The sequence below is a fragment of the Pseudomonas sp. SWRI50 genome (assembly GCF_014269095.1).
Taxonomy (GTDB): domain Bacteria; phylum Pseudomonadota; class Gammaproteobacteria; order Pseudomonadales; family Pseudomonadaceae; genus Aquipseudomonas; species Aquipseudomonas kermanshahensis.
The window spans coordinates 1-56,307 of sequence record NZ_JABWRW010000001.1 but is presented as its reverse complement, the minus strand read 5'-3'; the positions used below and the strand labels follow the sequence as shown (position 1 = coordinate 56,307).

Below are 56,307 nucleotides of genomic sequence, written 5' to 3'. Positions count from 1 at the left end.
CGGCCCACTGCATCGAGCAACGCCTGCGGGCCGTTGAAGTCGGGGAAGCCTTGGGAAAGGTTGAGCGCACCGGTCTGTACGGCGAGCTGGGACATGGTGGTGAAGATGGTCGTGCCGACATTCGGCAGTTTGCTGCGGATCATGAAGCCCTCTTTCCTGGGGTTTATCCGGCACGGGGTGGAGTCCGAGCATAGCGGATCGAGCGGTCAGGAAAAAGGTTGAAACAATAGGGGATTGCGTTGGATCAAGAGACCCTGTGGGAGCGGGCTTGCCCCGCGAACACGGGCAAAGCCCGTGCCATCCATCGCGTTGCCTGCTTCGCGGAGCAAGCCCGCTCCCACATGGAGTTGATCAGCGCTTATCGCGGCGCTTCTTCTCGGCCTTCTTGTGGTGCGACATCAAGCGGCGCTTCTTGTTGACCTGGCGATCGGTGAGGGTGTTTTTCTTGCCCTCGTACGGGTTCTCACCGCCCTTGTACTCGATGCGGATCGGCGTACCGACCAGTTTCAGCACGCGGCGGTAGGTGTTTTCCAGGTAACGCGAGTACGACTTGGGAATGCTCTCGGTCTGGTTGCCGTGGATCACGATCAGCGGCGGGTTGGCACCGCCCAGGTGGGCATAACGCAGCTTGATGCGGCGGCCATTGACCAACGGCGGCTGGTGCTCGCTGACCGCGTCTTCGAGGATTTGCGTCAGGCGGCTGGTTGGCCAACGGGTGACCGCCGACGTGAACGCGGCCTGTACCGACTTGTACAGGTTGCCCACGCCCGTGCCGTGCAGCGCGGAAATGAAGTGGATGTCGGCGAAATCGACGAAGAACAGCCGGCGTTCCAGCTCGGTCTTCACGTAGGCGCGCTCACCCGGCTCCATGCCATCCCATTTGTTCAGGGCGATGACGATGGCGCGGCCGGCTTCGAGGGCAAAGCCCAGCAGGTTCAGGTCGTGGTCAACCACACCTTCGCGGGCATCCATGACGAAGATGACCACGTTGGCGTCTTTGATCGCCTGCAGTGTCTTGACCACCGAGAACTTCTCGACTTCCTCGTGGATCTTGCCGCGCTTGCGCACCCCGGCGGTGTCGATGAAGGTGTACTTGTCGCCATCGCGCTCGAACGGGATGTAGATACTGTCTCGGGTGGTGCCCGGCTCGTCGTAGACCACCACGCGCTCTTCGCCGAGCATGCGGTTGACCAAGGTCGACTTGCCGACGTTCGGGCGGCCGATGATGGCGATCTTGATGCCATCTTTTTCGCTTGGGCCAGGAATGCGCGCGGCTTCCTCGCCTTCGGCGACGTCCTGGTCGAGGGCTTCGTCCTCGGCATCACGCGGCAGGTGGCCGAGCACGGCTTCCATCAGGGCGTTGATACCACGGCCCTGGGAGCCCGCCACCGGAATGGCGTTGCCCATGCCCATCGGCGAGAACTCGGCACGCGCAACGTCGGGGTCGATGTTGTCGATCTTGTTGGCAACCAGAATCGCCGACTTGTTGCGCTTGCGCAGGTGCTCGGCAATCATCTGGTCGGCTGCGGTCATGCCCGCACGGGCATCGACCAGGAACAGCACATAGTCGGCTTCTTCGATGGCCATGAGCGACTGCTCGGCCATTTTCTCGTCCATGCCCACTTCGTCACCGGTGATACCGCCGGTGTCGATCAGGATGAAAGAACGACCCTGCCAGGAGGCATCACCATACTGGCGGTCACGGGTCAGGCCCGACAGGTCACCGACGATGGCATCGCGGGTCTTGGTCAGGCGGTTGAACATGGTGGATTTGCCGACGTTCGGCCGTCCCACCAGGGCGATTACGGGAACCATGCGGCTCTCCACTCTTGAATTCTTGAAAATGCAAAGGCCGCTGCAAGGCAGCGGCCGGAGTTTGTGCGGCGTTTCCTACACCGCGGCTCAAGACCGTTGGCGGTCTTGAGCTTAGCTTCAGCGGACGGTCAGTGCCTCGAGCTTGCCGCTGTTGCCGAAGACGTAGATGGTGTCGCCGACCACCAGGGGCCGGGCGCGCAGGCCATCGCTGTCGATTCGTTCACGGCCGACGAAGCGACCATCGACCTGGCTGAGCAGGTGCAGGTAACCCTCGAAGTCCCCGACAGCCACGTAGCTGGAGAACACTTCCGGTGCCGACAGCTGACGGCGAGCCATGGAATCGTTGGTCCACAGGGCGCTGGAAGAGCGCTCGTCGACGCTTTCAACGGTACCCGAGGCTTCGCTGACATAGACGTTACCGTAACCCTGGGCGACACCCACATAGCTGGACGCATCACGCTGCCACAGCACGCGGCCGCTTTCCAGGTCCAGGCCCGCTACGCGGCCCTGGTAGGTGCTGACGTACAGAGTACCACCGGACAGCAGCAAGCCGCCGTCGATATCTACCACGCGGTCCAACTCGGAACGCCCCTGCGGGATGGCCACACGGCTCTCCCACACTGGCACGCCGTTGTTGATATCCACCGCGATCACTTTACCGGTGGACAGGCCGGCAACCGCCAGGCGGTTGGTCGCGATCGGTGCACCGGTGCCGCGCAGGGTCAGTACGGCCGGGGTGTTTTCGTAGATCCAGCGGCGGTCGCCGGTCGCGGCATCGAGGCCGATCAGGCGGTCGTCCTGGGTCTGCACCACCACCACGTCGCCGTTGTTGGCGGGCGGTGCCAGCACTTCACTGGTCACGCGCGAACGCCAGCGCTCTTCACCGGTGCTGGAGTCCAGCGCGATGACCTCGCCTTTGAGGGTGCCGAGCATGACCAGCCCGTAACCCACGCCGACAGCGCCCGACACTTGCAGGTCCAGGTCTTTTTTCCACACCACGTCGCCGGTGATACGGTCGAGGGCGAAGACTTCGCCGTTGACGTCGGAGGCGTAGATACGGTCGTTTTCGATGGCCGGTACCAGGGTGTTGTACGTCTCGCCCTGGCCGTCACCGATCGAGCGGCTCCACTGCTTTTTCAGTACCACTTCCTCGGTGAACTTGGTCAGCTCGGCCGGGGGCAGTTCCTTCTTGCTGTTGCTGCTGCAACCCGCGGCCAGTACGGCCAGGGTCAGCACTGCTGCTTGTTTCCAACCGATCACGTCACGCGTCCCCTTTGGCCAAGTCATCCAGCTTCAGTTGCAGGCCACCGACCGCTGCTTCATCCGACAGCGAGGCCTTGGCTTTCTCATAAGCGCTGTGAGCATCGTCGGCGCGACCCAGCTGCACCAGCAGGTCACCCTTCAATTCTTCGCGGCTGGCCAGGAACGCCTTGTCGGCATCGCCGTCGAGCAGCTTGAGTGCCTCTTCGGCCTTGTCCTGGGCAGCCAGTACACGGGCCAGGCGCTGGCGCGAAATCTCGCCCAGGGTGGCATCGGCTGGCTTGTCCAACACAGCTTTGAGCTCGGCAGCAGCGTCGTCGAGCTTGCCGCTCTCGACCGCGACCTTGGCCACGAACAGGCTGCCGTACTGGGCGTAGGCGGTACCACCGAACTCGCTCTTGAGCTTGCCGGCCAGTTCCGCGACCTTGGTTGCGTCAGGCTGGCCACTCGGCGTCAGGCTGGTTTCAAGCAAAGCCTGGTACAGCTGCGAGGCACCTTGCGACTGGTTGTTCTGGTACTTGTGCCAGGTATTCCAGCCCAGTACCACCACACCGGCCAGCAACGCGCCCGTCAGCAGCGGCTTGCCGTTGCGGTTCCACCAGTCCTTGACCCCTGCCAGGTCATCATCATCGGTACTCGACACCCCAATACTCCTTTTCGCCTATTCGCTTGTTGGACCGCGTTACGCCTGTGCGACCGCGGTTTCCAGGTGCTCAGCCAGAGCATCCCAGGCAATGTTCTGTTGTTCGCCCTGACCACGCAGGGGCTTGAAGCCGATCGCTTGCTGGGCCAGCTCGTCGTCGCCAAGAATCAGGGCGAACAGCGCGCCGCTCTTGTCGGCTTTCTTGAACTGGCTCTTGAAGCTGCCACCCCCGGCGTTGACCACCAGGCGCAGGCCCGGCAGACGATCACGCAGGCGTTCGGACAAGCGCAGGCCAGCCAGCTCGGCCTGTTCGCCGAAGGCGCAGAGGTAGACGTCGACCTGACGGCTGATCGACTCGGGCACCTTGCCCAGGGTCTCCAGCAGCAGAATCAAGCGCTCGATACCCATGGCGAAACCAACGCCGGTGGTCGGCTTGCCGCCCATCTGCTCGACAAGGCCGTCGTAGCGGCCACCGGCGCAGACAGTGCCCTGGGCGCCGAGCTTGTCGGTGACCCACTCGAACACGGTCTTGCTGTAGTAGTCCAGGCCACGCACCAGCTTGGTGTTGATCACGAACGGGATACCGGCAGCCTCCAGACGGGCCTTGAGGCCCTCGAAGTGCACGCGGGATTCTTCGTCCAGGTAATCTTCGAGCTTCGGCGCGCCAACCAGCACCGCCTGGGTGTTCTGGTCCTTGCTGTCGAGGATGCGCAGCGGGTTGCTCTTCAGGCGACGCTGGCTGTCTTCGTCCAGCTGCTCGAGGCGTGCCGAGAGGAACTCGACCAGCGCATCACGGTAGCGGGCACGGGCTTCGCTGGTACCCAGGCTGTTGAGCTCGAGCTTAACGGCGTCCTGGATGCCCAGCAGGCCCCACAGGCGCCAGGTCAGCATGATCAGTTCGGCGTCGATGTCCGGCCCGTCAAGGTTGAACACTTCCACGCCGATCTGGTGGAACTGGCGGTAGCGGCCCTTTTGCGGGCGCTCGTGGCGGAACATCTGGCCGATGTACCAGAGTTTCTGCACCTGGCCGTTGCCGGTGATGCCATGCTCCAGCACGGCACGCACACAGGCGGCAGTGCCTTCGGGGCGCAAGGTGAGCGAATCGCCGTTGCGGTCCTCGAAGGTGTACATCTCTTTTTCGACGATGTCGGTCACTTCACCGATGGAGCGCTTGAACAGCTCGGTGAACTCGACGATCGGTGTGCGGATCTGGCTGTACCCGTAGGTGTCCAGCAGGCCGGCCACGGTGCCTTCGAAGTAGCGCCACAGTGGCGACTGTTCAGGCAGGATGTCGTTCATGCCACGGATGGCTTGCAGCGATTTGCTCACGAAAAGTCCTTACGAATTCTGTGTGTCAGCCACGGGCGATCAGCGCCGCGTCGGCTTCGACCTTTTCGGCCGCTTTCTGGCGGATGAGCTTTTCGAGCTCATCGACCAGGTTGTCATTGGTCAGCTTCTGCGCCGGCTTGCCGTCGATGTAGATCAGGTTCGGCGTGCCGCCGGTCAGCCCTACGTGGGCTTCCTTGGCTTCGCCGGGGCCGTTGACCACGCAACCGATCACCGCGACGTCCAGCGGCACCAACAGGTCTTCCAGGCGCCCTTCCAGCTCGTTCATGGTCTTGACCACATCGAAGTTCTGCCGCGAGCAGCTTGGGCAGGCGATGAAGTTGATGCCACGCGAACGCAGGTGCAGCGACTTGAGGATGTCGTAACCGACTTTCACTTCCTCGACCGGGTCAGCAGCCAGCGAGATACGAATGGTATCGCCGATGCCTTCGGCCAGCAGCATACCGAGGCCGACGGCGGATTTCACTGTCCCCGAGCGCAGGCCACCGGCTTCGGTGATGCCCAGGTGCAGGGGCTGGATGATCTGCTTGGCCAACAGGCGGTAGGCTTCGACGGCCATGAACACGTCGGAGGCCTTGACGCTGACTTTGAAGTCCTGGAAGTCCAGGCGGTCCAGGTGCTCGACATGGCGCAGCGCCGACTCGACCAGCGCGGCTGGGGTCGGTTCGCCGTACTTCTTCTGCAGGTCCTTTTCCAGGGAGCCTGCGTTGACGCCGATACGGATCGGGATACCGCGGTCGCGGGCCGCATCGACCACGGCACGCACACGGTCTTCACGGCCGATGTTGCCCGGGTTGATGCGCAGGCAGTCGACGCCCAGCTCGGCCACACGCAAGGCGATCTTGTAGTCGAAGTGAATGTCGGCAACCAGCGGCACGCTGACCCGTTGCTTGATGCGGCCGAACGCCTCGGCGGCGTCCATGTCTGGCACAGAGACACGCACGATGTCGACACCGGCATCGACCAGGCGCTGGATCTGCCCGACGGTGGCATCGACATCGTTGGTGTCGGTGTTGGTCATGCTTTGTACCGCGATGGGCGCATCACCACCCACCGGCACATTGCCGACCCAGATTTTGCGGGATTCGCGACGTTTGATCGGAGATTCGCCGTGCATGACTTACTGTCCCAACTTCAGGCGAGCAGTCTCGCCACTTGTAAACGGAGCAACATCGACGGCCTGGCCGTTGTAGCTGACCTGCGCGCCACGGGCAAAGCCCAGGCGTACCGCGAACGGCGGCTTGCCGGTCAGCTCGAGGTTGTCGCCCTTGCGCTTGACGCCGCTGAACAGCACCTTGCCATTGCCATCGTTGACTTGGGTCCAGCAATTGGCGCTGAACTGAATCGAGACACTGGCGCTACCGGCCGGCACTGCGACGGGCGCGGCGGGCACAGTGGCAGCGGGCGCGGCAGCCACGGGCGCGGTTGCAGCCGGCGCTGCCGGAGCAGGCGCAGGCGTTGGCGCAGTGGCTGCGGTTGCCGCTTGGGGCTGCAGAGCGGGGGCTGGTGTTACGGTTGTTGCAGGGGGCTGCGCAGCGCTGGCGGGTGCTTGCTCGGCAGCGGCGGCCGACTGTTCACCTGCGGGCTGCTCCAGCGGCAACGGGGCGCTCTCGGGTTGCTGGCCGGCGCTCACGGCCTGGTCTTCAGGCTCGTCCAGCGGGTGAATCTGTGTGGTGCCGTCGGCGCTCTCGACTTCGACGTGCTCCAGGGCGATCTTGGCCAAGTCCTTGCCAGGCAGGCTGCCTTGGTCCTGCCACCAGACGAAGCCGCCACCGACTACCGCCACCAGCAGCAACAGGCTGACGCCGCGCAGGATGTTGTGCGAGAGGCGTACAGGCTCTTCGATGCGGCCCAGCGAATGCACTTCGCTGCCTTTGGCGTGGGTGCCAGTGTAACGGTCGAAGGCCTCGACCAGCGTGGCTTGGTCCAGGTCCATCAGTTTGGCGTAGGCGCGGATATAGCCACGGGCGAACGTGTGCCCGGGCAACTTGTCGAAGGCGCCGGTTTCAACGTGGTTCAACGAACTGACAGTGAGGTTGAGCTTGCGGGCCACCTCGGCTTGTGACCAGTCCCGCTTCTCACGGGCCTGACGCAAAAGCTCACCGGGGTTCTGGCCAGGCGCTACGGCTACTTCGGGATGCGCGGCGTTCATCGTTGCTCCGACAGGTATTGCTGATATTCCGGCGTACCGGGATAAAGTCGTTGTAATTGCTGGCCCAAATTGGCCAATGTGCCCTGCTCGTCGAACACCCGGGCAAGGCGGCTGCCCAGCAGGAGGCTACGGGCGTCGTGGTCGCTCAACTGGCTGAAACGATCGTAGTAGTCCAGGGACGGCACATAATGCCTGTTTTCGTAGGACAACTCAGCCATTTCCAGCAACGCCTTGGGTTGCCGTGGGTTGAGTTGCAACGCTTTGAGCAGATAGGCGTGCGCCTGGTCTCGACGCTCGAGCTTCAGGGCGGTCAAGCCAAGGTTCTCGTACACGCGTGAGCGTTCAGGATACAGGGTATCGGCACTGGCCAGGCGAAACATCTGCTTGGCCTCGGCAAATCGCCCCTGAGCATAAAGGAAACTGCCGTAGTTGTTGCGAATTCGCGTGTCGCCAGGGCGTGCCTGCAGGGCTTTTTGAAAGTGCTGCTCGGCCAGGGCCGGCTCACCTTCAGCCTGAAACACCAGCGCCAGCGCCGCATGCGCGCCGGCATCGCTGGCGTCCAGGGCAAGCGCCTTGCCCAGCGGGGCCTTGGCCTGTTCGGTCAAGCCTTGTTGCAAATAGCCAAGCCCCAACTGCACATACGCCCTGCCCGCCTCTTGCCGCCCTTGGCGGCTGGCCAGCGGGTCACCTGCGCCGCCCGACACGCAGCCGGCCAGCAGCAAAAGCGCAAGGATCGACAGCGCGGCGCGCAGGGTCATGGCGAGTTCTCGGTCAGTGGCGCGCGGCGCTGTCTTGCAGCTCGGCGTCGGCAGAGAGCTGGCGCACAGCGATGTAGCGCTCACTGCGGCGGGTGCGGTCGTTGACCTGGCCGACCAGCTGACCACAGGCGGCGTCGATGTCTTCGCCACGGGTGGTACGGGTTGTGACGTTGAAACCACCGTGGTGGAGCAGGTCCTGGAAGCGGCGGATGGCGTTGTTGCTCGGCCGCTCGTAACCGGAATGCGGGAACGGGTTGAACGGGATCAGGTTGATCTTGCACGGCACGTCGCGCAGCAGTTCGATCATCTGCGCGGCATGTTCAGGCTGGTCGTTGACGTCCTTGAGCAGGGTGTACTCAACCGTCAACACGCGCTTGCCACCCAGGGTGGCCATGTAGCCCATGCACGACTCCAGCAGCACCTTCAGCGGGTACTTCTTGTTGATCGGCACCAGCTGGTTACGCAGCTCGTCGTTCGGCGCGTGCAGCGACAGGGCCAGCGACACGTCGATGTGCTTGGCCAGTTCGTCAATCATCGGCACCACGCCCGAGGTGGACAAGGTGACGCGACGCTTGGAAATGCCATAGCCCAGATCATCCATCATGATCTTCATGGCGGCGATGACATTGTCGAAGTTCAGCAAAGGCTCGCCCATGCCCATCATGACCACGTTGGTAATCGCGCGGTCGACTTTGGCCGGGACGGTCCCGAAAGATTTGTTGGCAAGCCACACCTGGCCAATCACTTCGGCGGCGGTGAGGTTGCTGTTGAAGCCTTGCTTGCCGGTGGAGCAGAAACTGCAGTCCAGGGCGCAGCCGGCTTGCGACGATACGCACAGCGTGCCGCGGTCGTCGGTAGGAATGTAGACGGTCTCGACGCAGCTGCCAGAGGCAACGCGGATCACCCATTTACGGGTGCCGTCGGCGGAAATGTCTTCACTGACCACTTCCGGTGGGCGAATTTCGGCAACAGCCTCGAGCTTTTCGCGCAAGGCCTTGCCGACGTTCGTCATGGCGGCGAAATCATCGACGCCAAAATGGTGAATCCATTTCATCACCTGGCCGGCACGGAAGCGCTTCTCCCCTATAGAGTCGAAGAATTGTTCCATTTCCGGCTGGGTCAGGCCCAACAGGTTGATTTTGCCAGTAGATGTCGTCATGGATTCACCCTCACCCGTAAGCTTTCGCTTAGCGAGTGGTTACCTCGGTAGCAGCGAAGAAGTAAGCGATTTCGCGAGCAGCAGCAGCTTCGGAGTCCGAACCGTGAACGGCGTTGGCGTCGATCGACTCGGCGAAGTCAGCACGGATGGTGCCGGCAGCAGCTTCTTTAGGGTTGGTAGCGCCCATCAGCTCACGGTTCAGAGCGATGGCGTTTTCGCCTTCCAGAACCTGAACAACAACCGGGCCGGAAGTCATGAAGGCAACCAGGTCGCCGAAGAAGCCGCGCTCGCTGTGCTCAGCGTAGAAGCCTTCGGCTTCGGCTTTGGACAGTTGCTTGATTTTCGAGGCAACGATTTTCAGGCCAGCTTCTTCGAAGCGAGTGGTGATCTTGCCGATGACGTTTTTGGCAACGGCGTCAGGCTTGATGATCGAGAAAGTACGTTGAACAGCCATGGAAAACTCCAGAAATATGAGTGTTGCGAAAAATTAAACCCGCGAATTATACGCGGGTTTCAGGGGATTGCCTAACCTGCAGCGACGCGCTTAGTCGGCTTCATCAATCCAGGCCGCCTGGATGGCCTCGAGCACTTTCTCACCGCCGCGTGACGGATCGTCGCTGAACTCTGGCAATGCCAGCACCCAGCGGTGCAGATCGACGAAATTCACATAACGAGGATCGACGTCCGGCTTGCTTTCTGCAAGCTGGATGGCGATCTCAAGTACATCAACCCATTTCAGACTCATGCAAAAATCCTCAGTGGGGCGCTTCAGCAGCGTGGTTAAGCGAATACTTGGGGATCTCGATGGTCAGGTCCTGGTCGGCGACGACCACCTGGCAGCCGAGGCGCGACTGGGCTTCCAGGCCCCAGGCCTTGTCCAGCATGTCCTCTTCCAGCTCGTCCGCTTCTTCCAGCGAATCGAAACCTTTGCGAACAATACAGTGACAGGTGGTGCAAGCCTTGACCCCACCGCAAGCGCTTTCCATTTCGATGTGATGCTCGTGGGCCAGCTCCAGGATGTTGGTCCCAGGCTCGACCTCCACGGTCAGCCCTTCCGGGCAAAACTTCTCGTGCGGCAGGAATGTCACCAGCGGCATCGGTTACTCCTCGATCTCATTCAGGTTGCGCCCGGCCAGTGCGGCTTTGACCGTCGAATCAAGGCGACGGGCGGCAAATGCATCGGTCACCTGCGACAGACGCTTGGTCTGTTGCTCGATGGCGGGGCCATCGGTGCCGGTCAGCAAATCACGTAGTTCTTGCATCTGGAATTCGATGGCTTCGCGCTCTTCGCTGCTGAGCAGGCGCTCGCCATCGGCGTCCAGGGCGCCCTGTACTGCTTCGAGCAGGCGCTCACCGTCAACCTGGTGTTCACGCAGCTGACGGGCCTGCTTGTCGCTGCCTGCGTGCTCGAACGAATCCTTGAGCATGCGGGCGATCTCGCCGTCGGTCAGGCCGTAGGACGGCTTGACCTGAATGCTGGCTTCGACGCCCGAGCCCAGTTCGCGGGCAGCGACGCTGAGCAGGCCATCGGCATCGACCTGGAAGGTCACGCGGATTTTCGCCGCACCGGCGACCATGGCCGGGATGCCGCGCAGCTCGAAGCGCGCCAGCGAGCGGCAGTCGCTGATCAGCTCGCGCTCGCCTTGCAGGACGTGAATCATCATGGCCGACTGGCCATCTTTATAGGTGGTGAACTCTTGCGCACGCGCCACCGGAATGGTGGTGTTGCGCGGGATCACCTTCTCCATCAACCCGCCCATGGTCTCAAGGCCCAGGGACAGTGGGATGACGTCGAGCAGCAGCAACTCGCCACCTTCACGGCGGTTGCCAGCCAGGGTGTCGGCCTGAATGGCAGCACCGATGGCCACCACCTGGTCAGGGTCGATCGAGGTCAATGGGGTACGGCCGAACAGTGTGCCAACAGCGTCACGCACGCGTGGAACGCGGGTCGAACCACCGACCATGACCACTGCACCCACCTCTTCCAGCTCGACACCGCTGTCGCGCACGGCGCGGCGGCAGGCTTTGAGGCTGCGAGCGATCAGCGGCTCGATCATGGCATCGAAGGCGGCCCGGCTGAGCTCACCCTGCCAGGCACCGTGGCTGACGCTGACCACGTCGGCGTCGGTCAGGGCTTCCTTGGCGGCGCAGGCGGCCTGCAGCAACTGGCGCTGAGTACCCGGGTCGAGGTCGGAAGACAGCCCAGCCTGTTCAATGATCCAACCGGCAATCGCGTGGTCGAAATCATCGCCGCCCAGGGCGGTGTCGCCGCCGGTGGCCAGCACTTCGAAGACGCCGGCCGTCAGGCGCAGGATGGAGATATCGAACGTGCCGCCACCCAGGTCATAGATGGCCACCACGCCTTCGGCGTTTTGGTCCAGGCCATAGGCCACGGCCGCTGCGGTCGGCTCGTTGAGCAGGCGCAACACATTGAGGCCGGCCAGGCGCGCGGCATCCTTGGTCGCTTGGCGCTGGGCGTCGTCGAAATAGGCTGGCACGGTGATCACCGCCCCCACCAAGTCGCCACCGAGGGTTTGCTCGGCGCGCTCGCGCAGCACCTTGAGGATGTCGGCCGACACCTCCACCGGGCTTTTCGGCCCTTGGACGGTATCGATGAACGGCATGTGCGACTCACCGCCAATGAAGCGGTACGGCAGCTGCTCGCCCAACTGCTTGACGTCGGCCAGGCCGCGCCCCATCAGGCGCTTTACCGACAGCACGGTGTTCAAAGGGTCGCTGGAAGCGGCATCGCGCGCAGCCTGCCCGACTTCGCTGCGCCCTTCGAGGTAGCGCACCGCAGACGGCAAAATGACATTACCCTGCACATCCGGCAGGGGCTCGCTGCGACCGCTGCGAACGGCAGCGACCAGAGAATTGGTGGTACCCAGGTCGATACCCACCGCCAGGCGGCGCTGGTGCGGCTGAGGGCTTTGACCGGGTTCGGCGATCTGCAGTAGGGCCATGCTTATCTGAATACCTTAGGCGTCATCACGGGCAACGCCGGGTTAATCGTCGAGGCGCTCTTCCAGTTGGCGCACTTCTTGGGCGAGCTTGTCGAGGAACTGCATGCGGCGCATCAGGCGTTCGGCCTTCTCGCGCTCGGCAGGCACATCCCAGCAGGCGGCGAAATCCTCGTTCAGCGTGTCCTGCGCACCCTTCAGGCGCTTCTTGAACACAGCAACACCATCGAGGTCGGCTTCGTCCTGCAGCTCTTCGAGCTCTTCGCGCCACTGCATCTGCTGCAGCAGGAAGTCGGGGTCATGGACCGTGACTTCCTGGGGCACTTCGTGGCCACCGATTGCCAGCAAGTAGCGGGCTCGGCGCGGCGCACTGCGCAGCGTCTGGTAGGCGTCGTTGAGGGCCGCGGACTTCTCCAGGGCTACCCGCTGCTCGCGCTCGGAAGCGTCGGCAAAACGGTCAGGATGGACCTCGCGGGCCAGCTCGCGGTAGCGAGTGGCCAGCTTGTCGAGGTCCAGCCGGAAGCACGGCTGGAGATCAAACAGAGCGTAATGACAAGGAGTACCCACAGCCAGCCTCAGACGTTGAAGCTTTCGCCGCAGCCACACTCACCGCGCACGTTGGGGTTGTTGAACTTGAAGCCTTCGTTCAACCCTTCTTTGACGAAGTCGAGCTCGGTGCCATCGAGGTACACCAGGCTTTTCGGGTCGATGATGACCTTCACGCCGTGGTTCTCGAATACCTGGTCTTCGCCCGCCACTTCGTCGACGAACTCCAGCACATAGGCCAGGCCCGAGCAGCCGGTGGTGCGTACGGCCAGGCGAATGCCTTCACCCTTGCCGCGCCCTTCCAGGGAACGCCGCACGTGGTTGGCGGCGGCTTCTGTCATGCTGATAGCCATCAGAACTCCTTACCTCGCAACAGGCGACTTAGATCAAGCCTTTCTTCTGCTTGTAATCGCGAACGGCTGCCTTGATGGCATCCTCGGCGAGTACCGAGCAGTGGATCTTGACCGGCGGCAACGCCAGTTCTTCAGCCAGCTGGGTGTTCTTGATGGTTTCGGCTTCGTCCAGGGTCTTGCCCTTCATCCACTCGGTGGCGAGGGAGCTGGAAGCGATAGCCGAACCGCAGCCGTAGGTCTTGAACTTAGCGTCTTCGATGACGCCCTGCTCGTTGACCTTGATCTGCAGGCGCATCACGTCACCGCAGGCCGGCGCGCCGACCATGCCGGTACCGACGTCCGGGTCTTCGGCATTCATCTTGCCGACGTTGCGCGGGTTTTCGTAGTGGTCGATGACCTTTTCACTGTATGCCATGGTGCAATTCCTTCCTCATCAGGGAGCCGCTCTTGCCGGCGACTGCTTAGTGGGCGGCCCACTCGATCTTGGAGATGTCAACGCCGTCTTTGTACATGTCCCACAGCGGCGACAGCTCACGCAGTTTGTTAACGGCCTCGCAGACTTTCTGCGCGGCGTAGTCGACTTCTTCTTCGGTGGTGAAGCGGCCGAAGGAGAAGCGGATCGAGCTGTGCGCCAGCTCGTCGTTACGGCCCAGAGCGCGCAGTACATACGACGGCTCGAGCGAAGCGGAGGTACAGGCCGAACCGGACGATACGGCGATGTCTTTCAGGGACATCAGCAGCGACTCGCCTTCGACATAGTTGAAGCTCAGGTTCAGGTTGTGCGGTACGCGGGCAGTCTGGCTGCCGTTGACGTACAGCTCTTCAAGGTCCGAGACCTGCTTGAAGAAGCGGTCGCTCAGGGCCTTGATGCGAGCGTTCTCGCTGGCCATTTCCTGCTTGGCAATGGCGAAGGCTTCGCCCATGCCGACGATCTGGTGAGTCGGCAAGGTGCCCGAACGCATGCCGCGCTCATGGCCACCACCGTGGATGATCGCTTCCAGACGCACACGCGGCTTGCGGCTGACGTACAGCGCGCCGATACCTTTAGGGCCATAGACCTTGTGCGCCGAGAACGACATCAGGTCGACTTTCAGCTTTTGCAAGTCGATTTCGACCTTGCCGGCCGACTGGGCGGCATCGACGTGGAACAGCACGCCGCGGGCGCGGGTCAGCTCACCGATGGCGGCGATGTCGTTGATCGAGCCGACTTCGTTGTTGACGTGCATCAGCGAGACCAGAATGGTGTCGTCGCGCAGCACGGCTTCGACCATGGCCGGGGTGACGATGCCGTCTTCGCCTGGCTCAAGGTAGGTGACTTCGAAACCTTCACGCTCGAGCTGGCGAGCGGTATCCAGGACCGCCTTGTGCTCGATCTTGGAGGTGATGATGTGCTTGCCCTTGGTCTGATAGAAGTGCGCGACACCTTTGAGTGCGAGGTTGTCGGACTCGGTGGCACCGCTGGTCCAGACGATTTCGCGCGGATCGGCGTTGATCAGCTCGGCGACCTGGCGACGACCGTTCTCGACCGCTTCTTCGGCTTTCCAGCCGAATACGTGGGAGCGCGAAGCCGGGTTACCGAAGTTCCCGTCGACCAGCAGGCAGTCAGCCATCTTCTGGGCGACGCGGGGATCGACCGGGGTGGTCGCGGAGTAATCGAGGTAGATCGGCAACTTCATGGATATCTCCTATCAGGCGGTGGCGTCGCTCGTCGCTGTCATAACGGTCAGTCGACGGCGGACGTCTCAATCTTGTCCAACTGGGCGGATCGGCCTGCGACACGACGCAGGTCCTGGCGCTGGGCGACTTCCTGCACCTCACGGCGCTTGACGAGGTCGGCCAGGCTGATGCCGCTGAGGAATTCATGGATCTGCTGGCTGAGATCGCACCACAAGTGGTGGGTCAGGCAGGTGTCACCGGCATGGCAATCCCCAAGGCCTTGGCAACGGGTGGCATCGACCGATTCGTTGACCGCGTCGATGACCTGGGCCACCTGGATGGTTTCCATGCCCCGCGACAGCTGATAGCCACCGCCTGGACCGCGCACACTGGATACCAGGCTGCTGCGGCGCAGCTTGGCGAACAGCTGCTCCAGATAAGAGAGGGAAATGCCCTGGCGCTCGGAAATGTCGGCCAAAGACACCGGCCCATGCTGCGCGTGCAACGCCAGGTCAAGCATGGCTGTCACGGCGTATCGGCCTTTGGTAGTCAGTCGCATGGCTATTGGGTACCACGGGAGTTACAGGATGTGAGCGAGTATGCGATTCCCGAGCATTTAAGTCAACTATAAGACCTACTGCTTTAGTCGGGTTTTGCATCGGGAGGCGGCCGCGATTGTAGCAGACGAGGGGCGTGCGCACACGCCCCGTATGTCACTATGATTTCAGCGCGGCGCGATCAATGCGACTGAGTGTCGCGCTGGGCGACCTGGGCAACTTCGGTGAAGTCATCTTCCGGCAGCGCCGGCAACTCCTTGGCGCAGTAGTCGCTACCCATTTTGGTCAGGGCACCGCACATGCCCTCCAGGCGTTCATCGACCGCTTGCAGGTGGTCGAGCATCTGGCCGATGGCACGCGCGACCGGGTCAGGCATGTCGCCACTGACGCCGTAGGCATCGAAGCCGATCTTCTCGGCCATGGCTTTGCGCCGGGCTTCGACTTCGGTCTCTTCGCTCTTGACGATAATACGCCCTGGGATACCGACGGCAGTCGCCCCCGCCGGCACAGCCTTGGTCACCACCGCATTGGAGCCGATCTTGGCCCCGGCGCCGACAGTGAACGGCCCCAGTACCTTGGCCCCCGCTCCTACCACCACGCCGTTTTCCAGGGTTGGGTGGCGCTTGCCTTTGTTCCAGCTGGTGCCGCCCAGGGTGACGCCCTGGTAAAGGGTGACATCGTCGCCAATCTCAGCAGTCTCGCCGATGACAATGCCCATGCCGTGGTCAATGAAGAAGCGGCGGCCGATGGTGGCGCCGGGGTGGATCTCGATCCCGGTCATCCAGCGGCCGAAGTTCGACACCAGCCGGGCCAGCCATTTGAAATCACGTTTCCACAGCGCATTACCCAGCCGGTGCAGCCAGATGGCGTGCATGCCCGGGTAGCAGGTCAGTACCTCGAAGGCATTGCGCGCGGCGGGGTCACGGTGGAATACGCTTTGAATATCTTCACGCAGACGTTCGAACATCTGTCATCCCTTCCTTTTATGCGGTTCGCCCCGAGCCACTTTCTGGGTCTCGGTGAGGATGCCGCGCAAAATGCTCATTTCCGGACGCTCGACCGAGCTTCGCCCGTACAGCCGGCGCAGGCGCGCCATCAGGTGCTTGGGCTTCTCGGGGTCTAGGAAGCCGATGTCCACCAAGGTCTTTTCCAGGTGGTCATAGAACAGCTCCATTTCGTCCATGGTCGCCAGCTCGCTGGCGTCGACCTTCTCGACTTTAGCCGGTGCATCCTCGGCCGCCAGCCAAGCCATGCGCACCTCATAAGAGAGCACCTGAACAGCGGCGGCCAGATTCAGCGAGCTGAAGTCGGGGTTCGAGGGAATGTGCACGTGGAAGTGACATCGCTGCAGTTCTTCGTTGGTCAGGCCGGCGTGTTCACGCCCGAACACCAAGGCGATCTCCTCGCCGCCCAGCGCATGCTCCACGGCCTTGGCCCCGCATTCGCGAGGGCCGATCAGCGGCCAGGGGATACTGCGCTCGCGGGCACTGGTGCCCATGACCAGGTTACAGCCGACCAACGCCTGCTCAAGGCTGTCGACGACCTGGGCATTGCTCAGCACATCGTCGGCACCGGAGGCACGTGCACTGGCTTCGGCCGCAGGGAACTCTTTCGGCTGCACCAGCACCAGGCGCGACAAGCCCATGTTTTTCATGGCACGTGCAGCGCCGCCGATGTTGCCGGGGTGGCTGGTATTGACCAGAACAACACGAATATTTTGCAGCACGGTGTTGTGCTCTCAGAGGCTGATATCAGGGCCTTCGATCTTACAGAACCGACGGACGTAACGCCATGAAAGCAAATGTGACACTTCTGCCGTCAAAGATTTCTGCTAGAATGATCGGCTTTCTTCTTTAACATCTCCAGGTGACCCGCCCATGCAGCCTATGCTGAATATCGCCCTGCGCGCCGCTCGCAGCGCCAGTGAACTGATTTTCCGCTCCATCGAACGCCTGGATAGCATCAAGGTCGATGAGAAAGAGGCCAAGGACTACGTTTCCGAAGTCGATCGCGCCGCCGAGCAGAAAATCGTCGACGCCCTGCGCAAAGCCTACCCGAACCACTCCATTCAGGGTGAAGAGACCGGCATGCACGCGGGCACCGGCGAAGAAGGCAAGGACTACCTGTGGATCATCGATCCGCTGGACGGCACCACCAACTTCCTGCGCGGCATCCCTCACTTCGCCGTCAGCATCGCCTGCAAATACCGTGGTCGCCTCGAGCACGCCGTGGTACTCGACCCGGTTCGCCAGGAAGAATTCACCGCCAGCCGTGGCCGTGGCGCCCAGCTCAATGGCCGTCGCCTGCGCGTCAGCTCGCGCACCAGCCTGGAAGGCGCCCTGCTGGGTACCGGCTTCCCGTTCCGTGACAACCAAATGGCCGACCTGGACAACTACCTGGGCATGTTCCGCGCCCTGACTGGCCAGACCGCCGGCATCCGCCGCGCAGGTTCCGCCAGCCTGGACTTGGCCTACGTCGCCGCCGGCCGCTTCGATGCCTTCTGGGAGTCGGGCCTGGCCGAGTGGGACATGGCTGCAGGCGTACTGCTGATTCAAGAAGCAGGCGGCCTGGTAAGCGACTTCAACGGTGGCCACGACTTCCTCGACAAAGGCCACATCGTCGCCGGCAACATCAAGTGCTTCAAAGCAGTACTGACGGCTATTCAGCCGCACCTGCCAGAGAGCATGAAGCGCTAAGCGCTGGCTGTATTAGAAAAGCACCCCTCGGGGTGCTTTTTTTATGGGCGCTATAAGTGTGCTGTGCATGGCGAAGGTCATACAACTTGATGGCAAGTCAGCGTGAATACACCCGGCGTCTATTCAATGGCAGTTGCTATTGATTGCCGCTTCCAAGGCCGCCGTGGTTTTATCATTCAATTCAATGCGCAGTGCCACCGCGCGTTCAACGCCAATTTGCAATGCCGGACCGAAACGACTGATATCCAAGCCCAGGCGAATCAACATCTTCTCCACGCCCACCGTGGTCACCGTGACGAACTGCTTCACCTCACAACTGATGGCATAGTTGACGATGGCATGAATCGCTTGCGTGGTGCCTTGGGAGAAGCCGAACCGGTTGCCGTCCGGCAGCTCGATGGCGAAGCGGCTCAGCTCCCAGATCGCGTCGGAGCACGGCGCTGGGTGCCCATGCAGCAGCTCTGGGAAGGTGTGCGCCAGCATGTTAGGGCCGGTCGTCGGCAGTATGCGCCAGCAGCCACACACATAACCCGCCTCGTCCTCGCGGTTGATGATCATGTAATAGGGGTCGAGCGCATCATACCCGTCGATTTCCATGTCGTTGATCAGTGGGATGTCCCACATCTTTTTAACCTTGAAAATACGCGCCCGAAGTTTGTGCATCGCATTCAGCGCTTGTGGGTCGATGTTAGTGCGGCGATCAATGGAGATAAGCATAGGGGCAAATACCGGCAGGGGTTGGAGTTGCCGCCCACGGTATATTCACGCTGAATAAATAAAATCCTACCTAATTTGGGAGGTGGCCGAAGTTACTCGGGCTTGTTAATTTTTCGGCTTTTGCAGGATGGATTCCGGATGAAGCTACTCAATACCTCCGCCGTACGCGAGGTCGCCCATCAAGCCATCAGCCTGCGCCTGGGCCTCAAGCAGAGCCAGACCGAGTTCTGGTCGCGCTTTGGCATCAGCCAGGCCTGTGCCAGCCGCATCGAATGCACCAGCCAAGTGCCTGCGCCGGTGTACATTCTGCTGCGCCTGTACCTCAGCGGCCGTCTCGAGGAGAGCGACCTGGCCCAACGCCCACAGTGATACTCAGGGCGTGATCGACTTCTGCTGGATGGCCTTGAGCACCGCCATCTGGCGTGAGCTGACCTGGAACTTGCGGCGGATGTTCTTGAAGTGGAAGTCGATGGCCGAGGTCGTGCACGACAAGATCATCGAGATTTCCCAGGTAGTCTTGCCCGCCGCGCTCCACTGCAGCACCTCTTTCTCCCGGGTGGTCAGGTGCACAGGTTCCGAGCATTCAATGCGCGCCCGGAGCATCCCTTCCATCGCGTAATCGCGCAGCAGGGTTGCCATGGGCAAGGACTGGATCATCGCAGCAGTCGCCTGCTCGCCGCTCTCATCCGGCTTGAGGCACAGCATGCCCGCCTCGCCCCGCGGGCCATGCAGCGGCAGCGCCAGCCCTTGCTGCAACCCGTGCGCTGCGGCTTCTTCGAAGAATTCCGATTCTGAGGGCCCCCGATAGTTCTCGCGGTTCCACAGCAGTGGCCGGTTGGCGCTCAGGCAGTGCTGAACGACGGGGTCGACTGCCGCGTAAGATTCGGCGTCGTAACGCGTACGCCAGGCATCGGGGTAATCACTGTAGATCAGCACCTGCTGACAAGCGTCCGTGGGGGCAGGTTTGAGGCCGATCAGAAAGTTCGAGTAACCCAGCTTGCGGGTCAGGAGTTTCAGGTGAGCCAGCCAGTCCTCAAAGCGCTCCATTTCGCCGAGTTTCAGCAGCTCATCCATTACCAGTAGGGCCATTCCCTTCCTCGTAGGCACCGTTTGACGGTGGTCTCATGGCGAGACGACACGCGAGGGAATATCGACTCCCTCATTCAGGTGGGTCGATAAGATAATTACGTGGCACTTTGAAATCAACGTGCGAATAGTGCCCGCCGACGAGTTACCCACCCGACACAGGCGGTCGAAGACAGTAATAAAACTGCCAGTCGCACCACAACCTCCCTGTTCTGGGAGGTACCAGGCGGCGCGCGCAGCCTATTAACTAGCGTGGCACCAGCCTGCATCCGGCAGGCTGCACCGCTTTGCACATGGACGGCAAGGGAAGACACCTGAAGCTGTAGTTCGGCTGCCCCCCAAGGAGACCCCTGCATGTTCCAGCAACAGTTCTTTAGCATGGTTGCACGCCATCGCGACCACCCGGCGATCGTCGATAGCCATGGCAAGACCCGCAGCTACGGCGAACTGCTGCATGACATCGATCAATTGCGCGCCAGGCTGCACGCCGCAGGCCTGCGCGAAGGCGACGTGGTTGCCACCCAACTGGGCAACAGTAGCGGTTATGTCGCGCTGTTGTTCGCCATGGCCAGCCTGGGGCTGATTCATTGCCCTGTAAGCGTGGCCAGCAGCATCCACCAACGCGCCATGCGTCTAGGCCAGGTCGGTGCCGCCCTGCTGGTGACCGAAGCCGGCATCGTGCCGGCGGGCCTGGGCATCCCTGGCTTTACCCTGCACTCGCCGACACCCGTCAACCTCAAGACACCCGCCTGGCGTGACTGCGCCGGCTTAATGCGCATGCAGGAAACGTCCGGCAGCACCGGGGCACCCAAACTGGCACTGTGGCGCCAGGACAGGCTGTACCGGGAAATCATGCACTGGGTCGATAGCGCCGGCCTCGATGCCAGCGCCCGCTACCTCAGCATTCACACTCTCGATGGCGGGCATGCGGTGGACCTGCATGTGTTCCCGGCCTTGCTGACCGGCGCCACGCTGTACCTGGGCGATGCCACCCAGGTCGAGAACACCCTGCAAACCCTGCACGAACAACGCATCAGCGTGATGAGCGCGTTGCCGTCACAGTACCTGGCGCTGGCCCAGGCCGCGCAAAGCCGCGGCATTCGCCTGCCGGCACTGAGCAAACCATTCTGTGGTGGGGCCTACCTGGATGACCATGTGGTGCTGGAGTGCGAACGCCACTTAGGTGTGCACCTGAAGCGGATCTATGGTTCGACGGAATTTGGCATGGTCCTGGCCAACTTCGCGCCTGGGCTGCAAGTGGGTTGCGGCATGCGCCCGGTGGGTGATGTCGAGGTCACATTGAAAGCGTTGGACCCTGCGCAACCGGAGGTCGGCGAAATCATCGCGCGCTCCGCACACCGCGGCTCGGGGTACTTCCCACCTCCCCCCATGCCCTGCGAGGACCAAGCCTACGCCACCGGCGATATCGCCCGGCGCCTGCCCGACGGAAGCCTGATGCCCATGGGGCGTTCGACCGATGCCCTGCTGACGAAACAAGGCACCCAGTTCGCACCGGCCCTCGAAGCGCAGATTGCACAGGCCATGAAATTCGAACGGGTGGTGATGCTGATTGACGAGCAGGATCGTCGACGCGCCCAGGTGGTGGTTCAAGCCAACATCGCTGACGCCCAGGAGCGGTTGAATGAGCTGAGCGGGGGGCTGGACCGACTGGGGATCAATGCCAGCGTCACAGTACTCGAGCGAATACCGCTGACCCCCACCGGCAAGCCGGACCGCGTACGGCTTCGCAAGCTGCTAACCGCTCACCCAGTGATGTAGGAGCAGCCTTGTGCTGCGAAGAGGCCGGTGAAAACACAGTAGATCTAGGGTGTTTTCACTGGCCTCTTCCGAGCACAAGGCTGCTCCTACAAGGGATTTCAGATACAACGGATTTCAGCAGATGGCGATCACTGCCCGGCCTGATTCTCGCTGAGGATCAGCTTGCCATTCTTGTCCACGGGAATGGTCGAGCCAGGCTCGTGGTCCATCTTCACCTGCCCTACCTGATCACCAATGGTGTACTTCACGTTATACCCAACGACCTTGTCGCTGATGTCGTGGACTGTGTTGCAGCGGGTTTGCGTCGTGGTGTAGGTATCACGCTCTTGCATGCCTTCCTGCACCTTGTTACCGGCATAACCACCACCGACCGCACCGGCCACGGTGGCGATCTTCTTGCCGGTACCGCCGCCGATCTGGTTACCCAGCAGGCCGCCGGCCAGGGCACCCACCACCGTACCTGCGATCTGGTGCTGGTCCTTGACCGGCGCCTGACGCGTCACGGTGACGTCCTTGCAGACTTCACGCGGCGTCTTCACTTGCTGCTTGATTGGCTGCACGTCGGTGACCTGGGCGTACTCAGGCCCTTTGTTCACCAAGCTGTAGGTCGCCACAGCACCTCCGGCAGTTACACCGACAGCACCCAGCACCGCACCCACCAGCATTGATTTATTCACGTGAACCTCCTGATCATACCCGCGGGACTTGGCCCGCCTTCTCCCTGCCTTGGAGCAAAAAAAAAGGCGCGAGTTCAATACTCGCGCCTCTTGATTCGCCAAACGGCGTAGGAAAAGCCCTTACGGACGCTCGTCCACACCCTCAGCCTTGGCTGGCGGAATCAGGTCTTCGCTGTTCAAGTTCAGCCAGATCAGTACCACGTTGGCGATGTAGATCGACGAGTAGGTACCGGCCATGACGCCAATGAACAGCGCCAGCGAGAAGCCGAACAGGTTGTCACCACCAAAGAACAGCAGCGCAGCGATGGCCAGCAAGGTCGACACCGAGGTGGCGATGGTACGGAGCAGGGTCTGGGTGGTCGAGACGTTGATGTTCTCGATCAGCGACGCCTTGCGCATCACGCGGAAGTTCTCACGCACCCGGTCGAATACGACGATGGTGTCGTTGAGCGAGTAACCGATGATCGCCAGCACCGCCGCCAATACCGTCAGGTCGAAGGTAATCTGGAAGAACGACAGAATACCCAGCGTCACCACCACGTCGTGGATCAGCGAGACAATCGCACCCACGGCGAATTTCCACTGGAAGCGGAAGGCCAGGTAGATAAGGATGCCGCCCAGGGCCAGGAGCATGCCCATGCCACCCTGGTCACGCAGCTCTTCACCCACCTGCGGGCCAACGAACTCGACGCGCTTGAGCGTGGCCGGGTTGTCGCCGCCGGCCTTCTGCAGCGCCTCGGCAACCTTGCTGCCCAGCTGCGGGTCATCGCCCGGCATACGCACCAGCAGGTCGGTGGTAGCGCCGAAGCTCTGCACCACAGCCTCGTGGAAACCGGACTCGACCAGCTCGGCACGTACCGCCTTGAGGTCGGCCGGGCGCTCGTAGGTCAGCTCGATCAGCGTACCGCCGGTGAAATCCAAGCCGAAGTTCAGGCCCTTCTGCCACCAGCTGAACAACGCCAGGACGGTAAGGAGCACAGTGATGGCGAACGCGACATTGCGCACGCCCATGAAGTTGATGGTTTTCATCGCAGCTCCCTCAAACCCACAGCTTCTTGATGTCACGCCCGCCACAGGTCAGGTTGACCATAGCGCGGGTCACCATGACGGCGGTGAACATCGAGGTGAAAATCCCGAGGGACATGGTGACCGCAAAGCCCTTGACCGGGCCGGTACCCATGGCGAACAGGATGCCGCCGACCAGCAGGCTGGTCAGGTTGGCGTCGATGATCGCGGTATAGGCGCGGTTGAAACCTTCGTGAATGGCGCGCTGCACCGACATGCCGGCTTTGAGCTCCTCACGGATACGCGAGAAGATCAGCACGTTGGCGTCTACCGCCATACCCATGGTCAACACGATACCGGCAATACCCGGCAGGGTCAGGGTTGCACCCAGCAGCGACATCAGCGCCAGCAGCAGCACCATGTTGCCCGCCAGGGCGACGGTGGCGATCACGCCGAAGCCGCGGTAGATGGCGATGATGAACAGCGAGACGAACAGCATGCCCCACAGCGAAGCATCGATACCCTTGGTGATGTTGTCCGCACCCAGGCTTGGGCCAATGGTACGTTCTTCAGCGAAGTACATCGGCGCGGCCAGACCACCGGCACGCAGCAGCAGCGCCAGCTCGGACGATTCGCCCTGGCCATTCAGGCCGGTGATACGGAACTGGCTGCCCAGTGGCGACTGGATGGTCGCCAGGCTGATGATCTTTTTCTCTTCCTGGAAGCTCTGTACCGGCACTTCCTTCTCGACGCCGTCGACCGTCTGCTTGACGTAGCGAGTGACGGGCTTCTGCTCGATGAAGATCACCGCCATGCTGCGGCCGACGTTGCTGCGCGTGGCGCGGCTCATCAGCTCGCCGCCGTGGCCATCCAGGCGGATGTTCACTTGCGGACGGCCATGCTCGTCGAAGCTGGCCTGGGCGTCGGTGACCTGGTCACCGGTGATGATCAGGCCACGCTCGACCGGGGCGGAACGGCCGCCCTCACGGAATTCGAAGACCTCGGTGGTCGCCTTGGACGCACCCGGCTCGGCACCGAAGCGGAACTCCAGGTTGGCCGTCTTGCCGAGGATACGCTTGGCTTCGGCAGTGTCCTGCACGCCTGGCAGCTCGACCACGATACGGTTGGCGCCTTGGCGCTGAACCAGCGGCTCGGCCACGCCCAGCTCGTTGACACGGTTGCGGACGGTGGTCAGGTTCTGCTTGATCGAGTATTCACGGATCTCGGCGACTTTCGCCTGAGTCAGCGCCAGACGCAGCACAGCGAGGTCATTACGCTCGGTGGCGGTCAGGTCGAAATCACTGAAATTCTTGCGGATCAGGGCACGTGCCTGCTCGCGGGTTGCATCGTCAGAGAAGCCCAGCATGATGCCGCCATCCTGCTGAGGCAGGCTGCGGTAGCGGATGCGCTCTTTGCGCAGGAGGGTTTTGACCTCGCCTTCATAGACCTTCATGCGGGCGCTCATGGCCTTGTCCATGTCCACTTCCAACAGGAAGTGCACACCACCGGACAGGTCCAGGCCCAGTTTCATCGGGCTTGCACCCAGGTTGCGCAGCCATTGCGGAGTGGTTTGTGCCAGGTTCAGGGCCACGACGTAATCATCGCCCAGTGCCTTGCGCACTACATCCTTGGCTGGAAGCTGGTCTTCCTGATTGGTCAGGCGAATCAGCGCACTGCCCTTCTCACCCAGGCTGCCGCCCTTGACGGTGATACCGGCATCGGTCAGCGCCTTGGTGACGCGATCGAGGTCGGCCTGGCTTACCTGCAGCGCCGAACTGGCACCACTGACTTGCACCGCCGGGTCATCCGGGTAGAGGTTGGGAGCGGAATAAATAAAACCGATCGCCAGTACTAGCAAGATCAGTGCGTATTTCCACAGAGGGTATTTGTTCAGCATCACGCCGCCCGTTCAAGACGCGGGGCGCGTTGCGCGCCCCGACTGGAAAAATAAAACCGGTAACTCAGATAGCCTTGAGCGTACCTTTTGGCAGGGTCGCGGCGATGGCGCCCTTCTGGAACTTCAGCTCGACGGTGTCGGACACTTCCAGCACCACGAAGTCATCGGTAACTTTGACGATTTTGCCGGCGATGCCGCCGTTGGTGACAACTTCGTCACCTTTCTGCAAGTTGCCCAGCAGGTTCTTCTGCTCTTTGGCGCGCTTGGCCTGTGGACGCCAGATCATCAGGTAGAAGATGACCAGGAAGCCGACCAGGAAGATCCATTCAAAACCGGTACCGGCTGGGCCGGCGGCTGGTGCAGCTGCGTCCGCGTAAGCGGCGGGAATCAGAAAGCTCATGAGGCACTCCATTACTGAATTTTAATATTTTAGTGCTGACAGTTAGCCCAAAGGCGGCACAGGCAGCCCGCGTTTGGCGTAGAAGGCGTCGACAAAGGCGGCCAATTTACCCTGTTGAATAGCCTCGCGTAAACCGGCCATCAAGCGCTGGTAATGGCGCAAGTTGTGGATGGTATTCAGCATGCTGCTCAACATTTCGCCGCATTTATCCAAGTGGTGGAGATACGCGCGGGAGAAGTTGGTGCAGGTGTAGCAATCACAGGTCGGGTCCAGCGGCGATTCATCGTGGCGATGGAACGCGTTGCGGATCTTGATCACCCCTGTATCGACGAACAGATGGCCGTTGCGCGCGTTACGCGTCGGCATCACGCAGTCGAACATGTCGACGCCGCGGCGCACACCCTCAACGAGATCTTCCGGTTTGCCTACCCCCATAAGGTAACGAGGTTTGTCAGCGGGCATCTGATCTGGCAGGTAATCCAGCACCTTGATCATTTCGTGCTTGGGCTCACCCACCGACAGGCCGCCGATGGCCAGGCCGTCGAAACCGATGTTCTCCAGGCCTTCCAGCGAGCGCATGCGCAGGTCCTGGTACATGCCGCCCTGGACGATGCCGAACAGCGCCGCGGTGTTGTCGGCGTGGGCGTTTTTCGAACGCTGGGCCCAACGCAGCGACAGCTCCATGGAGGTGCGCGCCACATCGTGCTCGGCCGGGTATGGCGTGCACTCGTCGAAGATCATCACCACGTCCGAGCCCAGGTCACGCTGAACCTGCATGGACTCTTCAGGGCCCATGAACACCTTGGAGCCGTCCACAGGCGAGGCGAAGGTCACGCCTTCCTCTTTGATCTTGCGCATCGCGCCCAGGCTGAATACCTGGAAGCCACCGGAGTCAGTGAGGATCGGGCCTTTCCATTGCATGAAGTCGTGCAGGCCGTTGTGCTTCTTGATCACCTCGGTACCCGGGCGCAGCCACAGGTGGAAGGTGTTGCCAAGGATCATCTCGGCGCCGATGGCCTCGATGTCACGCGGCAGCATGCCTTTGACCGTGCCATAGGTGCCGACCGGCATGAACGCCGGGGTTTCCACGGTGCCACGAGGGAAGGTGATGCGACCACGACGGGCCTTGCCGTCGGTGGCCAGCAGTTCGAAGGACATTCGACAGGTGCGACTCATGCTTGATCCTCGGGCCCGCGTGGCGCCGGATTGCGGGTGATGAACATGGCATCACCGTAACTGAAGAAGCGGTACCCTTCTTGAACCGCCGCCGCATAGGCGGCCATGGTTTCGGGGTAGCCGGCGAAGGCCGAGACCAGCATCAGCAGCGTGGACTCCGGCAGGTGGAAGTTGGTGACCAGGGCGTCGACCACATGGAACGGGCGGCCTGGGTAGATGAAAATATCGGTATCGCCGCTGAAGGCCTTGAGCACGCCATCGCGCGCAGCGCTTTCCAGCGAACGCACGCTGGTGGTGCCCACGGCAACCACGCGCCCGCCACGGGCACGGCAGGCTTGGACAGCATCCACCACATCCTGGCTCACTTCGAGCCACTCTTTATGCATGTGGTGGTCTTCGATCTTGTCGACCCGCACCGGCTGGAAGGTGCCCGCGCCGACGTGCAGGGTCACGAAGGCCCGCTCCACGCCCTTGGCGGCGATCTTTTCCAGCAGCGCTTCGTCGAAGTGCAGGCCGGCCGTGGGTGCGGCTACAGCACCGGCACGCTCGGCGTAGACGGTCTGGTAACGCTCACGGTCGGCGCCTTCGTCGGGGCGGTCGATGTAGGGTGGCAGCGGCATGTGCCCGACGCGTTCAAGCAGTGGCAGCACCTCTTCGGTGAAGCGCAACTCGAACAGCGTGTCGTGGCGCGCGACCATTTCGGCCTCGCCACCGCCATCGATGAGAATCTGCGCACCGACCTTGGGTGCCTTGCTGGAGCGTACGTGCGCCAGCACCCGGTGGCTGTCGAGCACACGTTCGACCAGCACTTCCAGCTTGCCGCCGGAGGCTTTCTGCCCGAACAACCGCGCCGGGATCACCCGGGTGTTGTTGAACACCATCAGGTCGCCGGGGCGCAGATAGTCGAGCAGGTCGGTGAATTGCTGATGTACCAAGGCGCCACTCGGCCCATCGAGGACCAGCAGACGGCTGCCATGGCGCTCGGCCAAAGGGTGGCGGGCGATCAGGGAATCGGGGAGTTCGAAGGAAAAATCGGCGACGCGCATGATGATGTTCGGTTCGGCAGGGCCGGGAAGTTTAGCCCAATGTGTGAAAATTGACCATGAAACCCGATTGACCGACCAGAAGCACCTCTCTATACTGCGCGCCACTGCCCTGATGGCGGAATTGGTAGACGCGGCGGATTCAAAATCCGTTTTCGAAAGGAGTGGGAGTTCGAGTCTCCCTCGGGGCACCAAAATCCGGAAAAAACCGACCTTATGGTCGGTTTTTTTTTCGCCTGGATTTTGGCTGGGGGCGGCATCAGGTACGCGCCATGGCATTGCACTGTGGCTAACAGGTGCATGCCTTCAGATCTGCAGCGCTCTCAAGAACGAGCGCCGCGCGGGCGGCGCTCGATCTCAAATCCACTACTCAAGGTCGCGGCAAGCACGCGCCGTTCTCCACGTCTCGCTCACAGGTGTATCGGGCCAACTGTACAGTGCCTAGAGTAATCAGCAGGGTTTGCTGCCAATAGCTTCTGCAAACCGCAGCAAGTAGCCATCAGGATCAAGCACCAGAAAATTGCGCTGCCCGAACAGAAACTCACCGCTGCGGTACCAACGCTCTTCAACTGGGTTTCTAAGCGGATACCCGCCCGCCTCCAGTGCCGTAACCAGCGCTGAAGCGTCTGGGCATTCGATAGACAGGTTAATACCTCGCCCATAGGGCGGCTCAAGTGGGCCTACCCGCCATGGCGATTCACTGTGCCAGTCCTGCTCCAGCATCAGCTGACTGCCGCCGAAGGACAGGAAGGCAAAATGGTCTTCTGGACGCTCATACTCGACCCTGAAGCCAAGGATGTCGCAGTAGAAGGCAAGGCTTCGCGTAAGGTCGGAAACGATAAGCTCGGGTACAAGGGAATTTAGTTTCAGCATTTATTGACTCCTTTCAATTTTGATCTGAAAACAGACTCGAGCAATGGGTGGCAATGCCCGCTCAACGTGGCCGCCCCGCCTCGATCCAAGCTTGCACCTGCCTCATGCCCAGCTGGTACCGGGCGCAGTTATGCAACGCCAGACTATCCAGTTCAGCCAACGAGATCATGGCACTGCGGATGCAGCTCAATGCAGCTCAATTGAGCTCATCGCAGCTCACCTCAACTGAAAAAAGCACCAAAACAACGGCCTCCAACCCACCCACCAAATTGACGCCGCACGCCTGACTGTCAGCCCTGCAGCCATGTCGGGAATCTATTGGCCATTACCCTCCCCCCTACTTAAGATGTCACTCGTCGGATATATGCACAAAGTATTGCCAGCATGATGGCTCTTAGCCATATTTGCGCCCCCATTTCTCCACGACTGTGTGACACATGAAAACAACCGTGCCCTGTCTGGCAGCACTGATGCTGCTGAGTGGGTGCAATGGAGTGCCAACGTCCTACGTCTCCGATCCCGTCTACAGCCAGGCTTTCGTGGTCACCTCAGGTGCGCCGCTGCCGCTGTTGCTGATGGCCAGCGCCATCCAGTGGAACGAAGACTACGCAGTGACCGCCAAACACACCCCCTTCCTGCGTAACGTGGTCCATGAGGGCCTCGGCGATGTGGTGTTCTTCAAGCACAAGGCCAGCGAGGTGCCGCATTGGCGGCAATACGTACCGGGTGAGTCGGTGACGGCGGTCGGCTTCAACAGCCTGATGATTCCCGTGCAGGGCAAGGGCCATGCGTTGCCGTCGCTGGTGCGCCTTGAAGGTACACCGGGCAGTGTCTTCTACTCGCTGCACGACGGCCCGATGGTCAAGGGCATGTCTGGCGGGCCAGTGTTCGCCGATGATGGGCAGGTGGTGGGTATCAACATTGCGTTCATCCCTAAGAACGAGATCGATGCGCGCACTCGCCCGGACCTCGCTGATAAAGAGCGTGTCAGCGTGTTCATGTCGTACAGCGAGATCGACAAGGAATGGCGGCGCTTCCAGTACCTGCTGGCACGCAAGGCCAAGCCTCATGCGCCTGCGGCGATCAAGGGGATTGTGGCGGTGGCTGCCAAGCCGTGAGCAGTCGGCGGTGATCTGCCACTGAGGCAGTGCTAGCCTGTGAGCGGGGCTTGGCCGCAAACGGCCAGCCAACGCACTGCAAAAGGACCTGCCATGCACCTCAGCCACCGCCCTGTTCAGCCCAGCGACATCCCCGCCATCTGCTGCTTCCCCCAGGGCCCGGACGAACTGTTCTACATGTTCCCCAAAGCCACCTACCCCCTGACACCCGCGCAATTGACCGACGCCATCGCCCAGCGCAACGGCTCTACGGTGGTGGAAGGCAGCGGCATGGTGCTGGGCTTCGCCAACTTCTACAAAGCCGAGCACGGCGGCGTGTGCGCCCTGGGCAACGTGGTGGTGGCGCCAGCTGCCCGCGGCCATGGGGTGGCGAGCTACCTGGTAACCGCCATGATCGAGCTGGCCCGCGAACAGTTTGCGGCGCGAGAGATTTGGGTGTCGTGCTTCAATCACAACACGGCGGGGTTGCTGCTTTATCCACAGCTCGGTTTTGTGCCGTTCGGCATCGAAGAACGCCAGGCGCCGGATGGGAAGCGAGTGGCGTTGGTGCAGATGAGGCAGGTACTGGCCTAGCCTGCGAAATCTAATGCGACGACGTATGGGGCTGAACAAAAAGCTCCACGCCTAGGGCACGTATGACTTTAAGCACTGTATCAAAGCGGGGCTTAGCGCCTGGGCTAAGTGCTTTATAGAGACTTTCTCGACCTAACCCACTCTGTGCAGCGATTTGTGTCATTCCCCGTGCCCGAGCGATATGACCGATGGCCCGGATAATCTCATCTGTATCGCCATCGGATAGCACCTGGCTGAGGTATTCGCTGATTGTTGCATCACTGTCAAGCAAGTCGGCGATATCAAAAGGGATCAATTTTTCGCTCATTTCATTTCCTCCACCAGCTTTCTCGCTTTGAGGACATCGGCGGTCTGGGAAGATTTGTCTCCGCCCACCAGCAGAAAAATCACTTTGGCTCCCTTCCGCGTGAAATAGACTCGATAACCTGCAGAAACGTCGATGCGAAGCTCACTTACACCGCATTCATGCGAGATAGGGAAGCGGTCTACCTTGCCGTTTCACCTTTGCGAAGAGAACTCAGGAGCGTCTGATACCTCAGTCAGTTTTTTCTTTCAAACACGTCCAAAAAAATGTCTTGCAACATCAGCTGCCGAACCATACCCATCCCTCGACGTCCGATCCTGCATCCCCCGCGTTTCGAGGTACCCCGTGTGAAAGAGATCATCGCCCGCAAGTACCGCTTGGTGGTGAAGACCATTGGTTACATCGGCTGGTCGCTGTTCTGGCTGCTGATCTGGGATGTGCTGGTCACCATCGATTTCATGCTGTTCTTCAACAGCAAGTTCACCCTGCCGTTGATTCCGTTGACCTTGCTGGGTTCGGCGCTGGTGGTGCTGGTGAGCTTTCGCAACAGCAGCGCCTACAACCGCTGGTGGGAGGCGCGCACGTTGTGGGGTGCGCTGGTCAACAGTTCGCGCAGTTTTGCCCGGCAGACGCTGACGCTGATCGATGACCCGGATGACGGGCTGAACCCGATCAAGGCCACTTTGCTGCGCCGGCATATCGCCTATGTGAACTGCCTGGCTGCGCACCTCAAGGGCGACCGCTGCCCGGATGAACTGATAGCGTTCATCCCGCAGGCGGAGTTCGAGCGGCGCAACCGCTCCAACAACTTCGCCAACGACATCCTCAGTGGCTCGGCAGCCCTGCTGGCGCGGGAATACCAAGCCGGGCGCCTGGACAGCATTCGCCTGGCGCGGCTGGAGTCGACCTTGGTGGACCTGTCCAATGCCCAGGGCGGCATGGAACGGATCGCCAATACGCCGCTGCCCTACCCTTATGTGTATTTTCCGCGGCTGTTCATCACGCTGTTCTGCCTGATCGTGCCGGTGGGGCTGGTCGAGTCGCTGGAGTGGTTCACACCGCTGGCGTCGACGGTGGTGGGGTTCATGTTGCTGGCCATCGAGCGGATCGGCACCGACCTGCAAAGCCCCTTCCGCTTCAGCGAGCACCAGATCCAGATGGACACCATTTGCGAGACGATCGAGCGCAACCTGGAGTCGATGCAACGGGAAGCGCAGCATGGCGAACTGACCACCTGATGCTTGCGCGGGCTGCCCGGCAGCCCCAGTCAGGCGCGCACATAGCGCTGGCGCAGCACATCACTCAAGGCATCCACCAGCAACACCAGCACCAGCATGGCGATGATCACCGTGCTGGCTTGCGCCTCCTGGAACAGGCTCAAGGTGGTGTAGAGCATCTGCCCCAACCCACCTGCCCCAACAAACCCCAACACGCTGGCCATGCGGATGTTGTTCTCCCAGCGGTACAGGCTGTAAGCCAGCAACTGCGGCCACAGGTTAGGCAAGGTACCAAAGCAGAATGCCGCCACCTGGCTGCCACCCTGCAAGCGAATGGCTGCTGCAGGCTCTGCCGGCGCGTTTTCCAGTGCCTCGGCAAACAAGCGGCCGAGCACGCCGGCGGTGTGTAACGCCAAGGCCAGGGTCCCAGCATTCGGGCCAAGCCCTGCGGCCAGCACGGTGAGCGCCGCCCAGACTAATTCCGGGATGGCCCGCAAGGCATTGAGCAGCACCCGCGCCGCTGCCTGCAGCAGCCAGCCGAAGCGGCCCGCCGCCGGTAACGCCAGCAGCATCCCCAGCACCACCGCCAGCAAAGTCCCCAGGCCGGACATCGCCAAGGTCTCCAAGGCGCCATGCCAGACCGCGCGCAAATGCTCGACGGTCACGTCCGGGTGCAGGAAGCGCCCCGCGTACTCGCCCATCTGCCCTAGCCCGCCATCACCGACCAGCGCCTGCAGGTCCAGTTCGAGATAGGTGAACGAGGCCACCACCGCTGCGATGATCACGCCGAGCACCAGCAGGTTGATCGCCCGGTTCATGCCAGCCTTCCTCGCAGAAAGCGGCTGAGCAGGTCAGCCAGCGATACCAGCAACAGAAACGTCAGCAGCATGCTCGCCACCTCCGCGCCGGCAAACATGCGCATCGACAGGTCGATCTGCTGCCCCAACCCGCCAGCGCCGACAAACCCCATCACCACCGAAGCACGCACCGCGCATTCCCAGCGGTACACCGTGTACGACACCACTTCCGACACCGCATTGGGCAAGATGCCGTAGAAAAAGGCCATCAGCCGACCACTGCCGGCCTGCAATAGGGCATGGGCCGGGCGTTGGTCGACCGACTCGAAGATTTCGGCGTAGACCTTGCCGAGCATGCCGCTGTAGGTAATGGCGATGGCCAGCACCCCCGCCGTTGGCCCAAGCCCCACAGCACGCACGAACAGCAGGGCCCAGACGATTTCTGGCACGCTGCGCAGAAAGATCAACAGCCCGCGTACCGGCAGCCGCAGCACCCGCGACCACCACCCGGCCCGCCCGCCACGGGAGGCCGCGCGCAACGACAAGGCACGGCTGGCCAGCAGGCTGGCAGGTACCGCCAGCACCAGCGCCAGGGTCATGCCGGCCGTGGCCACGGCGAGGGTCTGCAAGGTGGCTTCGTACAGCAACTGCAAAAAGGCGGCATCGTGCGCCGGCGGCCAGAACGCTTGGGTGAAGCTGGCGATCTGCTGACGGTTTTCGGCCTGCCACAGCACGCCGGGGTTCAGCTCGCTCAACTGCAGGCCCGGCCATAACACCGCCACAGCAAGCAGGGTCAGCAGCAACCGTGGCAGGGCAGCCGGGTCGCGGGCATGGGCCTTCAGCATCGCGGGATCTGTACCGTCAGCACTGCTGCAGGCTCCTGCAAGGGAGGCGAAGCCAAGTGTTCGTTGGCATAGAGTGCATCGAGCATCTGCGGGCTGACCGCCTCGGCCGGGCTGTCGAACACCACCTGCCCTTCACGAATGCCGATCACCCGTGGAAAGTGCGCCAGCGCCAGCTCGACCGCATGCAGGCTGGCCACCAGCGTTACACCGTTGGCCTGGGCGTGGCGATTGAGCAATGCCAGGCTGTGGTCGGCCAGCACCGGGTCCATCGCAGAAACGGGCTCATCGGTCAGCAGCAAGTCCGGACGTTGATACAGCACCCGTGCAATGCCTACCCGTTGCAGTTGGCCCCCAGACAGTTGCCCGCACTGGACGAACAGTTTGTCAGCCAGCCCCAGCTCGGCCAATGCCTGGCGCACGCCTGGCACATCGGTCGGGTACAACAGGTTGAACAAGCCACGCATGATACCCCACTGCCCCAATCGCCCCGCCAGCACTGCGGTCACAACCCGCTGGCGCGGCGGCAAGGGCGGGGCCTGATGCACCAAGCCAACCCGTGCCCGCAAGCGCTGACGCGCCCTGCCAGACAACTGCCAGGGCTGTTCACCGAACAGCGCCAGGCGCCCGGTACTGGGCTGGATAGCAGTGGCCATCAGGTGCAGCAGGCTGGACTTGCCAGCGCCAGAGGGGCCGATAATCGCGACCCGCTCGCCCTGCTCCACGCACAGGTTTATCGCGTCGAGCGCGCGGACCTGGCCATGGTGCAGGCTGGCATCGTGCAGATCAATTGCCATCGGAGCGGACGTCACTTGAGCAGGCCGGCCTCACGCGCGGCTTGTTCGGTGCCCTGGTAGTTCTCAGGCTTGGTCTCGATAAAGCGGCTGGCAGCCTGCAGGTCGAGGATCGCTTTGTGCTCGGGGTTGGCCGGGTCCAGGTCGAGGAACGCCTGTTTGATTTTCGCCTTGAGTGCCGGCGCCATGTTGCCGCGCACGGTCCAGTTGTAGTCGTAGTAGGTCGGGGTAGTGGCGAACACCTTCACCTTGCTGGTATCGACCTTGCCGGCGTCCACCAGCTTTTGCCAGACGCTGGCATTGAGCACCCCGCCATCGACCTTGCCGGCCTGCACCCAGGCTGCGGTGGCGTCGTGGGCGCCGGAGTAGGCCACACGGCTGAAGTAGTCCTCAGGCTTGATGTTGTTCTCTTTGAGCATGAAGTAACGCGGCATCAGGCTGCCCGAGGTGGACGAGATGGAGCCGAAGGCGAACGACTTGCCCTTAAGGTCGGCCAGGCTCTTCACATTGGGGTTGGCAGTGATGAACTTGGACGTGAATTGCGCGTCCTGCTCACGCTGCACCAGCGGCGTGGCGTTTGGGTCTTTCAAGTGCACCTGAACAAAGGTGAACCCCCCCAGCCACGCCAGGTCGAGGCGGTCGGAGGCCAGCGACTCGACCACCGCCGGGTAGTCGGCGACCGGCACGAACTTCACCTCCATGCCCAACTGCTTGGCCAGGTACTCCCCCAACGGCTTGAATTTACGCTGCAGCTCGGTGGGCGCTTCGTCGGGGATGGCACTGACCCGAAGGGTTTCAGCAGCCTGGGCGACAACGGCACAACAAGACAGCACGAGGCCGGCGGCGAGCGCCAGAGGGCGTTTGAGCATGGGCAATCTCCGGGTCATTGGCAGCTAAAGGGTCGGCAGCCGTGCCGACCGTGAAAAGTATAAGTGCCCATGGCGCAATGGCCAGCTTTGCTACAATCGCGCAACAATTTGATCTGCTGAGGTACGTATGAGCGAGCCAATCCGCCTGACCCAGTACAGCCATGGTGCCGGTTGTGGCTGCAAGATCTCCCCCAAGGTACTGGACGTGATCCTTGCCGAAAGCGGCGTCCAGGCCCTGGACCCGAACCTCTGGGTCGGCAATGCTTCGCGCGACGACGCTGCCGTGTACGCCCTGGACGAAGAGCGCGGCGTGGTCTCGACCACCGATTTCTTCATGCCGATCGTCGATGACCCGTATGACTTCGGCCGCATCGCCGCCACCAACGCTATCAGCGACATCTACGCCATGGGCGGCGACCCCTTGATGGCCATCGCCATCCTCGGCTGGCCGGTCAACGTGCTGCCGCCGGAAGTCGCCCGCGAAGTGATCCGCGGCGGGCGCGCGGTCTGCGCCGAAGCTGGCATCCCGCTGGCCGGCGGCCACTCCATCGACGCCCCGGAGCCGATCTTCGGCCTCGCCGTCACCGGCGTGGTCAGCAAGCGCCATCTCAAGCGCAACGACACCGCCACCGCCGGTTGCCGCCTGTACCTGACCAAACCGCTGGGCATCGGCATCCTCACCACCGCCGAGAAAAAGGCCAAGCTGCGCGAGCAGGACCAAGGCCTGGCACGCGACTGGATGTGCACCCTCAACACCCCCGGGAGCCGCTTCGGCAAGCTTGAAGGTGTGAGGGCGATGACCGACGTCACCGGCTTCGGCCTGTTGGGCCACCTGGTGGAGCTGGCCGACGGCAGCGGCCTCACCGCGCACCTGGACTACGCCGCCGTACCGCGCCTGCCAAGTGTCGAGCATTACCTGGCTGAGGGCTGCATCCCGGGCGGCACGTTGCGCAATTACGAAAGCTACGGCCACAAGATCGGCGCCCTGAGCGATGAGCAAAAGCACCTGCTGTGCGACCCGCAGACCAGCGGCGGCCTGCTGGTGGCGGTCAGCCCTGAGGGTGACGCGCAGTTTCAGGCCGTGGCAGCCGAACTGGGCCTGCAACTGTCGCCCATCGGCACGCTGGGTGAGCGACAGAGCAACGCGGTCGAGGTGATCTGATGCGTCCCGACTGCACTGATTTCCGCCCGCTATTTTTGAACGACGTGCCGATGATGGACATGCGCGCGCCCATCGAATTCGCCAAAGGTGCCTTCCCGGGCGTCGTCAACCTGCCACTGATGAACGACCAGGAGCGGCAGAAGGTCGGCACCTGCTACAAACAGCAAGGCCAGGCCGCCGCCATCACGCTTGGCCACCAACTGGTCAGTGGCGCGACCAAGCGCGAACGCCTGCACGCCTGGGCCAGCTTCGCCAAGGCGCATCCCGAGGGCTACCTGTACTGTTTCCGCGGTGGCCTGCGCTCGTTGATCGTTCAACAGTGGCTGCGCGATGAAGCGGGTATCGACTACCCGCGGGTCAAGGGCGGCTACAAAGCGATGCGCACCTTTCTGCTGGACACCACTGAGCAGGCAGTGGCGCAGTGCGATTTCGTTTTGATTGGCGGCCTCACCGGCACCGGCAAGACGGAGGTACTGCACCAGTTGAGCAATGGGCTGGACCTTGAAGGCCATGCCAACCACCGTGGCTCCAGCTTCGGCAAGCGTGCCACCGCGCAGCCCGCGCAAATCGGCTTCGAAAACAAGCTGGCCATCGATGTGCTGAAAAAGCGCGCGCGTGGCATCGAGCAGTTCGTGCTCGAAGATGAAGGCCGTATCGTCGGCAGCTGCACCGTGCCGCTGGCTTTGTATCAAGGCATGCAGCAGTACCCGTTGGTATGGCTGGAGGACAGTTTCGAGCAGCGTGTTGAACGTATCCTGCGCGATTACGTGGTCAACCTGAGCGCAGAGTTCGTCGATGTGCACGGCGACGAAGAGGGCCGCCGATTGTTTGCCGAACGCATGCTGTCGAGCATGGCCAATATCCACAAGCGCCTGGGTGGTGAACGCTGCCAACGCTTGTCCGCCATCTTGCAACAAGCCCTGGATGAGCAACAGCGCAGCGGCGCGGTGGAGCTGCACCGGGGCTGGATCGAAGGGTTGCTGAATGAGTATTACGACCCGATGTATGCCTATCAGCGCGATGCCAAGGCTGAGCGTATCGAGTTTGCAGGGGATGCCGTGGAGGTGCGCGAATACCTCAAGGCCCGCGCGCAAAGGCAGCAACACTGAGGCCGCTTAGCCAGTTGCCAAACACCTTGCACCACCGTCGTCTGTAGGAGCGGCCTTGCGTCGCGAAAGGGCCGCACAGCGGCCCTATGACGCCGAAATCTGGGGCCGCTGTGCGGCCCTTTCGCGACGCAAGGCCGCTCCTACACAAACGTGCGCCCATCTCACTGCCCCGGGCTGAGTACTCGCTCAAGCTCGGCCGCCCGGTCCCGGGTCATGTCCATCACGCACACGCCGCCTTCCAGCTGCGCCAGGGTCCCGCCACTGGCCTGTACGTGGAACGTGCAGTTGTCATCACGGTAGGCGATCCACTTGCGCTGTACCTCGCGCAGGCGTTTCTGCTGCCCTGCCTCCAGTTTGCCCATCAACTGTTTGTACACCCGGTTCAAGCGCTGGTCCTGCAACTGGGTCTCGGCCTGGATGCAACTGCTCATGGCCACTGTGCTGGACGCCTTGTCCATGCATTGGCCATAGCTCGGCGAATTTTCTTCGGCCATGGCCAGCGGCAGCACACACGCCAGCGCCAGGCCCGTCAGGTGATACTTATTCATGACTATTTCCCCCTGTGGATATCAAAATGTCTGTGGCTGTTCCGGCGGCATCAGCACCTTGTTGGGCTCGAAACGCAACGACGGCATCTGCGTTGCGGCATACAACGCGACACCCAGCGCCGCTATCAACGCCACATCGAGCCAACGCCAGCCGGGCATGTCGTCGGCGCTGCGGGCCTTCCAGCAATGCCAGGCCTGGCCCGCGCAGAACACCCCCATCGCGGTGAGCCACAGATAAAAGCCCGCACCAAAACCGGTGCGGTCATGAAACGCGTAGCTTTGGCTGTCTGGCAATCGGTCAATTCCGAAACTGCTGGCAGCCAGATACAACGCCGCCACACCGCATGCCAAGGCCAACCGACGGAAACGTCGATGGGCAAGAATCGCCACGGCCAGCAGCGGATTGGCAAACCATTGATACAACCCGAAGGGCATGCCCCATGGCCCGTACAGCAACATCTGCAGGGCGGGCATGTGGCGGTCGCCACTCATCAGCACGCCATCGAAAAACAGCGCGAGCAGGTACAGGAACAGGCTGATGCTCAGGTAGAAAACGGGCAAAGGGGCACACCTGGGGAAAACGGGACAGGCTGCGACCATAACCCAGGCCCTGCCCCGCTTCCAGGCGTTTAGTAAGTGCCGCGCAGGGTCACCACCGGTAGCGTGATGTACAGCAGACGATGAAAGTCGAGGTTAGCCATAACACTAAACAACCGGTGGTTCCAGCAGCAGGCCATAGATGCCCGAGTCGGACAGCTCGCCGGCCACGCACCAGCGTGCCCGCAGGGTGCCTTCGAGCACGAAGCCCTGGCGTTCGAGCGTGCGTGCCGAGCCTTGGTTGCGCGGGTCGATCTCGCCCTCCAGGCGGCGCATGTGCAGGGTGTGAGCGAGGTAGTCGATGAAGCAGGTCAATGCCTCGTCCATGTACCCCCTGCCCTGTACGGCGCTGGCCAGGCAATAGCCGATTTCGCCACGGCGGGATACGTCATCGATGTTGAACAGTTGGACCATGCCGATGAGTTCGCCGTTGTCACGGCGGTACATGCCGAGCTTGAGCTGGTCGCCATTGGCATAGGCTTCACGGTCGGCAGCCAAGGCGCTTTCGGCCTCGGCGAGGTCTTGCCAGGGTGCGTGGTGCCAATAACGCATGACCTCGGGGTCGGCCATGATCGCCAGCCATTGCGCGGCATCGCCATGGCGCATCGGGCGCAATTGCAGGCGGGGGCTGTCGAGGCAGAGGTCACTGGGGAAACTGCGGGGTGGGGTCACGCCGGATCTCCTGTCCATTGCTGGGGAGATGACAGTTTAACGTCAAGCGAGGCGGCTGGGGGATGCGTTGGGTTTTATCGTGTGTTTGGGATTTTTTGGGGGTTAGGGCTGGGCTTGTGTCAGGGCTACTGGGTGCATGGCTCGGGTTTTGCGGTGGGGCGCAAATCGAGCGCCGCGCGGGCGGCGCTCGATTTCAAGGACGCTGCAGCCCTTTCGCCATGCGCCTATCAGCCGTTACTCGCCACCCCGTAAGGCGTTTAAAAATGGCTCAACCGCCCCGGTTCAACCCCATTTCCATGTCGTTGATCAGCGCCTTGGCCATGGCACTGAGTATCCGTGCAGCGCTGCCTGCAACCTTGTTGCCCTCCATCTCGGCCTCTTCGCTGAGGTGGCGTATGCACCCCAGCAACACAGACAATTCGTCGAACGCGTGATCAAGGCGGATGCCCGGTTCGATGCGGAACAATTCGAGAAACGTCTCCACGCCAGCGGTGGTATGGCTTTTCAGGTGATTGCTCATTCCACTGCCTCCTGCGCCTTTATGTGGGCGAACAGCGCATGAAGCAATTCGGTCAGGGCGGACATGTTTTCGAGGAGGGCGCTGCGTTGCAGGCTGTCTTCGGCTTTGAGGTAAAGCTCGATGGTTTGGGAAAGGCTGCCCATGAGTTTGGCTGCCTGGGACCTTGCCTCTGCATGGGAGAGGTCGGCGATTATCGAGATATAAGGGATTGGGAAAGTGGGTGGGTCAGGTACAAGTTTTTTCATGGTGAACTCCAATGACATTTCAAGGAGCAACCACCTTGGTCCTTCTCACAGATTTGGGTGGCAGCCGTGCGCGAGGTGAGAAGCCCGTGTTGGAGTCACCACGGTCAGACCGAAGCCTGCACGCGCACAGCTGCCATAAAAAAGGCCGACTACCAACAACGAGTTCTCACACCCGCTCGCCATATGGGCGAACCATGAAGTTATCGCTGAAGTACTTCCCCACCTATCAGGCGGCATCCGACAGGCATCGTAGGATAATTCGACAAGCCTGCCTTTCTGAAGCATTTGGTTTCAAGTTCAGAATCTTCTTACAGCTGATGGCCCTTTCGCGGGCAAGCCCACTCCCACAGGATCGGTGACTTGCTTCGCCCACAGGTCTTGCAACGGTCCTGTGGGAGCGGGCTTGCCCCGCGAAAGGGCCGGCACAGGCGACCCAAAAAGGTCAGGCCACCTCAGCCCCATCATCATCCGGCCAATGCGGCTCGTTGGCCCCAGGCGGGGTCAACGGCGGCAAGCCATAGGCCGCGCGTGCATCGTCGCAGCTCGGGTTGTGCACCCCACCCTCCCACGACGCATCGAACTCCCGGCAAGGGCTCGAGCGGTTAGCGTAGATGGTGCACGCCACCTCTTTGCCGATCTCGCCGGCAAGGCTGACACAGCGGCAAGGCTTGGCATCGGTGCCGATCATCGCGACCCGTGTAGGGTTGATCTGCACCACCAGGTCGTCAGGCACAATGCCCCCGGCAGACTGGCATTCGCCCCAGAAGAAGGACACACGGAAGTACCCGCAGCAGGCGCCGCAGTCAAGGCAAGGGTTATATTCGGACATGAGGCCACGGAGGGAAGGTTGTTGTTATCGGGGCTGGGCCCGCGGCGCCATTTTCATTCCAACCGGGGCCGGCTGGATAGAGGGGGAATGCAAAAAAAATTGCCACTGATCCGGCAAACTCCACAGTCAGAAAAATGGGCGAACAGCACAGCGGCTGCCCGCCTGCCCGGCCTAGCGCAGGGCCTTGTAAGTGTTGGCATCCCAGTGCTGCAGGCCCAAGCCTTCGCGAGGGTCATAACGGTCACTGCGCACCTGGCTGAAGCGCGTGCGGGTTTCGCCACAGTGCACCAGCCGGTCGTCTTTTTGGCCTTCGGTGATGACGGTATACGACTGGCTGCGCATGGCCTGGTAGTGCTCATCGGCGGCCGCCATAGCCAAGTGATGCTGCATCAGTTGGTTGTCATCCAGCGCCAGGCACTTGTCCAGTTCGGCACCCCAACGGGTCAGGCAGACTTCGGCGAAATGCCGCACGATTAACCCGGGTTCGACCAGCACCTTGCCGTCGCTCGCCCCGTCAGCCGAGGCATTACCCACCAAGGTGGCATGCCGGCCTGGCATTGGGTAGATGCACATGCGCGTGCCGGGGTCGACGGCAGGGATCACGCAGGCGAAGCCCTTGGAGCGTTCGTCACGCGAATAGAATCCGACATATTCGCGGACATTGCCCGCCAGGCTCACCCGCTCGGTTTGCACGTTGCCGACACCGGGCACGGGGTCGATGGCAAAGATGTTGACCGGAATATCCTTCAAGTCCGGATCCTCAGCCATCGCATTGGCCAGCATATGGCAACTGATGCCGCCACGGCTCCAACCCACTAGGTTGACCTGGGTGGGCAAGCGCGATTCGCGGAATATATTGATGATCTGTTCCTGCAGCGCCTGCGGGGTCGGGTGGCGATCGCCGTAGTCATAGGTCCGCCAGAACCAGGAAGCCGTGGCGGACGCATCCGGGATCGGCACGCCTGCGTCTTTCAGCCTTGTGTACGCATCCTCAGTGAGTTTGGTGCGCTGCCAATTGCTCTCACCCTTGATCACGTTCAGCACATGGTTCACGTTTTCTTCCCAACCACGGCCAAACAACTGACCACTCCAGTTAAAGTAGCCACCTGGTTCAACGAACAATTCGTCATCCTGAAGGTTGCCGCTACCTGGCCCGTCAACCGCAATCCAGTGGGCGAACTCGCGCCCCTGATCGTTGCTGGCCAATGTCGAGACCAGCTCGCCGTTCCAGAAATTGGGGTTGGCAGCATCGAAGCGGTGGGAACCAGTGCCGCAGAAATACGCTGTGAATACACTCATTTGGATACCTGAACAGGAAAATGAGTGCTGAAGGTAGTGGCGCGAATACTCGGCAGGCAGTCGGAAGGCCAGCCCAGCTGATATAACGAGGGGCCGCCACGCGGCCCCTCGCTGTTTACTTGCGGGTCAAACCATCCGCCCTGAACATCTGGCGGATGCCGCGAATCGCCTGGCGGATACGGTCCTGGTTCTCGATCAGGGCAAAGCGCACGTGATCGTCACCATAGTCACCAAAACCGATGCCCGGCGACACACACACCTTGGCCTCAGCCAACAGCTTCTTGGCAAACTCCAGCGACCCGAGGTGCGCATACTCCGGCGGAATCTTCGCCCACACGTACATCGAAGCCTTGGGGTTCTCGACCATCCAACCCAACTCGTGCAACCCCTTCACCAACAGGTTGCGGCGCTGGCGGTACTGCTCGGCGATATCGCGCACGCACTGTTGGTCGCCTTCCAGCGCGGCAATGGCTGCCACCTGCAAAGGCGTGAAGGTGCCGTAGTCGTGGTAGCTCTTGATACGCGCCAGGGCGTTGACCAGCTCGGGGTTGCCGACCATGAAGCCGATACGCCAGCCGGCCATGTTGTAGCTCTTGGACAGCGTGAAGAACTCCACCGCGATGTCCTTGGCCCCCGGCACCTGCATGATCGACGGGGCTTTCCAGCCGTCGTAGACGATGTCGGCGTACGCCAGGTCATGCACCACGAGCACGTCATACTGCTTGGCCAGGGCCACCACGCGCTCGAAGAAGTCCAGCTCCACGCACTGCGCGGTCGGGTTGGACGGGAAGCCGAGAATCATCATCTTCGGCTTGGGTATCGATTCGCGTATCGCCCGCTCGAGCTCATTGAAGAAGTCCACACCCGGCACCAGCGGCACCGAACGCACCTGGGCGCCGGCAATCACCGCACCGTAGATGTGGATCGGGTAGCTGGGGTTGGGCACCAGCACCGTGTCCCCCTGGTCGAGGGTGGCGAGCATCAGGTGAGCCAGGCCTTCCTTGGAACCGATGGTGACAATGGCTTCGCTTTCCGGGTCGATGTCGACCTCGTAGCGTTCCTTGTACCAGTTGGAAATGGCCCGGCGCAGGCGTGGGATGCCGCGGGAGGTGGAGTAGCCGTGCGTATCTTCACGCTGGGCGACCTGCACCAGCTTCTCGACGATGTGCGGCGGGGTCGCGCCATCGGGGTTGCCCATGCTCAGGTCGATAATGTCTTCGCCACGACGGCGGGCGGCCATCTTGAGCTCGGCGGTGATGTTGAAGACGTAAGGGGGGAGACGATCGATGCGCGCAAAGCGGCGCGGCGAACCTGGGTTGGCCATGGCTTCCTCTGAGTACGTAAGCGCCCGGAACCGTCCGAGCGACGTTGGCCGATGTGGCGGCCTGGATCAGAAGATAGTGCCGAAACAGGATATCTGTAAAGGGCAATTTCCTGTTTTATTAGAATTTTTCAGATGTATTTTTTGAAAATTAGAATTTTGTGTTTTCAGGGCCGGCCTCTTCGCGGGGAGAGCCCGCTCCCACAGGAATATACACAGGCATTGGGACTTGCCCAGAACACCCATAAAAAAACCCCGGCACATGGCCGGGGTTTTCGTGTAACAGGCAGCGGTATCAGCGTGCGTAGGTCATCAGCACGTCCGCAGCAGTCTGGCTGTCCACCGACATCATCACGCTCAGGGCAGTGACAGTGAGGATAGAGAAGCCAAACACCTTGCGGGCCCACTTGCTGTCGTCCTCGGCCTTGTAGCCACCCCAGGCCATGTACAGCCAGTACAGGCCCATGGCAGCTGCCACGGCCAGGTAGCTGAGGCCGGCGTAACCGCCGAGGGTGAGCATCAGGGTGGCGAGCACGAAGGCCAGCACGTACAGCACGATCTGCTTCTTGGCAGCAAGAATACCGCGTGCCACCGGCAGAACCGGAATGTTGGCAGCGCTGTAGTCCTTGAAGCGGAAGATGGCGATCGCGAAGCTGTGCGGCATCTGCCACAGGCTGAACATCACCAGCAGGGTCACTGCAGCCAGGTCGAAGCTGTTGCTGACGGCGCAGTAGCCGATCACCGGAGGCATGGCACCCGAAAGGCTGCCGACCAAGGTGCCGTGCACCGATTTACGCTTCAGCCAGAGGCTGTAGAAACCGACGTAGACGACGAAGCCGATCAGCGCACAGAACGCCGACAGTGGGTTGGCCTGGACATACAGCAGGCTGAAACCCGCCACCCCAAGCAGGGTGGCGTAAATCAGCGCGAGGGGCAGCGACATGCCGCCCTGGACCATGACGCGGTTCTTGGTACGTTCCATCTTGATGTCGATGTCGCGGTCGATGCAGTTGTTGAACACGCAACCGGACGCCACCACCAGGGAAGTACCTACCACCACCGCCAGGAACAGGGCGAAGTCTACATGGCCCTTCGCGGCAAGGAAGAATCCGCCTGCCACGGAAAGCACGTTACCGAAAATGATCCCCGGTTTGGTGATTTGGATAAAGTGCTTAACGGACATGCAGTCTTACCTCACTTGGCCATCATTTCGATGTGGATGTTGAACATGATCCACAGCGACAGGCCGACCAGCAGTGCAATTACCATGGTGGTAAACAGGAACGTCGACACGTTGGAACGCTGCTCTTTCGAGCGGTCCATGTGCAGGAAGTACACGAGGTGCACTACAACCTGAATGACAGCCATGGCGACCACGATCAGAACGGTCAGGTTCTTCGGCAGGCTTGGGTACATCACCAGGCCGAACGGGATAGCGGTCAGGATGATCGACAGTACAAAGCCGATCATGTAGGACTTCACGCTGCCGTGATTACCTTCGTGATGAGTGTCGTGTGCGTTAGCCATTACAGAACCCCCAGCAGGTAGACGACGGTGAATACGCAGATCCAGACCACGTCCAGGAAGTGCCAGAACAGGCTCAGGCAGCTCATGCGGGTCTTGGCAGTCGGGGTAATGCCCTTGGTGCTGATCTGATACATCAGGATTGCCATCCAGATCAGACCTGCAGTCACGTGCAGACCGTGGGTACCGACCAGCGCGAAGAACGCCGACAGGAAGCCACTGCGCTGCGGGCCGAAGCCCTCAGCGATCAGGTGATGGAACTCGTAGATTTCCATCGCGATGAAGCCGGCACCGAACAGGAAGGTCACGGCCAACCAGCCCAGTACACCTGCTTTCTTGCCATCGAACAGCTTCAGCATGGCGAAGCCGAAGGTGATCGAGGACAGCAGCAGGAAGGCAGTTTCAACAGCTACGAAGTCGAGCTGGAAAATGTCATGACCCGACGGGCCGCCGGCAAAACTGCCGGACAGCACCGCGTAGGTAGCGAAGAGCGACGCAAACAGGATGCAGTCGGTCATCAGGTACAGCCAGAAACCGAGTACGGTCATCTGGCCCGAGTCGTGGTGGTGATCGTCGTGCCCATGGTCGTGACCATGAGCAGCGCCGTGGATTACTTGACTGGACATTGATTACACCCGCTCAAACGATTCGACACGTGCGCCGGCAGGCAGAGCACCTGCTTTGGCCAGCGCTTTCATACGCTCGCCTTCGATGCGCGCCACTTCTTCGGCCGGAACCATGTAGCCCTGGTCGTCACGCGCAGCGTGGCGAACGAAGACAGCGATGGTTGCAACCAGGCTCGCGCCTACCAGCCACCAGATGTGCCAGATGAAGGCAAAGCCGAAGACGGTCAGGAACAGGCCCATGAACAAACCGGTAGCGGTGTTGCTCGGCATGTGGATGGCGTCGAACTTGGTTGCCGGCTTGTAAGCAGCGCCGATTTCCTTGGTTTCGTGCCATGCATCCAGGCCAACCTGCTCAGGCATGTGGGCGAAGTTGTAGAACGGAGGTGGCGACGAAGTCGACCATTCCAGCGTACGACCGCCCCATGGGTCGCCGGTCACGTCCAGGTTCTGGTTGCGGTCGCGGACCGAAACGTAGAGCTGGATCAGCTGGCAAGCGATACCGAACAGGATCAGCACGGCGCCGACCACGGCAACGTACAGGTAGGGTTCCCACAGTGGGTTGTCGGAGTGGTTCAGACGACGGGTCATGCCCATGAAGCCCAGGGCGTACAGCGGCATGAACGCAACGTAGAAGCCCGAGATCCAGAACCAGAAGGCAGCTTTGCCCCACTTCTCGTTCAGGGTGAAACCAAAGGCTTTCGGGAACCAGAAGGCGAAACCGGCGATGTAGCCGAATACCGCGCCACCGATGATCACGTTGTGGAAGTGAGCAATTACGAACAGGCTGTTGTGCAGAACGAAGTCAGCACCTGGAACGGCCAGCAGTACGCCAGTCATGCCACCGATGGAGAAGGTGATCATGAAGCCCAGGGTCCACAGCATCGGTGCGGTGAAACGCACACGGCCCTGGTACATGGTGAACAGCCAGTTGAACAGTTTCACACCGGTCGGAATGGAGATCAGCATCGTCGCCAGGCCGAAGAAGGTGTTGACGCTCGCGCCGGCACCCATGGTGAAGAAGTGGTGCAGCCATACGGCAAAGCCCAGGATGGCGATTGCGCCCGATGCGTAGATCATCGAGTGGTGGCCAAACAGACGCTTGCCAGAGAACGTCGAAGTCACTTCCGAGAACACGCCGAAGGCCGGCAGGATCAGGATGTAAACCTCAGGGTGACCCCACGCCCAGAACAGGTTGACGTACATCATCGGGTTCCCACCAAGCTCGTTGGTGAAAATGTGGAAGTCCAGATAACGGTCAACAGTCAGCAGTGCGAGTGCAGCAGTCAGGATCGGGAACGAAGCGACGATCAGCACGTTGGCCCAGGTGCAGGTCCAGGTGAAGATCGGCATGTCCATCAGTTTCATGCCAGGTGCGCGCATCTTCATCACGGTGACGAGGAAGTTCACACCGGTAAGCGTCGTACCTAGGCCCGATAGCTGTAGCGCCCAGATGTAGTAGTCGACACCCACGCCAGGGCTGTACTGAATACCCGCGAGCGGCGGATAGGCAACCCAACCGGTCTTGGCAAATTCGCCGACGCCCAGGGAGATGTTGACCAGCAGCACGCCTGCCAGCAGCAGGTAGAAGCTCAGGGAGTTCAGGAACGGGAAGGCAACGTCACGTGCACCGATCTGCAGAGGCAGGGCCAGGTTCATCAGGCCGGTGAAGAACGGCATCGCCATGAAGATGATCATGATCACACCGTGAGCGGTGAAGATCTGGTCATAGTGTTCAGGCGGCAGGTAGCCTTCGGATCCGCCAGTGGCTGCAGCCAGCTGGGTACGCATCATGATGGCGTCGGCAAAGCCGCGCAGCAGCATGATCATCGCGACGATGATGTACATCACCCCGATTTTCTTGTGGTCGACAGTCGTCAACCACTCGCTCCACAAGTAGGTCCACTTGCGGAAATAGGTGATAAGACCGACGACAGCGATACCGCCGAGCGCGATCATGGCAAGCGTCACCATGACTATCGGCTCGTGATAGGGTATCGCCTCCAGGCTTAATTTACCGAACATCTCTTACTCCTCTGCACCGGCAGCTGGTTGCATACTCGATTCCACACCCTTGGTAGTGGCCAGATCTTTGCTGCCTGCTTCTTCGTGGACCGGCTTGCCGCGGTTCATGCCTTCGTACTTGTCGACGATGGACTGGAACAGCTCTGCCGGGGCCTCGCTGTACAGCGCGACTGGGTTGTATTCGCTAGGTTTGGCCAGAGCTTCGTACTCGGCTTTGCCCAGTTTCAGCGGCGACTGCTTCACTTCGGCGACCCACTTGTCGAAGTCTTCCTGGGAAGTTGCAGTAGCCTTGAATTTCATGCCGGTGAAGCCAGCGCCGCTGTAGTTGGCGCTGATACCGTCGAATTCGCCGTTTTCGTTGGCGATCAGGTGCAGCTTGGTGGTCATGCCGGCCATGGCGTAGATCTGGCCGCCCAGGCCCGGGATGAAGAACGAGTTCATCACGGCGTCGGAGGTGACGCGGAAGTTGACCGGGGTATTAGCCGGGAAGTTGATCTTGTTGACCGTCGCGATGCCCTGCTCCGGGTAGATGAACAGCCACTTCCAGTCCAGTGCGACCACGTCGATCTGGATCGGCTTGACGTCGGAATCCAGCGGACGATACGGGTCCAGCTTGTGGGTGGACTTGTAGGTGACATAACCCAGGGCGATGATGATGATGATCGGGATGATCCACACCGCGGCCTCGATCTTGGTCGAGTGCGACCAGTCGGGGGTGTAGGTGGCCGCCTTGTTGGAAGCACGGTACTTCCAGGCGAACGCCACGGTCATGATGATGACCGGGATCACCACCAGCAGCATCAGGCCGGTAGCGATGAGGATGAGGTTCTTTTGCTCAATGCCGACCTGACCTTTCGGGTCGAGCAGGGTCCAGTTGCACCCACTGAGTAAAAGCATGCCTAAAAAGGGCAATATGCCAAACAGTCTGGGGTAACGCTTTTTACTCATCTCACGACCTCTAGATCAGCTTGCTTCAATGCAATTTGTGTTTTGGTAGCCAACACTTCGTCCTGCCAAGTGCGGCATTTCGCGCCCGTACTCGCTCCTGCCTGGGGTCCGACTGCAGGACCTTGGCTCAAGCGTGTTAGCGGTGCTTATGGTTTCGTAGGCAACAGGCCTGTACTTCAGACCAAGTCCATTTGGTGCGGGAAAACGCGGAGGGGTGTCCGCTCGGTATCGCCGCTGGGCGAAACTTGACGAAGTCAGCAAAAGGGAGCGCTGGGGCTTCCTTCAATCCTGCGACTCGCAAGCAGTGCCGAACGGAAATTGGGGGCGATTGTAGATAGGTCGCCAACCCTTGACTATGACTTATTGAGCAACAGTCTTTTACAGAATACGTAACAATGCGACCTGAAGAATCAACTTCGCGACAGTTTGTCGCACCCCGCCGGGTAGCCCTCAAAGCCGCATTCTACAAGGCTTTGTGATTGATCTGGATCAAGCGGGGAGCAACTTTCTGCGCATCTCACGCCGTGCAAAAGACCTCATGCAATTCGGGACTTTTGTCTAAGCCTGACGTCGGTTGCGGTAGATGCCCAGCGGAACCAGAATGGCCGTCAGGACAAATGCGACCAGCGCCCACTGCGCCAGCGACAGACCGAGGATCGGTGGGTACGGCGTGCTGCAGAAGCCATCGACCTGGAATGCCAGCGGCCACAGCTTGGCCAGGGGCAGGTCGTCGACGATCGGCTGCAGGGTATCGATGCCGCAACTGACCATGGGGTTGGCGAGTATATACACATGGTTGCCGGCCGCAACGATTCCCCCGATGGCGCTGAGTACCACCAAGCCTTCGAAGACCGTCAGGCTGCGCCGCCCGGGCATCGCGGCGGCGATGAAGGCAAACACGGCGATAAACAGCAAGGCATAGCGCTGCAGGATGCACAGCGGGCAAGGCGCCTCGCCCAATACCACTTGCATATAAAGGGCGCCGCCGATCAGCGACAGGCAGATCAGCCCCAGCAGCACCAGAAAGCGCCGTTCCCGATTCAGGCGCGAAGTTTGTTCGTTCATTGCCGGTTCCTTGGATGGAGAGTGGCCGCGTGGTCCGCCTGCCTGCGCGCGATTCTACACGCTGGGCAGGGCCTTTAGCGTGCCGAGGGGGCAACGTGATAGCACTGCGCAGGGCTATCCGAGATGGCTGAGACCGGCCATTGTGACGTCGGTTCAACGTCACACGGCAAAAAAGCGGCTACCCGGGTGCCGCGCAGGGGCAAGCCCCTCGACACCTGGGAGTGAAGGATACCGTGATTAAAGGAGGATTAAAGATGAAAGCTTGGCGGGCTGTTTCATCTCTCCTTTATATAAGCAGGTAGGCGCAGCCTGGTGATGCAAAGAGGCCGGTGATGGCTCAGAGCATCTTCTGAGATCACCGGCCTCTTCGCAGCACAAGGCTGCTCCTACAACAGCTAGGACTGCTGGGTGTTTACTCCAACGCTGCCGCTGGCCCGAAGAACTCGTAGCGGCTCTGCTGCTCCGGCACACCCAGGCCCTTCAGCTGGCGCTTGACCGCCGCCATGAAGGCTTTAGGCCCCAGGAAGTAGGCATCGACGTCACGTTCACGTGGCAGCCACTCGGCCAGCAGGTCTTCGTTCAGCAGGCCCACGGCATCGGCCGCAGCGCCGCCTTGCGGCTCGGCATAGCAGTAGAAGCGCTTGAGCTGTGGATGACGCTCGGCCAGGCCGTCGACCCACTCACGGAAGGCATGCACGGCGCCGTTACGCGCACAGTGGATGAAATGCACTTCACGCGGGGTCTGCAGTGCCGCCTGCAACATCGCCAGGGTCGGGGTGATCCCCACACCGCCACTGATCAGCACCAGCGGCTTGTCGCTGGCGGCCAGGGTAAAGTCGCCTGCCGGTGGGAACAGCTGCAGGGTCTTGCCCACCACCAGTTCATCGTGCAGGTAGTTGGACACCTTGCCACCGGCTTCGCGTTTGACGCTGATGCGGTATTCAGTGCCGTCGCACAGGGCCGACAGCGAGTAGTTGCGACGCTGCTCGGCGCCGTCGATGAACAACTGCAGGCCGATGTACTGCCCTGGCTCGGCCTTGAGCACTGGCTTGCCGTCCACCGGGGCGAAGTAGAACGAGACGATCTCGCTGCTTTCCTGCTCGCGGCGTACCAGGCGGAACTCGCGGGTACCACGCCATCCGCCGGCGGCTTGCTCCTTCTCTTTATAGAGGCTTTCTTCAGCGCCGATGAGGATGTCGGCCAGTTGACCATACGCCGCGCCCCAGGCCGCGATCACCTCTGGTGTGGCGATGTCCTTGCCAAGCACTTCTTCAATGGCGCGCAGCAGGCAGCTGCCCACAATCGGGTAGTGCTCCGGCAGAATCTGCAAGGCAACGTGCTTGTTGATGATCTGGCCGACCAGGCCGCCGAGTTGTTCGAGCTGGTCGATATGGCGGGCATACATCAAGACGCCGTTGGCCAACGCACGTGGCTGGTCGCCGCTGGCCTGGTGGGCCTGGTTGAACAGCGGACGCACTTGCGGGTACTCGTTGAGCATCATCTTGTAGAAGTGAGTGGTCAGCGCTTCGCCGCCGCTTTCCAGCAGGGGGACAGTGGCTTTGACGATTGCACGTTGTTCGGCAGTGAGCATTGCAACGACTCCTGAGCCTATGGCTTCGAATGATTGCCTTGGGTATTTCACCATTCGTGCCAACTTTTATACCCAGCAAAATCAGGGCGTTGACGCGCGTCATGTCAAAACGACTCGCTCGGGCGTATAGTCATAATGACCAAAAGGAGTCCCTATGACTGCAAAGCCACTGCTCACCGCCCTCCTCCCCCTGGTCAGCGACTTGTCCCGCGACCTCAGCGATCAGGAACGCTACCGCCGCTTGCTTCAGGCCATGCGCGGGCTGTTGCCGTGCGACGCCGCCGCACTGCTGCGCTTGGACGGTGAGTGGCTGGTGCCGCTGGCAGTGGACGGCCTGAGTGCCGATACCTTGGGCCGACGCTTTCGGGTCAGCGAACACCCGCGCTTCCAGATCCTCCTCAGCCGCCCACACCCCACCCGCTTTGCCAGCGACTCGGACCTGCCTGACCCCTACGACGGCCTGGTCAACGCCCCGGATGCCACGCTTGAAGTGCATGACTGCATGGGCTGCCCGTTGATGGTCGATGAGCGCCCTTGGGGCCTGCTGACCCTGGACGCGCTGACCCCCGGGCAGTTCCAGAGCCTTGAGCTGGATGCGCTGCAGGCTTTCGCCAGCCTGGCTGCCGCCACGGTAACCGTGGCCGAGCGTATCGAGCACCTGGCCCTGCGCGCAGAGGACGAACACCATCGCGCCGAGATCTACCGCCAGGCCAGTGCCCAGGACAAGGAGCTGATTGGCCAGAGCGCGGCACACAAGCGGCTGGTGGAAGAGATACGCCTGGTCGGCGGCAGCGAGTTGACCGTGCTGATCACCGGCGAGACCGGCGTTGGCAAAGAGCTGGTGGCCCAAGCCCTGCACCAGGCCAGCAACCGTGCTGACAAACCGCTGGTCAGCCTCAACTGCGCGGCCTTGCCCGATACCCTGGTGGAAAGCGAGCTGTTTGGCCACGTGCGCGGCGCCTTTACCGGCGCCCACGGCGAACGCCTCGGCAAGTTCGAGCTGGCCAATGGTGGCACGCTGTTTCTTGATGAGGTCGGCGAGTTGCCATTAACCGTGCAGGCCAAGCTGCTGCGTGTGCTGCAAAGTGGCCAGTTGCAACGCCTGGGGTCGGACCGCGAACACCGGGTCGACGTCCGCCTGATCGCAGCCACCAACCGCGACCTGGCTGCAGAAGTGCGCAATGGCAACTTCCGCGCCGACTTCTACCATCGCCTGAGCGTGTACCCGTTGCACGTTCCGCCGCTGCGTGAACGTGGGCGCGATGTGCTGCTATTGGCGGGGTACTTCCTCGAACAGAACCGTTCGCGCCTGGGCCTGAACAGCCTGCGCCTGAGCAGCGACGCCCAAGCTGCACTGCTGGCCTATGACTGGCCGGGCAACGTGCGCGAGCTCGAACACCTGATCGGCCGCTCGACGCTCAAGGCGCTCGGCCAGCACCCGGAACGGCCGCGCATCCTCACCCTTGAGGCCATCGACCTTGACCTGCGCGCCGCTGCGCCATCGGGCCAGTTGCCCTCCCCCTCACCCCTGCTGGAGGCGCCTCTGCCCGATGGCGGATTGCGTGAAGCCGTCGACCTTTATCAACGCCAAGTGATCGAAAACTGCCTGCAAAGGCATGCGGATAACTGGGCCGCCGCCGCGCGCGAACTCGGCCTGGACCGCGCCAACCTCAGTCGGCTGGCGCGTCGGCTGGGGCTTCGCTGAGGCATACCTACAAAAGGATTAACCCAGAAAGCCATCTGGTTGCTTCTCGCTGGGCTGCTATATCTCCCTAACCACCGGTATCACGGCCGTCATGGTCGAGGCTGAGCGCAACACGTTGCATTGACGTTGCGCCGGCCCTGGTTCGCTGAAGTCGAGCCAGTGTAGCCGCACACCAGCAGGGAGCATCCATGGACAACATCGTCGTCGCCGATAAGCAATCCGCAGTCGCCACCCAGAGTGCCTGGGGCAATATCAGTCTCAACGGGCCAGGCGTCGTGCAGATGCCGGTTTCCCCCGATAAAGTGGCAACTGTCACCCAGCGCGGACAAGACCTGATCGTCACCCTGAAGTCGGGCGAGAAGGTCACTATCGGCAACTTCTTCGCCGTGGATCAGGCCGGCGTCGGCAGCGACATCGTCTTCGTCGGTGAGGACGGCACCCTGTGGCATGCAAACTACGATGCGGTGGCTTTCACGGGCTTTACGTTCGACGAAGTGGCCTCGCTGGATGAACTGGTCGCGGGTATCGGTGTGGCGGGCAGCGCGATGCCAACCTGGGCCATTGCCGGGCTCAGCCTGCTGGGTATTGGCGGCGCGGCGGCGGCGGCCGACAACAGCAGCGGTGGCAGCAGTGGTGGCTCGGACCCAGGCGACACCACAGCGCCGGCCACGCCGATCGACCTGCTGGTGTCCCCTGATGGCCTGCGCCTGACGGGCCGCGGCGAAGCCGGCAGCACGGTAAATATTCGCGACGGCGCGGGCAACCTGATCGGCAGCGGCACGGTCGGTGCCGATGGCAGCTTCAACGTTGCGTTGAATCCCCCGCAGATCAACAGCGAAAACCTTGAAGTCACCCTGACCGATGGTGCGGGCAATGTCTCGGCCCCCGGCAGCGTCACCGCCCCGGATGCAACGGCACCGCTGGCACCGACCGATCTTGCCATCAACGAACAGGGCACCACCCTCACCGGCCGCGCCGAACCCGGCTCGACGGTGGCGGTGCGAGGTGCGGGTGGCGTATTGCTGGGCAGCGCGGTGGCGGGTGCTGACGGGCAGTTCAGCATCAATTTGCAGCCACCGCAGACCGATGGCCAGGCATTGGAAGTGACCGCACAGGACGCAGCCGGCAATACATCGCCGGCTGCTGGCATTACGGCCCCGGATGTTGAAACGCCTCCTGATACAACAGCGCCGGATGCACCTGTGGACCTGGTAGTCGGCCTTGCTGGCCACCAGCTGACTGGCCGTGGCGAAGCGGGTACCACCGTGCAGGTGCGGGATGCCGCCGGCAATGTGCTGGCGACTGGCACTGTGGGTGCAGATGGCACGTTCCTGCTGACACTGGACCCTGCCGTGATCGATGGCAGCACCCTGCAGGTGACCCTGACCGATGCGGCGGGCAACGTTTCGCAGCCAGGTTCGGTCACCTCCCAAGACCTGCTGCCACCAGCACAACCGACTGACCTGGCCTTGGCTGAAGGCGTGACCCTTACTGGTCGCGGTGAACCAGGCGCCACCGTGCAAGTGCGGGACGCTGCGGGCACTGTGATAGGCACCGGAGTGGTGGGTGCTGATGGCTTATTCAGCGTATCCCTGTCCCCGGCTCAAGCGAATGGCGAAGCGCTGGACATCCGTCTGGTGGACGCTGCTGGCAACAGCTCCGCACCACTGCAGTTCGATGCGCCGGACATTACTCCGCCTGATGCCGTCAGCAACATCGTGGTCGGCGCCGGTGGCCTGGTCCTGAGCGGGCGCGGCGAAGCCGGGGCCATCGTTGAAGTGCGCGATGCCAACGGCAATGTGATTGGCACCGGCACTGTATTGGCCAATGGCACGTTCCTGATCGACCTTGATCCGGCTGTGCAATCTGGCGAACACCTGAGCTTGGTGCAGACCGACGCAAGCGGCAACGCTTCTGCCGTCCTCGAATACGACGTACCACTGACCACCGCCCCGGCCAGCCCAAGCGACCTGGCCATCGATGCCGATGGCACCACCCTGACCGGTTCCGCGCCGGCCGGTAGCCGCGTAGAAGTGCATGATGCCAATGGCACGCTGATCGGCAGCGCCATTGCCGGCGCCGATGGCACCTTCACCCTTGAACTCACGCCACCACAAGCCAACGGCGAACTGCTCGATGTCGTCGCCATCGATGACACCGGCCTGTCTTCTCTGCCCGCACAGATCACCGCGCCGGACATCACTGCACCAGCCGCACCTACCGAGTTGGCCGTCAGCGCCAACGGCACCGTCGTTACCGGCCGCGCCGAACCAGGCAGCACCGTTCGTATTCTCGCCGCGGATGGCACCGAACTGGGCAGCGCACTGGTCGGCCCGACCGGCGTGTTCAGCATCAACCTCGATCCGCCTCAGGTCGATGGTGAGCTACTGCAGGCCACCGCGACTGACGCTGCCGGCAATACCTCGGTTGCCAGCTCCGTTACCGCACCGGATATCGACGGCGGCGATACCACACCGCCTGACGCGCCTGTTGATTTGGTAATCGGCCTCGCTGGCCACCAACTGACTGGCCGTGGCGAAGCGGGGACTACGGTTCAGGTGCGAGATGCCGACGGCAATGTGCTGGCGACTGGCACCGTGGGTGCAGATGGCACCTTCCTGCTGACGCTGGACCCGGCTGTAGTCGACGGCAGCACCCTGCAAGTGACGCTGACCGATGCTGCTGGCAACGTTTCGCAGCCAGGCTCAGTGACGTCGCAAGACCTGCTGCCACCAGCACAACCGACTGATTTGGCCCTGGCTGAAGGCGTGACCCTCACCGGTCGCGGCGAACCAGGTGCCACGGTTCAAGTGCGCGACGCCGCCGGCACTGTGATAGGTACCGGGCAGGTCAACGCAGATGGCACTTTCAGCCTGACGCTCAGCCCTGCTCAAGCGAATGGCGAGGCACTGGATATTCGTCTGGTGGACGCCGCTGGTAACAGCTCGACCCCGCTACAATTCGATGCGCCGGATATCACTCCGCCTGATGCCGTCAGCAACATCGTGGTCGGCGCTGGTGGTCTGGTATTGAGCGGTCGCGGCGAAGCCGGGGCCACTGTGGAAGTGCGCGATGCCAACGGCAATGTGATTGGCACCGGCACTGTATTGGCCAACGGCACGTTCTTGATCGACCTCGATCCAGCTGCCCAACCAGGCGAACACCTGAGCCTGGTGCAGACCGACCCGAGCGGCAACGCTTCCGTTGCCCTTGAATACGACGTACCAACGACTACAGCTCCCGCCAGCCCAAGCGACCTGGCCATCGATGCCGATGGCACCACCCTCACCGGTACCGCACCAGCGGGCAGCCGCGTAGAAGTGCATGATGCCAATGGCACGCTCATCGGCAGCGCCATTGCCGGCGCCGATGGCACCTTCACCCTTGAACTCACGCCACCACAAGCCAACGGCGAACTGCTCGATGTCGTCGCCATCGATGACACCGGCCTGTCT

The 56,307-nt window shown here is 61.6% G+C and carries 59 protein-coding genes, 1 tRNA gene and 1 pseudogene (1 of these 61 only partly in view); 11 read left to right on the top strand and 50 right to left on the bottom strand.

The features are described from left to right. The 20 genes from HU750_RS00305 to trmJ form a co-directional block, all read right to left on the bottom strand. A protein-coding gene (locus HU750_RS00305; RefSeq protein WP_186675553.1) for a pyridoxal phosphate-dependent aminotransferase crosses the window boundary here: on the bottom strand, window positions 1-143 show its beginning. It extends 1,006 nt beyond the left edge of the window; 143 of the gene's 1,149 nt are visible here — the first part of the coding sequence; it begins with the start codon at window positions 141-143; its stop codon lies beyond the left edge, outside the window. Window positions 144-351: 208 nt separating this feature from the next. Beyond that, window positions 352-1,815, bottom strand: coding sequence for a ribosome biogenesis GTPase Der (der, locus tag HU750_RS00300; protein WP_186675552.1), 1,464 nt, complete (start codon window positions 1,813-1,815; stop codon window positions 352-354). Between the two features lie 117 nt (window positions 1,816-1,932). Then, on the bottom strand, window positions 1,933-3,075 hold the full coding sequence (bamB, locus tag HU750_RS00295; protein WP_027595553.1) for an outer membrane protein assembly factor BamB: 1,143 nt from the start codon (window positions 3,073-3,075) through the stop codon (window positions 1,933-1,935). A 1-nt stretch (window position 3,076) separates the two neighbouring features. Next, entirely contained in the window at window positions 3,077-3,718 is a 642-nt protein-coding gene (locus HU750_RS00290; RefSeq protein ID WP_027595552.1) for a tetratricopeptide repeat protein, read from the bottom strand. A gap of 39 nt (window positions 3,719-3,757) precedes the next feature. Then, window positions 3,758-5,047: a histidine--tRNA ligase gene (hisS, locus tag HU750_RS00285; protein WP_027595551.1), complete on the bottom strand. Its 1,290-nt coding sequence runs from the start codon at window positions 5,045-5,047 to the stop codon at window positions 3,758-3,760. Between the two features lie 25 nt (window positions 5,048-5,072). Further along, window positions 5,073-6,182 carry a flavodoxin-dependent (E)-4-hydroxy-3-methylbut-2-enyl-diphosphate synthase gene (gene ispG, locus HU750_RS00280; RefSeq protein WP_027595550.1) on the bottom strand — a complete coding sequence of 370 codons (1,110 nt, stop codon included), beginning with the start codon at window positions 6,180-6,182 and terminating at the stop codon, window positions 5,073-5,075. 3 nt (window positions 6,183-6,185) lie between these two features. After that, entirely contained in the window at window positions 6,186-7,217 is a 1,032-nt protein-coding gene (locus tag HU750_RS00275; protein ID WP_186675551.1) for a RodZ domain-containing protein, read from the bottom strand. After that, window positions 7,214-7,975 carry a type IV pilus biogenesis/stability protein PilW gene (gene pilW / locus HU750_RS00270; RefSeq protein ID WP_186675549.1) on the bottom strand — a complete coding sequence of 254 codons (762 nt, stop codon included), beginning with the start codon at window positions 7,973-7,975 and terminating at the stop codon, window positions 7,214-7,216. The genes HU750_RS00275 and pilW overlap by 4 nt, the downstream gene beginning before the upstream one ends. Window positions 7,976-7,988: 13 nt before the next feature. Further along, window positions 7,989-9,134: a dual-specificity RNA methyltransferase RlmN gene (rlmN, locus tag HU750_RS00265; protein ID WP_027595547.1), complete on the bottom strand. Its 1,146-nt coding sequence runs from the start codon at window positions 9,132-9,134 to the stop codon at window positions 7,989-7,991. Window positions 9,135-9,162: 28 nt separating this feature from the next. Continuing rightward, window positions 9,163-9,588, bottom strand: coding sequence for a nucleoside-diphosphate kinase (gene ndk / locus HU750_RS00260; RefSeq protein ID WP_012316140.1), 426 nt, complete (start codon window positions 9,586-9,588; stop codon window positions 9,163-9,165). 90 nt (window positions 9,589-9,678) lie between these two features. Next, window positions 9,679-9,879 (bottom strand): Fe-S cluster assembly protein IscX, encoded by a 201-nt coding sequence (gene iscX, locus HU750_RS00255; RefSeq protein ID WP_024762959.1) that lies wholly within the window; start codon window positions 9,877-9,879, stop codon window positions 9,679-9,681. Window positions 9,880-9,889: 10 nt separating this feature from the next. Continuing rightward, entirely contained in the window at window positions 9,890-10,231 is a 342-nt protein-coding gene (fdx, locus tag HU750_RS00250; RefSeq protein ID WP_027595546.1) for an ISC system 2Fe-2S type ferredoxin, read from the bottom strand. Between the two features lie 3 nt (window positions 10,232-10,234). Further along, window positions 10,235-12,097 (bottom strand): Fe-S protein assembly chaperone HscA, encoded by a 1,863-nt coding sequence (gene hscA, locus HU750_RS00245; RefSeq protein WP_186675547.1) that lies wholly within the window; start codon window positions 12,095-12,097, stop codon window positions 10,235-10,237. 42 nt (window positions 12,098-12,139) lie between these two features. Further along, on the bottom strand, window positions 12,140-12,661 hold the full coding sequence (hscB, locus tag HU750_RS00240) for a co-chaperone HscB (protein ID WP_027595544.1): 522 nt from the start codon (window positions 12,659-12,661) through the stop codon (window positions 12,140-12,142). An 8-nt stretch (window positions 12,662-12,669) separates the two neighbouring features. Next, a complete protein-coding gene (gene iscA / locus HU750_RS00235) occupies window positions 12,670-12,993 on the bottom strand; it encodes an iron-sulfur cluster assembly protein IscA (protein ID WP_027595543.1) in 324 nt (107 codons plus the stop codon). A 28-nt stretch (window positions 12,994-13,021) separates the two neighbouring features. Further along, a complete protein-coding gene (iscU, locus tag HU750_RS00230) occupies window positions 13,022-13,408 on the bottom strand; it encodes a Fe-S cluster assembly scaffold IscU (protein ID WP_003248539.1) in 387 nt (128 codons plus the stop codon). 46 nt (window positions 13,409-13,454) lie between these two features. Next, window positions 13,455-14,669 (bottom strand): IscS subfamily cysteine desulfurase, encoded by a 1,215-nt coding sequence (locus tag HU750_RS00225; protein ID WP_027595542.1) that lies wholly within the window; start codon window positions 14,667-14,669, stop codon window positions 13,455-13,457. Between the two features lie 47 nt (window positions 14,670-14,716). Then, a complete protein-coding gene (gene iscR / locus HU750_RS00220) occupies window positions 14,717-15,208 on the bottom strand; it encodes a Fe-S cluster assembly transcriptional regulator IscR (protein WP_027595541.1) in 492 nt (163 codons plus the stop codon). A gap of 179 nt (window positions 15,209-15,387) precedes the next feature. Beyond that, window positions 15,388-16,173, bottom strand: a complete 786-nt coding sequence (cysE, locus tag HU750_RS00215; protein WP_027595540.1) for a serine O-acetyltransferase — start codon at window positions 16,171-16,173, stop codon at window positions 15,388-15,390. A gap of 3 nt (window positions 16,174-16,176) precedes the next feature. Further along, on the bottom strand, window positions 16,177-16,932 hold the full coding sequence (gene trmJ / locus HU750_RS00210) for a tRNA (cytosine(32)/uridine(32)-2'-O)-methyltransferase TrmJ (protein ID WP_027595539.1): 756 nt from the start codon (window positions 16,930-16,932) through the stop codon (window positions 16,177-16,179). 151 nt (window positions 16,933-17,083) lie between these two features. Between trmJ and suhB the strand changes: the two genes are divergently transcribed. After that, a complete protein-coding gene (gene suhB, locus HU750_RS00205) occupies window positions 17,084-17,902 on the top strand; it encodes a type III secretion system regulator SuhB (RefSeq protein ID WP_027595538.1) in 819 nt (272 codons plus the stop codon). A 123-nt stretch (window positions 17,903-18,025) separates the two neighbouring features. Here suhB and HU750_RS00200 read toward each other — a convergent pair whose 3' ends face one another. Further along, entirely contained in the window at window positions 18,026-18,619 is a 594-nt protein-coding gene (locus HU750_RS00200; protein WP_027595537.1) for an acyl-homoserine-lactone synthase, read from the bottom strand. Between the two features lie 138 nt (window positions 18,620-18,757). Between HU750_RS00200 and HU750_RS00195 the strand changes: the two genes are divergently transcribed. After that, window positions 18,758-18,988 carry a hypothetical protein gene (locus HU750_RS00195; protein ID WP_027595536.1) on the top strand — a complete coding sequence of 77 codons (231 nt, stop codon included), beginning with the start codon at window positions 18,758-18,760 and terminating at the stop codon, window positions 18,986-18,988. Window positions 18,989-18,991: 3 nt separating this feature from the next. Here the strand turns inward: HU750_RS00195 and HU750_RS00190 are convergent, their stop codons facing one another. Beyond that, window positions 18,992-19,708, bottom strand: coding sequence for a LuxR family transcriptional regulator (locus HU750_RS00190; protein WP_186675545.1), 717 nt, complete (start codon window positions 19,706-19,708; stop codon window positions 18,992-18,994). A gap of 351 nt (window positions 19,709-20,059) precedes the next feature. Here HU750_RS00190 and HU750_RS00185 point away from each other — a divergent pair, with 351 nt between their 5' ends. After that, window positions 20,060-21,484 (top strand): class I adenylate-forming enzyme family protein, encoded by a 1,425-nt coding sequence (locus HU750_RS00185; protein WP_186675542.1) that lies wholly within the window; start codon window positions 20,060-20,062, stop codon window positions 21,482-21,484. A 128-nt stretch (window positions 21,485-21,612) separates the two neighbouring features. Here HU750_RS00185 and HU750_RS00180 read toward each other — a convergent pair whose 3' ends face one another. The 6 genes from HU750_RS00180 to queA all read right to left on the bottom strand — a co-directional run bounded on the left by HU750_RS00180 (window position 21,613) and on the right by queA (window position 27,685). Beyond that, the gene (locus HU750_RS00180) at window positions 21,613-22,161 is read right to left on the bottom strand and encodes a glycine zipper 2TM domain-containing protein (RefSeq protein ID WP_027595533.1); all 549 of its coding nucleotides are present in this window, start codon (window positions 22,159-22,161) and stop codon (window positions 21,613-21,615) included. 120 nt (window positions 22,162-22,281) lie between these two features. After that, window positions 22,282-23,190: a protein translocase subunit SecF gene (gene secF / locus HU750_RS00175; RefSeq protein WP_186675538.1), complete on the bottom strand. Its 909-nt coding sequence runs from the start codon at window positions 23,188-23,190 to the stop codon at window positions 22,282-22,284. 10 nt (window positions 23,191-23,200) lie between these two features. After that, complete coding sequence (secD, locus tag HU750_RS00170) at window positions 23,201-25,063, bottom strand: protein translocase subunit SecD (RefSeq protein ID WP_027595531.1); 1,863 nt, start codon at window positions 25,061-25,063, stop codon at window positions 23,201-23,203. Window positions 25,064-25,127: 64 nt separating this feature from the next. Beyond that, complete coding sequence (gene yajC / locus HU750_RS00165) at window positions 25,128-25,463, bottom strand: preprotein translocase subunit YajC (protein WP_027595530.1); 336 nt, start codon at window positions 25,461-25,463, stop codon at window positions 25,128-25,130. A 42-nt stretch (window positions 25,464-25,505) separates the two neighbouring features. After that, window positions 25,506-26,621 carry a tRNA guanosine(34) transglycosylase Tgt gene (gene tgt, locus HU750_RS00160; RefSeq protein WP_077068621.1) on the bottom strand — a complete coding sequence of 372 codons (1,116 nt, stop codon included), beginning with the start codon at window positions 26,619-26,621 and terminating at the stop codon, window positions 25,506-25,508. Window positions 26,622-26,635: 14 nt separating this feature from the next. Beyond that, a complete protein-coding gene (gene queA / locus HU750_RS00155; protein WP_027595528.1) occupies window positions 26,636-27,685 on the bottom strand; it encodes a tRNA preQ1(34) S-adenosylmethionine ribosyltransferase-isomerase QueA in 1,050 nt (349 codons plus the stop codon). A 106-nt stretch (window positions 27,686-27,791) separates the two neighbouring features. Here queA and HU750_RS00150 point away from each other — a divergent pair. Continuing rightward, a tRNA-Leu gene (locus tag HU750_RS00150) sits at window positions 27,792-27,876 on the top strand. 256 nt (window positions 27,877-28,132) lie between these two features. Here the strand turns inward: HU750_RS00150 and HU750_RS00145 are convergent. Further along, entirely contained in the window at window positions 28,133-28,555 is a 423-nt protein-coding gene (locus HU750_RS00145) for a bleomycin resistance protein (protein WP_186675535.1), read from the bottom strand. Between the two features lie 470 nt (window positions 28,556-29,025). Here HU750_RS00145 and HU750_RS00140 point away from each other — a divergent pair, with 470 nt between their 5' ends. Further along, window positions 29,026-29,673 (top strand): S1 family serine peptidase, encoded by a 648-nt coding sequence (locus HU750_RS00140; protein WP_027595527.1) that lies wholly within the window; start codon window positions 29,026-29,028, stop codon window positions 29,671-29,673. Window positions 29,674-29,766: 93 nt separating this feature from the next. After that, entirely contained in the window at window positions 29,767-30,246 is a 480-nt protein-coding gene (locus HU750_RS00135) for a GNAT family N-acetyltransferase (RefSeq protein ID WP_186675532.1), read from the top strand. Window positions 30,247-30,256: 10 nt separating this feature from the next. Here the strand turns inward: HU750_RS00135 and HU750_RS00130 are convergent, their stop codons facing one another. Together HU750_RS00130 and HU750_RS00125 are read right to left on the bottom strand one after the other, a co-directional pair. Continuing rightward, window positions 30,257-30,553: an addiction module antidote protein gene (locus tag HU750_RS00130; RefSeq protein WP_186675529.1), complete on the bottom strand. Its 297-nt coding sequence runs from the start codon at window positions 30,551-30,553 to the stop codon at window positions 30,257-30,259. Further along, window positions 30,550-30,705, bottom strand: a pseudogene (locus tag HU750_RS00125) (type II toxin-antitoxin system RelE/ParE family toxin); the annotation flags it as partial. The gene HU750_RS00130 and the pseudogene HU750_RS00125, both read right to left, overlap by 4 nt. Window positions 30,706-30,897: 192 nt before the next feature. Here HU750_RS00125 and HU750_RS00120 point away from each other — a divergent pair. Further along, window positions 30,898-31,788, top strand: coding sequence for a bestrophin family protein (locus tag HU750_RS00120; RefSeq protein WP_027595523.1), 891 nt, complete (start codon window positions 30,898-30,900; stop codon window positions 31,786-31,788). Between the two features lie 29 nt (window positions 31,789-31,817). Here HU750_RS00120 and phnE read toward each other — a convergent pair whose 3' ends face one another. Genes phnE through HU750_RS00100 form a run of 4 tightly spaced genes read right to left on the bottom strand, consistent with a single transcriptional unit; the run spans window position 31,818 to window position 35,069 of the window. Further along, window positions 31,818-32,585: a phosphonate ABC transporter, permease protein PhnE gene (gene phnE, locus HU750_RS00115; protein ID WP_186675527.1), complete on the bottom strand. Its 768-nt coding sequence runs from the start codon at window positions 32,583-32,585 to the stop codon at window positions 31,818-31,820. Next, window positions 32,582-33,409: a PhnE/PtxC family ABC transporter permease gene (locus HU750_RS00110; RefSeq protein WP_099428361.1), complete on the bottom strand. Its 828-nt coding sequence runs from the start codon at window positions 33,407-33,409 to the stop codon at window positions 32,582-32,584. The genes phnE and HU750_RS00110 overlap by 4 nt, the downstream gene beginning before the upstream one ends. Then, window positions 33,403-34,203, bottom strand: coding sequence for a phosphonate ABC transporter ATP-binding protein (locus tag HU750_RS00105; RefSeq protein WP_186675523.1), 801 nt, complete (start codon window positions 34,201-34,203; stop codon window positions 33,403-33,405). Before HU750_RS00105 ends, HU750_RS00110 begins: the two co-directional genes overlap by 7 nt. Before the next feature lie 11 nt (window positions 34,204-34,214). Beyond that, window positions 34,215-35,069 (bottom strand): putative selenate ABC transporter substrate-binding protein, encoded by an 855-nt coding sequence (locus tag HU750_RS00100; protein ID WP_027595519.1) that lies wholly within the window; start codon window positions 35,067-35,069, stop codon window positions 34,215-34,217. A gap of 127 nt (window positions 35,070-35,196) precedes the next feature. On the opposite strand from HU750_RS00100, the gene selD reads away from it, so the two are divergent. Together selD and mnmH are read left to right on the top strand one after the other, a co-directional pair. Continuing rightward, window positions 35,197-36,231 carry a selenide, water dikinase SelD gene (gene selD, locus HU750_RS00095; RefSeq protein WP_186675515.1) on the top strand — a complete coding sequence of 345 codons (1,035 nt, stop codon included), beginning with the start codon at window positions 35,197-35,199 and terminating at the stop codon, window positions 36,229-36,231. After that, complete coding sequence (gene mnmH / locus HU750_RS00090) at window positions 36,231-37,340, top strand: tRNA 2-selenouridine(34) synthase MnmH (protein WP_186675512.1); 1,110 nt, start codon at window positions 36,231-36,233, stop codon at window positions 37,338-37,340. The genes selD and mnmH overlap by 1 nt, the downstream gene beginning before the upstream one ends. 161 nt (window positions 37,341-37,501) lie before the next feature. Here mnmH and HU750_RS00085 read toward each other — a convergent pair whose 3' ends face one another. The 15 genes from HU750_RS00085 to hmpA form a co-directional block, all read right to left on the bottom strand. After that, window positions 37,502-37,888: a lysozyme inhibitor LprI family protein gene (locus tag HU750_RS00085; RefSeq protein WP_186675509.1), complete on the bottom strand. Its 387-nt coding sequence runs from the start codon at window positions 37,886-37,888 to the stop codon at window positions 37,502-37,504. A 21-nt stretch (window positions 37,889-37,909) separates the two neighbouring features. Continuing rightward, window positions 37,910-38,449, bottom strand: a complete 540-nt coding sequence (locus HU750_RS00080) for a hypothetical protein (RefSeq protein WP_186675506.1) — start codon at window positions 38,447-38,449, stop codon at window positions 37,910-37,912. A gap of 144 nt (window positions 38,450-38,593) precedes the next feature. Beyond that, a complete protein-coding gene (locus tag HU750_RS00075) occupies window positions 38,594-39,157 on the bottom strand; it encodes a GNAT family N-acetyltransferase (protein WP_186675503.1) in 564 nt (187 codons plus the stop codon). A gap of 268 nt (window positions 39,158-39,425) precedes the next feature. Then, window positions 39,426-39,677, bottom strand: coding sequence for a DUF3077 domain-containing protein (locus HU750_RS00070; protein WP_186675500.1), 252 nt, complete (start codon window positions 39,675-39,677; stop codon window positions 39,426-39,428). Further along, complete coding sequence (locus tag HU750_RS00065; RefSeq protein WP_172960340.1) at window positions 39,674-39,922, bottom strand: hypothetical protein; 249 nt, start codon at window positions 39,920-39,922, stop codon at window positions 39,674-39,676. The genes HU750_RS00070 and HU750_RS00065 overlap by 4 nt, the downstream gene beginning before the upstream one ends. A gap of 442 nt (window positions 39,923-40,364) precedes the next feature. After that, window positions 40,365-40,751 (bottom strand): YkgJ family cysteine cluster protein, encoded by a 387-nt coding sequence (locus HU750_RS00060; RefSeq protein ID WP_099452947.1) that lies wholly within the window; start codon window positions 40,749-40,751, stop codon window positions 40,365-40,367. A gap of 171 nt (window positions 40,752-40,922) precedes the next feature. Beyond that, a complete protein-coding gene (locus HU750_RS00055; protein ID WP_186675498.1) occupies window positions 40,923-42,050 on the bottom strand; it encodes a hypothetical protein in 1,128 nt (375 codons plus the stop codon). Window positions 42,051-42,165: 115 nt separating this feature from the next. Then, complete coding sequence (gene alaC, locus HU750_RS00050; RefSeq protein WP_186675496.1) at window positions 42,166-43,374, bottom strand: alanine transaminase; 1,209 nt, start codon at window positions 43,372-43,374, stop codon at window positions 42,166-42,168. A gap of 292 nt (window positions 43,375-43,666) precedes the next feature. Beyond that, on the bottom strand, window positions 43,667-44,554 hold the full coding sequence (gene cyoE / locus HU750_RS00045; RefSeq protein ID WP_027595508.1) for a heme o synthase: 888 nt from the start codon (window positions 44,552-44,554) through the stop codon (window positions 43,667-43,669). Between the two features lie 11 nt (window positions 44,555-44,565). Further along, window positions 44,566-44,898, bottom strand: a complete 333-nt coding sequence (gene cyoD, locus HU750_RS00040; protein ID WP_027595507.1) for a cytochrome o ubiquinol oxidase subunit IV — start codon at window positions 44,896-44,898, stop codon at window positions 44,566-44,568. Further along, on the bottom strand, window positions 44,898-45,521 hold the full coding sequence (cyoC, locus tag HU750_RS00035) for a cytochrome o ubiquinol oxidase subunit III (protein ID WP_027595506.1): 624 nt from the start codon (window positions 45,519-45,521) through the stop codon (window positions 44,898-44,900). The genes cyoD and cyoC overlap by 1 nt, the downstream gene beginning before the upstream one ends. 3 nt (window positions 45,522-45,524) lie before the next feature. Continuing rightward, window positions 45,525-47,543, bottom strand: a complete 2,019-nt coding sequence (gene cyoB, locus HU750_RS00030; RefSeq protein ID WP_027595505.1) for a cytochrome o ubiquinol oxidase subunit I — start codon at window positions 47,541-47,543, stop codon at window positions 45,525-45,527. A gap of 3 nt (window positions 47,544-47,546) precedes the next feature. Then, window positions 47,547-48,491 carry a ubiquinol oxidase subunit II gene (cyoA, locus tag HU750_RS00025; protein WP_027595504.1) on the bottom strand — a complete coding sequence of 315 codons (945 nt, stop codon included), beginning with the start codon at window positions 48,489-48,491 and terminating at the stop codon, window positions 47,547-47,549. A gap of 558 nt (window positions 48,492-49,049) precedes the next feature. Beyond that, a complete protein-coding gene (locus tag HU750_RS00020; protein ID WP_027595503.1) occupies window positions 49,050-49,556 on the bottom strand; it encodes a disulfide bond formation protein B in 507 nt (168 codons plus the stop codon). Window positions 49,557-49,968: 412 nt separating this feature from the next. Continuing rightward, window positions 49,969-51,147, bottom strand: a complete 1,179-nt coding sequence (gene hmpA / locus HU750_RS00015; protein ID WP_186675494.1) for an NO-inducible flavohemoprotein — start codon at window positions 51,145-51,147, stop codon at window positions 49,969-49,971. 154 nt (window positions 51,148-51,301) lie between these two features. Here hmpA and norR point away from each other — a divergent pair, with 154 nt between their 5' ends. Both norR and HU750_RS00005 read left to right on the top strand, forming a co-directional pair. Then, complete coding sequence (gene norR / locus HU750_RS00010; protein ID WP_186675479.1) at window positions 51,302-52,852, top strand: nitric oxide reductase transcriptional regulator NorR; 1,551 nt, start codon at window positions 51,302-51,304, stop codon at window positions 52,850-52,852. A gap of 188 nt (window positions 52,853-53,040) precedes the next feature. Next, on the top strand, window positions 53,041-56,307 hold a 3,267-nt coding region (locus HU750_RS00005; RefSeq protein WP_186675475.1), incomplete at its 3' end, for an Ig-like domain-containing protein.

Coding starts and splice junctions, on each gene's coding strand:
- HU750_RS00085 (WP_186675509.1), bottom strand. CDS start 37,888: ATGAATAAGTATCACCTGACGGGCCTGGCGCTGGCGTGTGTGCTGCCG.
- HU750_RS00195 (WP_027595536.1), top strand. CDS start 18,758: ATGAAGCTACTCAATACCTCCGCCGTACGCGAGGTCGCCCATCAAGCC.
- queA (WP_027595528.1), bottom strand. CDS start 27,685: ATGCGCGTCGCCGATTTTTCCTTCGAACTCCCCGATTCCCTGATCGCC.
- iscA (WP_027595543.1), bottom strand. CDS start 12,993: ATGGCTATCAGCATGACAGAAGCCGCCGCCAACCACGTGCGGCGTTCC.
- mnmH (WP_186675512.1), top strand. CDS start 36,231: ATGCGTCCCGACTGCACTGATTTCCGCCCGCTATTTTTGAACGACGTG.
- HU750_RS00145 (WP_186675535.1), bottom strand. CDS start 28,555: ATGCTGAAACTAAATTCCCTTGTACCCGAGCTTATCGTTTCCGACCTT.
- HU750_RS00110 (WP_099428361.1), bottom strand. CDS start 33,409: ATGCTGAAGGCCCATGCCCGCGACCCGGCTGCCCTGCCACGGTTGCTG.
- HU750_RS00020 (WP_027595503.1), bottom strand. CDS start 49,556: ATGAACGAACAAACTTCGCGCCTGAATCGGGAACGGCGCTTTCTGGTG.
- norR (WP_186675479.1), top strand. CDS start 51,302: ATGACTGCAAAGCCACTGCTCACCGCCCTCCTCCCCCTGGTCAGCGAC.
- HU750_RS00065 (WP_172960340.1), bottom strand. CDS start 39,922: ATGAAAAAACTTGTACCTGACCCACCCACTTTCCCAATCCCTTATATC.
- HU750_RS00105 (WP_186675523.1), bottom strand. CDS start 34,203: ATGGCAATTGATCTGCACGATGCCAGCCTGCACCATGGCCAGGTCCGC.
- alaC (WP_186675496.1), bottom strand. CDS start 43,374: ATGGCCAACCCAGGTTCGCCGCGCCGCTTTGCGCGCATCGATCGTCTC.
- cyoB (WP_027595505.1), bottom strand. CDS start 47,543: ATGTTCGGTAAATTAAGCCTGGAGGCGATACCCTATCACGAGCCGATA.
- HU750_RS00185 (WP_186675542.1), top strand. CDS start 20,060: ATGTTCCAGCAACAGTTCTTTAGCATGGTTGCACGCCATCGCGACCAC.
- HU750_RS00130 (WP_186675529.1), bottom strand. CDS start 30,553: ATGAGCGAAAAATTGATCCCTTTTGATATCGCCGACTTGCTTGACAGT.
- hscA (WP_186675547.1), bottom strand. CDS start 12,097: ATGGCCCTACTGCAGATCGCCGAACCCGGTCAAAGCCCTCAGCCGCAC.
- cyoC (WP_027595506.1), bottom strand. CDS start 45,521: ATGTCCAGTCAAGTAATCCACGGCGCTGCTCATGGTCACGACCATGGG.
- iscX (WP_024762959.1), bottom strand. CDS start 9,879: ATGAGTCTGAAATGGGTTGATGTACTTGAGATCGCCATCCAGCTTGCA.
- HU750_RS00200 (WP_027595537.1), bottom strand. CDS start 18,619: ATGCTTATCTCCATTGATCGCCGCACTAACATCGACCCACAAGCGCTG.
- suhB (WP_027595538.1), top strand. CDS start 17,084: ATGCAGCCTATGCTGAATATCGCCCTGCGCGCCGCTCGCAGCGCCAGT.
- HU750_RS00190 (WP_186675545.1), bottom strand. CDS start 19,708: ATGGCCCTACTGGTAATGGATGAGCTGCTGAAACTCGGCGAAATGGAG.
- HU750_RS00060 (WP_099452947.1), bottom strand. CDS start 40,751: ATGTCCGAATATAACCCTTGCCTTGACTGCGGCGCCTGCTGCGGGTAC.
- HU750_RS00100 (WP_027595519.1), bottom strand. CDS start 35,069: ATGCTCAAACGCCCTCTGGCGCTCGCCGCCGGCCTCGTGCTGTCTTGT.
- cysE (WP_027595540.1), bottom strand. CDS start 16,173: ATGTTCGAACGTCTGCGTGAAGATATTCAAAGCGTATTCCACCGTGAC.
- HU750_RS00070 (WP_186675500.1), bottom strand. CDS start 39,677: ATGAGCAATCACCTGAAAAGCCATACCACCGCTGGCGTGGAGACGTTT.
- secF (WP_186675538.1), bottom strand. CDS start 23,190: ATGAAAACCATCAACTTCATGGGCGTGCGCAATGTCGCGTTCGCCATC.
- phnE (WP_186675527.1), bottom strand. CDS start 32,585: ATGAACCGGGCGATCAACCTGCTGGTGCTCGGCGTGATCATCGCAGCG.
- secD (WP_027595531.1), bottom strand. CDS start 25,063: ATGCTGAACAAATACCCTCTGTGGAAATACGCACTGATCTTGCTAGTA.
- cyoA (WP_027595504.1), bottom strand. CDS start 48,491: ATGAGTAAAAAGCGTTACCCCAGACTGTTTGGCATATTGCCCTTTTTA.
- tgt (WP_077068621.1), bottom strand. CDS start 26,621: ATGTCCTTCGAACTGCTGGCCACCGACGGCAAGGCCCGTCGTGGTCGC.
- iscU (WP_003248539.1), bottom strand. CDS start 13,408: ATGGCATACAGTGAAAAGGTCATCGACCACTACGAAAACCCGCGCAAC.
- cyoD (WP_027595507.1), bottom strand. CDS start 44,898: ATGGCTAACGCACACGACACTCATCACGAAGGTAATCACGGCAGCGTG.
- fdx (WP_027595546.1), bottom strand. CDS start 10,231: ATGCCGCTGGTGACATTCCTGCCGCACGAGAAGTTTTGCCCGGAAGGG.
- iscR (WP_027595541.1), bottom strand. CDS start 15,208: ATGCGACTGACTACCAAAGGCCGATACGCCGTGACAGCCATGCTTGAC.
- ndk (WP_012316140.1), bottom strand. CDS start 9,588: ATGGCTGTTCAACGTACTTTCTCGATCATCAAGCCTGACGCCGTTGCC.
- hmpA (WP_186675494.1), bottom strand. CDS start 51,147: ATGCTCACTGCCGAACAACGTGCAATCGTCAAAGCCACTGTCCCCCTG.
- HU750_RS00135 (WP_186675532.1), top strand. CDS start 29,767: ATGCACCTCAGCCACCGCCCTGTTCAGCCCAGCGACATCCCCGCCATC.
- HU750_RS00275 (WP_186675551.1), bottom strand. CDS start 7,217: ATGAACGCCGCGCATCCCGAAGTAGCCGTAGCGCCTGGCCAGAACCCC.
- selD (WP_186675515.1), top strand. CDS start 35,197: ATGAGCGAGCCAATCCGCCTGACCCAGTACAGCCATGGTGCCGGTTGT.
- yajC (WP_027595530.1), bottom strand. CDS start 25,463: ATGAGCTTTCTGATTCCCGCCGCTTACGCGGACGCAGCTGCACCAGCC.
- cyoE (WP_027595508.1), bottom strand. CDS start 44,554: ATGTCCGTTAAGCACTTTATCCAAATCACCAAACCGGGGATCATTTTC.
- ispG (WP_027595550.1), bottom strand. CDS start 6,182: ATGCACGGCGAATCTCCGATCAAACGTCGCGAATCCCGCAAAATCTGG.
- rlmN (WP_027595547.1), bottom strand. CDS start 9,134: ATGACGACATCTACTGGCAAAATCAACCTGTTGGGCCTGACCCAGCCG.
- HU750_RS00140 (WP_027595527.1), top strand. CDS start 29,026: ATGCTGCTGAGTGGGTGCAATGGAGTGCCAACGTCCTACGTCTCCGAT.
- der (WP_186675552.1), bottom strand. CDS start 1,815: ATGGTTCCCGTAATCGCCCTGGTGGGACGGCCGAACGTCGGCAAATCC.
- HU750_RS00225 (WP_027595542.1), bottom strand. CDS start 14,669: ATGAAGTTGCCGATCTACCTCGATTACTCCGCGACCACCCCGGTCGAT.
- HU750_RS00055 (WP_186675498.1), bottom strand. CDS start 42,050: ATGAGTGTATTCACAGCGTATTTCTGCGGCACTGGTTCCCACCGCTTC.
- pilW (WP_186675549.1), bottom strand. CDS start 7,975: ATGACCCTGCGCGCCGCGCTGTCGATCCTTGCGCTTTTGCTGCTGGCC.